This window comes from Bacteroidales bacterium (assembly GCA_023229505.1).
GTDB lineage: Bacteria > Bacteroidota > Bacteroidia > Bacteroidales > JAGOPY01 > JAGOPY01.
Genome location: JALNZD010000016.1, coordinates 1 through 57671, shown reverse-complemented (window position 1 = coordinate 57671; position 57671 = coordinate 1). Strand labels below are relative to the sequence as shown.

Below are 57671 nucleotides of genomic sequence, written 5' to 3'. Positions count from 1 at the left end.
GGCGTTTGGCATGTTGTGGCGTCAGGATCACCCTGGATTTAACTTTGGCTTTGGGCATTCCAGGCATCATCTTTATAAAATCAATGATGAACTCAGAATGAGAATGCGAGATCATGGCGAGATTCGCGTAAGTACCCTCGGCCTGATCTTCTCCCAGCTCAATATTGATCTGGTTCTTCGGTTTGTTATCTGACATGGTCATTTGCTTTTAAAATTAAATCTACAATTCATCCTCCGGTTCATCATCGAAATCCTCTTTGCTCGCCATGATTTCTTCATATTCTTCGCGTGAACCGACAATGATATCTTCATATTTCCGTAATCCTGTCCCGGCGGGGATTTTATGGCCAACGATGACATTTTCTTTCAAGCCTTTTAGCTCGTCGGTCTTGGCCTGGATGGCTGCCTGGGTCAGCACTTTTGTGGTTTCCTGGAATGAAGCGGCAGAAATCCAGCTATTGGTTTGCAATGATGCCCGCGTAATACCCTGGATAACCTGCAGGCCGGTTGCCGGACTTGCATCCCTGGCAACAATCAGGCGCTTGTCTTTACGTTTCAGCATTGAATTCTCATCGCGCAGTTTCCTCGCACTTACGATCTGACCGGCCCGGTATGTAAGCGAATCACCCGGATCGATGACTACTTTCTTTCCGAAGACGTCATCATTTTCATCCTGGAAATCGGTTTTGTTGACCAGTTCGCCTTCAAGGAATCTCGTATCGCCGGGATCTTCTACTTCAACTTTTCTCATCATCTGCCTGACAATCACTTCAAAATGCTTGTCGTTGATCTTCACACCCTGCAAACGGTAAACTTCCTGCACTTCATTGACGATATATTCCTGAACCTTCATCGGACCTTTGATAGCCAATATATCTGAAGGTGAAATCTCACCTTCGGAAAGGGATGTTCCAGCACGGATATAGTCATTTTCCTGGGCAAGGACCTGTTTCGTCGTTGGGACGAGATAATGTTTCTCTTCTCCGGTTTTCGAAGTAATGACCACCTCACGGTTGCCTCTTTTCAGCTTTTTGCTGATCGTAACCACACCGTCGATTTCAGCCACAACAGCCGGCTCGGATGGGTTCCTGGCCTCAAAGAGTTCGGTAACTCTGGGCAAACCACCAGTAATATCACCGGTTTTCCCGATTGCCCTGGGGATTTTTACCAGCGGCTCACCCGCTTTGATGTCCTGTCCGTCTTCAACCACGATACGTGCTCCAACTGGGATGTCATAAGATTTAACGACTTCACCATCGCCGGAGACAATATTGATCGTCGGATTCTTGAGTTTCTGACGAGGTTCTATTACAACCTTATCTACATAACCGGTCTGCTCATCAGATTCAATACGGTAAGTTTTCCCTTCAACGATATTTTCATATTGGATAGTGCCTTTAACTTCGGCAAGGATCACAGCATTGAAAGGATCCCAGTCGCTGATCAGGCTGCCTTTTTTAACTTCCGTGTTTTCCTTAAAATAAAGGTTAGCTCCATAGGGAATATGACCAGAAGCAAGGACAATCTTGGTGTGTTTATCAATGATCCTCATTTCAGCAGAACGGCCAATCACCACATCATAGCTTTTGCCTTCCTTGTTGGTATAGGTTACAAACCTGAGTTCGTCAATTTCGAGGAAACCATCGTATTTAGCTTCAATTTTCGAAATAATCGCAACGTTAGAAGCAGTACCCCCAACGTGGAAAGTACGCAGGGTCAGCTGTGTTCCAGGCTCACCGATTGACTGGGCAGCGATAACACCAACTGCCTCGCCCTCCTGGATCATTCTTCCCGTAGCGAGGTTCCTTCCATAACATCTTGCGCAAACACCCTGCTTGGATTCACAGGTAAGCACGGAACGAATCTCGACCGATTCTATCGGGGATTCTTCGATGATTTTACATTTGTCTTCAGTGAGCTGGTGGCCTGCCCTTGCAATCAGTTCGCCGGTATTAGGATGGAAGATATCATGCAGGGTAACCCGGCCAAGGATCCGGTCGTAAAGGGATTCTACGGTCTCCTCATTCTTTTTTAGGGCAGAGATTGTGATTCCCCTGAGGGTGCCGCAGTCATCTTCCGAAATAATGACATCCTGCGAAACATCGACCAGGCGTCGGGTCAGGTAACCGGCATCTGCTGTTTTAAGAGCTGTATCGGCAAGACCTTTACGGGCGCCGTGGGTGGAAATGAAGTATTCAAGAACTGATAATCCTTCTTTGAAGTTGGATAAGATCGGGTTTTCGATAATTTCACCTCCTGTTGCCCCGGATTTCTGTGGTTTGGCCATCAGACCCCTCATGCCTGACAACTGGCGGATCTGTTCTTTAGAACCTCTCGCACCTGAGTCGAGCATCATAAAGATCGGGTTAAAACCTCCCTTATCCAGGGAAATTTCTTTCATCACCTGCTGGGTTAGTCTGGAGTTTGTATGGGTCCAGATATCGATGATCTGGTTATAACGTTCATTATTGGTGATGAAACCCATGTTGTAGTTGCTGAGAACCTCATCAACTTCCTGGTTGGCTTCTTCAATGAAAGATTCTTTGACCTCCGGGATGATCACATCTCCAAGGTTAAAAGACAGACCTCCTTTGAAAGCCATAATGAATCCAAGGTTTTTGATATTATCCAGGAAATCGGAAGTTTTCTTCGTACCTGTTGATTTCAGGATATCCCCGATAATATCACGCAAAGCCTTTTTAGTCAGCAATTGGTTGATGTATCCCATTTCCCCGGGAACGACCTGGTTAAAGAGGACCCTTCCTGTAGTTGTTTCAACGATCTGGTTAACGGGCTGGCCATCAACCAGGTCTTCGACTTTCACAAATATATTGGCATGAAGATCAAGTTTGTTCTCATTGAACGCGATGATTACTTCTTCAGGCGAATAGAAGCGTTTCCCTTCGCCCTTGACTGGATATTCCGGGGTAGATTTTCTGCCTTTGGTCATATAATAAAGACCCAATACCATGTCCTGTGAAGGAACAGTGATTGGAGCGCCATTGGCTGGGTTCAGAATGTTATGTGAAGCAAGCATGAGGATCTGGGCTTCCAAAATGGCTGCATTGCCCAATGGTACGTGGACAGCCATCTGGTCACCGTCGAAGTCAGCGTTAAACGCGGTACATACCAATGGGTGCAACTGGATGGCTTTACCCTCAATAAGTTTAGGCTGGAAGGCCTGGATACCGAGCCTGTGAAGGGTAGGGGCACGGTTCAGGAGAACCGGGTGGCCTTTCAGAATGTTTTCGAGGATATCCCAGACAACGGCATCTTTCCGGTCGACGATCTTCTTCGCTGATTTGACCGTCTTCACTATGCCTCTTTCGAGGAGTTTCCTGATGATAAAGGGTTTGAATAACTCAGCCGCCATGTCTTTCGGAAGACCGCACTCATTAAGTTTTAGCTCCGGGCCAACCACGATAACTGAACGGCCGGAATAATCGACACGTTTACCGAGTAAATTCTGACGAAAACGGCCTTGCTTACCTTTCAGGCTATCGCTGAGTGATTTCAACGGCCTGTTTGATTCTGTCTTGACGGCACTGACCTTTCTGGAGTTGTCCAGCAGGGAGTCGACAGCTTCCTGGAGCATACGTTTCTCATTACGCATGATGACATCTGGCGCTTTGATCTCGATCAGTCGCTTGAGGCGGTTATTCCTGATGATCACCCTGCGATAGAGGTCATTGAGGTCGGATGTTGCAAATCTGCCACCATCAAGGGGCACCAGCGGGCGGAGCTCAGGGGGTATCACCGGTACGATTTTCATGATCATCCAACCCGGGCGGTTTTCAGAACGGGTACGGGCATCGCGGAATGCTTCATAAACCTGGAGCCGTTTCAGAGCTTCCTGTTTACGCTGCTGAGAGGTTTCAGTATTGGCTTTATGGCGCAGGTCATAAGAAACTTTGTCAAGGTCCAGCCTCTCCAAAAGATCAAAAAGCGCTTCAGCACCCATTTTTGCAATGAATTTATTTGGATCAGAATCGTCAAGATGCGCGTTATCTGCCGGCAGGTTATCAACAATATCAAAATACTCTTCTTCTGAAAGGAAATCCAACTCCTTCAACCCGTCTTTTTCTTTTATCCCCGGTTTGATGACGACATATTTCTCATAATAGATGATCGAATCCATTTTTTTGGAAGGAAGTCCCAGAAGGGCGCCGATTTTATTAGGTAGCGAACGAAAAAACCAGATGTGTGCGACAGGAACAACGAGCTGGATGTGACCAGTCCTTTCCCTCCTGACTTTTTTCTCCGTAACTTCCACCCCGCAACGATCGCAAATGATGCCTTTGTAACGAATGCGTTTATATTTCCCGCAATGGCATTCATAGTCCTTAACCGGTCCGAAGATCCTTTCACAAAAAAGTCCGTCACGTTCAGGTTTGTAAGTCCGGTAATTGATGGTTTCGGGTTTCAGCACTTCTCCGTAAGAGCGCTCAAGGATGGATTCAGGAGAAGCTAAGCTGATAGTTATGCTGTTAAAATCAATTGTAGTATTGGATTCTCTTCTGAAGGCCATGTATAAGTGATTTAATTGTTACTTGAAATTATTCGAATCTCACTTCGAGGCCAAGACCTCTGAGTTCGTGTACCAAAACGTTGAAGGATTCAGGGATGCTCGCTTTAGGCATATTTTCGCCCTTAACAATCGTTTCATAAGCTTTTGCCCTTCCCTGTACATCGTCCGATTTGACGGTAAGTATTTCCTGAAGGATGTTGGAAGCACCAAATGCTTCAAGTGCCCAGACTTCCATTTCACCGAAACGCTGTCCCCCAAACTGTGCTTTACCACCAAGCGGTTGCTGCGTAATCAGGGAGTAAGGTCCGATGGAACGGGCGTGGATTTTATCTTCCACCATGTGGTGCAGTTTCAGCATATAGATAAACCCGACAGTAGTTGGCTGATGGAACCTTTCGCCTGTTTCGCCGTCATATAGAAATACTTTTCCATCTTTAGGCAAACCTGCTTTCTCCATCAAATCATTGATCTGCGTATAGCTTGCACCATCAAAAATCGGGGTGCTATAGGTCATACCAAGCTTGTGACCGGCCCAGCCGAGAACGGTTTCATAGATTTGTCCCAGGTTCATACGGCTGGGAACACCGAGTGGGTTAAGGACGATATCGACCGGTGTGCCATCTTCAAGGAACGGCATGTCTTCCTGCCGGACAATCTTTGCTACAATACCCTTGTTTCCGTGCCGACCCGACATCTTGTCGCCAACCTGCAGTTTCCGCTTGCGGGCAACGTAAACTTTAGCCATTTGCACAATCCCGTTAGGAAGGTCATCGCCGACAGTCGACTGGAATTTCATCCTGTTAAACCTGCCTTGCAATTCTTTATGCTTAATATTGTAGTTGTTGATCAAAACCTTGATCAGATCATTCTTTTCTTTATCTGAGGTCCAGCGATTCGGGTTGATGCTGCCATAATCCAGCACCATCAGCATTTTTTGGGTAAATTTGGCCTTTTTGGGGACCACTTCTTCCTTGAAGTTGTTATAAACACCCTGGGAAGTTTTACCACTGACCAGGATCATCAGCTTATCAACAAGCTTTGATTTCAAGTCGTTGGTTTCTTTGTGCATCTGGTCATCAAGTTCTTTCAGGACATCTTTTTCCTTGGCCCTTGACTTGCGGTCTTTAATTACCCTTGAAAACAATTTATTTTCGATGACCACGCCTTTCATTGCCGGAGGCGCTTTCAAAGAGGCATTTTTTACATCGCCGGCTTTATCACCGAAGATGGCACGTAGCAACTTCTCTTCAGGGGTCGGGTCACTTTCTCCTTTTGGAGTGATCTTCCCGATCAGGATATCACCTTCCTTAACTTCAGCACCGATGCGGATAAGGCCATTTTCATCGAGATCCTTAGTGGCTTCAGCACTTACGTTGGGAATATCGTTGGTAAGCTCTTCTATACCTCTTTTAGTATCACGGACTTCAAGTGTGAATTCCTCGATATGGATCGAAGTAAAGATATCTTCCTTGACTACCTTCTCGTTTATAACAACGGCATCTTCAAAGTTATAGCCTTTCCAGGGCATGAATGCCACCATCAGGTTCCGGCCGAGAGCCAGTTCGCCATTCTTGGTAGCATAACCTTCACAAAGCACTTGTCCTTTTAATACCTTATCGCCTTTGCGGACGATCGGCCGCAGGTTAACGCAGGTATTCTGATTGGTACGCAGGAACTTTATCAGCTCATAACGTTTGATATCGTCTTCAAAACTAACGAGCTTTTCCATTTCATCGCGGGTATACCGGATAACAATTTCCTTGGCATCGACATATTCTACATAACCATCGCCTTCAGCGTTGATCAGAACGCGGGAATCGCGGACCACATCGGCTTCAATGCCCGTGCCGACCAGCGGTACTTCAGGTTCCAGCAACGGGACGGCCTGGCGCATCATGTTTGATCCCATCAATGCCCTGTTGGCATCGTCATGTTCGAGGAAGGGAATGAGTGATGCAGCGATCGAAGCGATTTGGTTTGGGGCGGTATCCATAAGGTCGACCTCATGCCGTGCAATGATCGGGTAATCGGCCTGATAACGGACTTTGACCTTTTCCTTCAGGAATGTGCCATCATCTTGCAATGGTGCACTGGCCTGTGCGATGATCTTCTTTTCTTCTTCTTCAGCGCTCAGGAAGATCGGAGGCTCATTCAGCATAACCTGGCCATTTTCAACCCTTTTATAGGGGGTTTCGATAAATCCCAGGTTGTTGACTTTAGCAAAAACGCAGAGCGATGAGATAAGCCCGATATTCGGCCCTTCCGGGGTTTCGATCGTGCAAAGACGGCCGTAATGTGTATAATGAACGTCCCTGACCTCGAAACCGGCTCTTTCTCTTGAAAGACCACCCGGGCCAAGGGCAGATATCCTGCGTTTGTGGGTCAGCTCAGATAATGGATTTGTCTGATCCATGAACTGCGACAGCTGGTTAGTTCCGAAGAATGAGTTAATGACTGATGATAAAGTCTTGGCATTGATGAGGTCCATGGGAGTGAACACTTCATTATCCCTGACGTTCATCCTTTCCCGGATAGTTCTGGCCATACGGGCAAGGCCCACACCAAACTGGGCTGAAAGCTGCTCGCCAACGGTCCTCACCCTACGGTTGCTAAGGTGGTCGATATCATCAACCTCAGTTTTGGAATTGGAAAGTTCGACCAGGTACTTAATGATCGAAATAATATCTTCTTTTGTAAGGACTTTGATAGCATGATCAACATCAAGTCCAAGCTTAGTGTTGATCCTGTAACGTCCGACATCACCCAGGTCATATCTTTTTTCGGAGAAAAACAATTTATCTATGATACCCCTTGCCGTTTCTTCATCAGGCGGTTCAGCATTTCTAAGCTGGCGGTAAATATACTCCACAGCTTCTTTTTCCGAATTAGCGGTATCTTTCTGGAGTGTGTTGAAGATGATCGCGTATTCCAGCGTATTCACATCTTCCTTGTGAAGAAGGAAAGTATCAACACCTGATTCGAGGATCAATTCGGCATGCTCTTTCTCAATCACGATTTCCCGTTCTATCAACACTTCCGTACGTTCGATGGAAACGACTTCACCGGTATCCTCATCCACAAAATCTTCAACCCATGCCCTGACAACGCGGGCAGCCAGTTTCCGGCCGATGACCTTCTTTACGTTAGTCTTGTTCACTTTCACCTCTTCGGCCAGGTGGAAAATTTCCAGGATATCCTTATCGGTCTCATAACCGATAGCCCGAAGTAATGTCGTGACAGGTAATTTTTTCTTCCTGTCGATGTAAGCGTACATGACATTATTGATATCGGTCGTGAACTCGATCCATGATCCTTTAAAAGGAATGATCCTGGCTGAGAAGAGTTGGGTTCCATTGGCATGAGTGCTGGTGCCGAAGAAAACTCCCGGCGACCGGTGCAATTGGGAAACCACTACACGTTCGGCCCCGTTTATGACAAAAGTGCCTTTGGGAGTCATGTAGGGGATCATGCCAAGGTAAACATCCTGGATAATCGTCTCAAAATCTTCATGTTCAGGATCCGTACAATATAGTTTAAGTTTGGCTTTCAGCGGCACGGAATAGGTAAGCCCGCGTTCCATGCATTCCTCAATAGTATAACGTGGCGGGTCCACAAAATAATCGAGGAATTCAAGGACGAAATTATTCCTGGCGTCCGTAATCGGGAAATTTTCGCTGAAAACCTTGTAGAGTCCTTCATTTACACGGTCTTCCGGATTCGTTTCGAGCTGGATGAAATCCTTGAAGGATTGAAGCTGGATTTCGAGAAAATCAGGGTAATTAGCTTTGACTTTTGAAGATCCGAAATTGAATCTTACAGCTTTTTTCGATGCCAAGGTTTTATGTTTTATGCCCAGTTGGGGCGGTTTAGCACATTAAGAATTGATAGATGATGTTAAAGGGGACGAGCCTGATCCGCCAAAAGCGGAACCAGGCCCGATAATAGAACGGCTAAATATTTTTAGCCTGTTCATCAGATCTACTTAACTTCAACTTCTGCGCCAGCTTCTTCAAGCTGTTTCTTCAGTGCTTCAGCCTCATCCCTGGAGACTCCTTCTTTGATGGCCTTGGGAGCTGCATCAACAAGTTCTTTGGATTCCTTGAGACCAAGGCTGGTCAATTCCTTCACGAGTTTAACAACGCCAAGCTTGGCTTGTCCTGCATGTTTCAGGATCACATCGAAGGTGGTCTTTTCTTCAGCGACAACGGCTTCGCCGCCCGTTGCTGCTCCCGGTGCTGCAATCACTGCGGCTGCTGCGGCCGGTTCAATTCCATATTCTTCTTTGAGGATCTGTGCTAAATCGTTGACTTCTTTTACGGTTAAGTTTACCAACTTTTCTGCGAAAGCTTTTAAATCTGCCATTTTTTATTATTTTTTAAACGTTTACAATTTTAATTTTAAATAATTCTGTTTTGTTATGCTTCCTTTTCCGATAAAGTTTTCAGGATACCTGAAAGCTTATGGCCGCCTGATTGCAGGCCGGAAATAACATTTTTAACGGGTGACTGAAGTAATGCCAAGACATCGGCGATCAGTTCATTTTTCGATTTGAGCGCCATCAATAAATCCAGCTGATCATCACCAACAAACACCATCTCTTGCACATAAGCACCTTTCAGAATGGGTTTGTCAGAGGTCTTTCTGAACTCTTTGATTAGTTTTGCCGGGACATTGCCCGAATCAGATATCATCAAGGATGTAGGACCATGTAAAATTCCGAAAAGACCTTCAAAGTTTTTTTCAGACTTTTCCATAGCTTTCTTAAGCAAAGTATTCTTCACCACCTGTAGCGTCACATTTCTTTTAAAGCAAAGCGAGCGCAACCTGGTGGAGTTGCTTGAATTCAGTTTTGAAATATCTGTGAGATAGACTGTATTACTACTCTTCAGTGTTTCCGCCAATGAGTCGATCATTTGATCTTTTTCTTCTCTTGTCATGACTCTGTCTTGCTTAATTTTGGTTATTACACTGTTGTTAAGGATTTGGGCTCGATTTGAATTCCCGGGCTCATCGTACTTGACATATACACGCTCTTCATATAGGTTCCTTTGGCTGCAGTCGGTTTCAGTTTAAGAATCGTCTGCAGTAATTCTCTCGCGTTATCCACGAGTTGTTCATTTTCGAAGGACACTTTTCCGATAGAGGCATGGATGATGCCATATTTATCGACTTTAAAGTCGATTTTACCTGCTTTCACTTCCTTGATTGCCTTGGCCACGTCGATTGTTACCGTACCTGTTTTAGGATTAGGCATGAGACCGCGGGGGCCGAGGATCTTTCCAAGGGGGCCTATTTTAGGCATTACCTGAGGCATTGTTATCACGACATCAATGTCGGTCCAACCTTGCTTGATTTTATCAATGTAATCCTCAAGTCCGACAAAATCAGCACCAGCTGCTATGGCTTCCTCTTCCTTGTCGGGCGTAACGAGAGCCAGAACGCGAACCGTTTTACCGGTGCCATGGGGCAGGGTAACGATACCGCGAACCATCTGGTTAGCCTTTCGAGGATCAACGCCCAACCGGACATCGAGGTCAACGGAAGCATCAAAGCTTGTATAAGTAATCCCTTTCACAACCTCTACTGCTTCATTTAGCCCGTAGGATTTCGCCTTATCAAACTTCGTCAGGGATTCCTTTTGTTTTTTGGTTAGTTTAGCCATTGTTTTACTTCGTTAATGTTAAATTCACGAATAATGATATACCCGTTTATTGCTCAGAGACCGGTGAATCGCCTTTAATGGTGAGGCCCATGCTTCTGGCAGTGCCAGCAACCATCGTCATAGCTGATTCGATCGTAAAACAATTCAAGTCCACCATTTTATCTTCGGCAATTATCTTGACCTGGTCCCAGGTTACCGATCCAATCTTTGTGCGGTTTGATTCGGCTGATCCTTTGGTGACTTTGGCCATTTCCATCAACTGCACTGCAACAGGGGGGTGTTTGATCACGAAATCAAAGCTCTTATCCCTGTACACCGTGATAATCACCGGGAGTAATTTCCCGGGCTGATCCTGGGTACGGGCGTTGAACTGTTTACAAAACTCCATGATGTTCACGCCTTTTGAACCAAGTGCAGGACCAACCGGGGGAGAAGGGTTAGCAGCTGCCCCTTTGATTTGCAGTTTGATCATTCCAGCAACTTCTTTTGCCATGCTATTAAAAGATTGAAATGTTAATTAATTAAAGGATAACCTGTGTCATTCTTTTTCCACCTGCATGAAAGTCAGTTCCAGCGGGGTTTTCCGTCCGAAGATCTTGACCATTACCTTCAGTTTCTTTTTTTCCTCGTTGATCTCTTCGATCACACCGGAAAAACTGTTGAAAGGGCCATCGACCACCTTAACGGTTTCACCCACGATGAAAGGAACATTGATGCCTTCGCTCTGCTCGGCCAACTCATCCACTTTTCCGAGGATACGTTTGACTTCGCTGGCGCGCATTGGGCTCGGCTCATTGCCTGTCCCCAGAAATCCCAGAACATTAGGGATATTCCGGATGATGTGCGTTAATTCGCCCACCAGGGCAGCTTCGATCAGCACATATCCGGGAAAATAATTCCTTTCTTTGCTGATTTTCTTTCCTTTCCTTACCTGGTAAACTTTTTCAGTAGGGATGAGCACCTGCGAAAGGAAATCCTGTAATCCAAGGCGGTTGATCTCGCTCTCGATATACTCTTTCACCTTTTTTTCCTTACCGCTTACTGCCCGTACTACATACCACTTTTTGACCTGTTCGCCCATACTTATCCCTTAGGATGAAAAAATTAAATTATTCAGGTTAAATTAAAATTCAGTAGTACTATCATTATTAAAACAGTTTATAAAACTGGGTCAATAATGTTCTCAATGAGATATCCATCAAATAAACGACTAAAGCGATTATCAGGGAAGCAACAGATACCACAATAGCACTACTTTGCAGCTCACTCCATGTAGGCCAGGAGGTTTTGTGTTTAAGTTCGTCGTAACTTTCTTTAAGGTACGCCTGGATTTTATTTGCCATTTAACTTATGCGTTTTGCACGGGTGGTAGGACTCGAACCTACAACCAATGGTTTTGGAGACCACTACTCTGCCAATTGAGCTACACCCGTAAGCTCAAAGCAGGTTCGATCCCGGTCAAATATTCGCATGGCCGGGAAATTAACCTACCAATTATGCAATTATTTCAATTACCTGTCCTGCGCCAACTGTCCTTCCACCTTCACGGATGGCAAAGCGTAAACCTTTATCCATAGCCACTTCGTGAATCAGTTTCACGGTGATGGCAAGGTTATCGCCTGGCATGATCATTTCAACACCCTCCGGCAGTTGGATCTCACCTGTAACGTCTGTAGTCCTGAAGTAGAACTGAGGACGATATTTATCGTGGAACGGCGTATGACGTCCACCTTCTTCTTTTTTCAGGATATACACCTGAGCTTTAAAGTGGGTATGAGGAGTAATGGAACCCGGGGCAGCAATAACCTGGCCACGACGAACTGAATCCTTGTCAATACCTCTGAGCAGCAGACCGGCATTGTCACCGGCTTCACCGCGGTCAAGGATTTTGCGGAACATTTCGACACCGGTAACGACTGATTTTAGTTTTTCAGCGCCGAGACCGATAATTTCTACTGCTTCACCGACTTTAATAACACCTTGTTCAATCCTTCCGGTAGCGACGGTGCCGCGGCCCGTGATGGAGAACACGTCTTCAACAGGCATCAGGAAAGGCTTGTCAATATCACGCTTTGGCAGCGGGATCCATGTGTCACATGCTTCCATCAGTTCCCAGATCTTTTCAATCCATTTAGGCTCTTTATTCAAAGCACCCAGGGCTGATCCGCGGATCACAGGCGTATTATCGCCATCAAACCCGTAGAAGGTGAGAAGTTCACGGATTTCCATATCTACCAGGTCGATAAGTTCTTCGTCATCAACCATATCCACCTTGCTCATGAATACAACGATCTTGGGAACACCTACCTGGCGTGCGAGAAGAATATGCTCACGCGTCTGGGGCATTGGACCATCAGTAGCAGCCACCACAAGGATAGCGCCATCCATCTGGGCAGCACCGGTAACCATGTTCTTAACATAGTCGGCGTGGCCCGGACAGTCAACGTGAGCGTAATGACGGTTAACAGTTTCGTATTCTATGTGAGCCGTGTTGATCGTTATACCTCTGGCTTTTTCTTCAGGGGCATTATCAATTTCATCGAACGATTTAAAAGTGGCAAGACCTTTATCCTGCAAGTTCAGGGTGATGGCTGCAGTAAGGGTGGTCTTTCCATGGTCAACGTGACCAATCGTGCCGATATTCACGTGCGGTTTAGTACGTTGAAAGGTTTCTTTAGCCATATCGAATAATATTTAAAAATTAAAAAGTTATTTATTTACTATAAATTATTTAAGAGCCTTTGATGAGAATTGAACTCATGACCCCTTCCTTACCAAGGAAGTGCTCTACCCCTGAGCTACAAAGGCCTGGGAGCGGAAGACGGGTCTCGAACCCGCTACCTACAGCTTGGAAGGCTGTCGCTCTACCAAATGAGCTACTTCCGCGAGGTGGTGGGGAGAGGAGGATTCGAACCTCCGAAGGCGTAGCCAACAGATTTACAGTCTGCCCCATTTGACCGCTCTGGAATCTCCCCATTAAAGTGCTCTGATTTGTTCTCAATTTGAGCCGATGGACGGATTCGAACCGCCGACCGGCTGATTACAAATCAGCTGCTCTGGCCAGCTGAGCTACATCGGCATTATGCAAAGAACATAAAAAAGCAGACCTTTCGAAAAAGGTCTGCAAAAATAGACATTATTGTTGAATTAACAAAAGAAAGTTTCTAAATCATGATAAATATATTTAGTGATTACCCCTTACCTTTTCCTTATATTTCTTTAACTGCCGTCTCAGCGCTTCAACAGCTTCATCTGCAGACTCTTCGAATGTTGCACTTTGTTTTTTAACATAGAAATTATTCCCTGGTATAGTTACCAGGATCTCCGTAATCTTATTCTCCCGCATATCCGAATTTTCGACTTTAAGCGATACCTCTGTGTCGATTACCCCTTCGAATACCTGGGTGATCTTTTCCATCTTCTCCTTGATAAAGGCGATAAGTTTCTTGTCAGCCTTGAAATGAACAGCATTGATGTTTAATCTCATAAGTAAATCCTCCATATTTAGGTTAAGCCCTGGGATGGGCCTGTTTATATATTGATTTAAGCTTTTCAATCGTATTATGGGTATAGACCTGGGTTGCCGCAAGGTTGGCATGACCCAGGATTTCTTTGATGGCATTGAGGTCGGCACCGTTATTCAGCATGTGCGTGGCAAAAGTATGACGGATCACATGCGGACTGCGCTTGCTGATTGTGGTAACCAGGTTGAGGTAATGGTGCACCATGCGATAAACCATTTTGGGGTAGAGCTTTTCACCTTTATTTGTCAGGAAAAGGTGAGTGTCCTGCTCGTTCACCGGGAATGTCTTTCTCTTCATTTCAAGGTATTCACGGAGCATATTGACCAGATTAGCAGAGAACGGGATTATCCGCTGTTTATTGCGCTTGCCCGTAACTTTAAGTACATTTTTATACAGGTCAATGTCTGCATCTTTCAGGTTGATCAGTTCAGATAACCGCATCCCGGTTGCGTAAAACAGTTCCATGATCAACCGGTCACGGATGGCTGGGTAACCTTCGCCAAAATCAACTTCTTCAAAAAGTATGTTCATGCTTTCCTGCTCCACGAAAACCGGCAGCCTTTGGGAAGTCTTCGGAGCAACCACCCGGTTCATGGGGTTTTCCTGTATTGATTCTTCTTTGACAAGAAATTTGAAGTAAGATTTTAAGGTGGTTATTTTCCGGTTGACGGTTCTGGCTGTATTGCCACTTTCCATCAGGCTGACGACCCACGACCGGATGATCTGGTGGTTTACATTATTAATGTCAGAAATATTATACTGGTTGGTCAGAAAAGTGAAAAACTGCTCCAGGTCAGTCTGGTAAGCAACAATAGTGTGTTGAGAATAGCGCTTTTCGTAAGTTATATAGTCAAGAAACCGATCCTTCGTCATCCACCAAAAAAATAAGAAGAAACTTTAATCCAAATATAATAATAAAATATCTGAAATAAAATTTCTTCTTAAGAAAAATATCAAAAAAAATGAAAATTATTGATCCAGTGCTTCTCTTAATTGTTGGATGTAAATAGCTTTCAACCGTTGTTTGCGCTTAATAATGGAGGGTTTGGTGAATTGTTGGCGATCGCGTAATTCTTTTATAACGCCAGTTTTCTCAAATTTTCTCTTGTATTTTTTCAAGGCCCTGTCAATGCTTTCGCCTTCTTTTACCGGAACGATAATCATACGATTTTCCCGCTTTCTTTAAAAGGTTATTACTAATAAAATTTAGGAGTGCAAAATTAGCAATAATTTTTAATTTTTAATTTTTAATTTTTAATTATTTTCAGTTTACAGGTTTTCCAGGATAAAATTTGTCATTAAAGTATAAAGATGCATCCTTGTATTTCCTCCATAAATCCCATGATTCTTATTCGGATACAGGAACATGCTGTATTGCTTGTTGGCTTTGTTCAGGGCAGAGATAAGGTCCATTGTGTTCTGGACATGCACGTTATCATCGCCTGTTCCATGGATCACGAGGTACTTGCCTTTGAGTTTATCGACGTGGTTGATAGGGGAGTTGTCATCGTATCCGCTGGCATTATCCTGCGGTTTACGCATGAAGCGCTCGGTATAGATATTATCATAATAGCGCCAGTTAGTAACGGGTGCCACCGCCATAGCCATGCTGAAAACATCTGCCCCTTTTGTGATGCAGAGTGTCGACAAAAAACCGCCGTAGCTCCAGCCCCAGATGCCGATCCTGGCGGTGTCAACATAAGATTGTGAGGCGAAATACCTGGCTGCTTCGATCTGGTCGATAGTCTCGTATTTGCCCAGTTGCAGGTAGGTCATCTTTTTGAATTCCTGGCCGCGAGCTCCCGTTCCCCTGTTATCCACTGAAGCGATGATGTATCCTTTCTGTGCCAGCATCTGATACCAGGTGAAATCGCCGGGACTGTAAAAATTAGTGACGGTCTGATAGCCTGGTCCGCCATATACGTCCATTAATACAGGGTATTTTTTATCCGGATCGAAGTCGGGAGGAAGAATTTTCCATCCATGCAACTCAACACCTTCAGTAGTAGTGAAGGTAAAGAACTCCTTTTTGCTGAAGTTGTAATCCTCTATGGTTTTCCGGAGAGCCTGGTTATCTTCGATGGTGCGTATCACTTTTCCGTTGGGTTTATTGACAGTGTAAACCGCGGGCGTATTGGCATCGGAGAAATTATCGACATAATATTTAAAATTGCTGCTGAATTGTGGCCGATGGGTACCTTCCTCTTTTGACACTTGTTTCATGTTCCCTTTCAGGTCGACAGTCCATAACTCGCGGTTGATAGGGGAAGAAGAGGCTGCATCAAACCAGACCAGCCCGTTTGCTTCATCATAACCAAATATGTCCGTCACATCCCAGTTCCCTGAAGTAAGCTGAAAAAATCTAGTTGACCGGTCGAGGGTATTCAGATAGATGTGATAATAGCCTGACCGCTCGCTGGTCATGAGGTACCGGTTGTTATCAATAAAGATAAAATGATCGTAATTACTTTCCTCGATATAGTATTGGTTTTCTTCGCGGTAGACGAGCTCGGATTTGCCGGTGGAGGCATCTGCAAGCAGGATGTCGAGCTGGTTTTGCAGGCGGTTGAGCCTAAGGACGATCAGTTTGCCGGGATCTTTTGTCCAGATGATACGTGGGATGTACTGGTCGGTTTCCGGGCCCAGGTCAACCTGGATAATCTGCTGCGTTGCCACATCATATACCTGGACTATTACCAGGGAGTTAACCTCTCCTGCTTTAGGATATTTGAATTTTGTCTGTGTTGGGTATAACTCACCCCATTCGGTCATGGAAAACTCCGGGACCTTGCTTTCATCGAAGCGGTAGAAGGCAATTTTTTTTCCATCCGGTGACCATTCGAAGCCTTTGGTGATGTTGAATTCCTCTTCATACACCCAGTCGGTCGTACCATTTATGATCTCGTTTTGCTTTCCATCGTGGGTCACCTGCATTTCAATATTATTAACCAGGTCGCTGACAATAAGGTTATTATCACGAACAAACGCAATTTTGGAGGCCTCCGGTGAGAATTCAGCCAGGCGCTGTTTTCCACCATGAGAAAGGCGGTTGAGTTTCTTTTGGATAATATCCCAGATATAAAATTCAGAAGAAGAAGAGTAACGGTAAATATAATCCGTAACGGTTGCTATGAGCAATTTTTTCTCATCCTGGCTGAAAGTGTAATCAGAAAGCTTGAGGGGAGTGGTATCGCCTTCGGGGATCATCTCTTTGCCAATAGCAAGTGTATTCACGTAATCTCCTTTTTCATAACTATAGACTTTTATGGAGTCACTTTTCTGAAGGCTGTAAGTATTGCCGTCTTTCATCGGGTGAAGCCCATAAACACCTTTGGGATAGAATTGCCGGCTGCCGAAGATATCTTTCAGGGTTATCTCTTTACTCTGTGAGAAGATAAATCCTGGGGTTAGCAGGAATGATGTGATCAGAAGTAAGAATAATTTTTTCATAAGTTGATGTTTATACACTCATCCCCCGGCAGGATTGACTAAAAAGTTATAAAATAAATTTTTCTCGCAGATTTGCGCAGATTTATCCACAAATCGCGCAGATATTATTAACACAAATCCAATTATCTGCGTTAATCTGCGTTTTTTTTCAGCGTAAATCTGCGAGAAACAAAAAGAACTTTAAAGTGATTCCCGAGTAGGGAGGAGTTAAATTTTGCGGCAAAGATATAGAAATCGGAATAAAATAATATTAATTTTGCAAACCCAAAATGGCCGTTTGTCGACCAGGACTGATTAAATCGTCCATCGTCCGTGTAAAATCGTCCATGATTGCAGGGTTGTTAGCTCAGTTGGTTTAGAGCACATGCTTGACAGGCATGGGGTCACTGGTTCGAATCCAGTACAACCCACGAAGAGAGTGTGGGTTTGGGTGTGCAGGTGAAGTGTGGGTGTATGAGGCACCGGGTTGAATTATTTGAAAATCACATGTCCCATACCATCGTAATGAACTATTTCATTATGAAGGCGGATCTTGGCATTAGGGCAGTCAACCCTGTTGCAGATTAATACGCTGTTAGTGAAATCAGGCTTTTCGTCCAGGAATAGTGTAACGAGATCCCCACCGCACGAACAAGCTGTATAGACAGGTAAAGCAACGCCGCAATGGGGACAAAGTACTTCCAGCAAATCATCTTTGACAAGCTTGATATTGAACGAAACACGGTGCTTCAGGCCGTAAACCGGATTCAGGGCAACATGACCCTCCTGGCCGGCTTTTCTTACCTTCATAACGATCCCGTTAAAGCCATCGAACACAGCCTGGTCACTCACGAGATTATGGCCGTTCGGACAATAACACTGTCTTATGACAAGGAGGTCTTCGAGTTTTCCAACCTTTTTGATCCTTTCAGGACTTGGGAAAATCATCATTCCATTCTGGTCAAATCTTTGCATGGCTCTTTTATTTAATACCTCATGAAGTTACGACTTTTTTATGCTTTTGTCCAGAAAAAAATTAACCTTCCCTCTTGTATTGTATGAACAGATGATGATAAAGTGGAGTTATTAAATCTGATTTTGCGCCTATTACTGGAAATTTTTATCAGCCCCCTGGATTTTCTGCTTCAGCGCCAAAAAGCCTGCTCAGGCAGGTATCGATCCATACCTCGTGCTTATCGACCGGGAAAAGGATGATAATGTTTGTGAAGTGAAAGAAACTAAAGATGATCTGCTTATTTCATTTTTGTTAAATGGGCCGGTTAAATCAGCAGTTGAGAAAGCTTATAGGTTTTAAACGCTGACGGGACCGCCTGCGGCGGACACCGTCAGGTTTGATGGATAGGTAACCTGTCAGCGTGCGACTTTGGGAGAACCTGACAGGTTAATCTACCAAGCGCTTTAATATCACTAATTCGTTTTAATGTCACTTTATTGTTCGTAATTTTGTAGCTCTTGTTTTTAAACGAAGTAAGGATCACTAAAAAGAAAAGATTTATGGAATATTATTTTAGTAAAATTCTAAATGCCTCATTTGATGAGGCTGTTCAACGCACAACCGATTCCTTGAAAAAGGAAGGATTTGGAATAATTTCGGAGATCAACATTCATGAGAAACTTAATGAAAAGCTGGGTGTCAGTTTTAAAAAATACAGGATACTTGGAGCCTGTAATCCAGGCTATGCTTACAAAGCATTGATGCTGGAAGAAAAGATCGGAACAATGCTTCCCTGCAACGTCATAGTTATTGACCAGGGAAACGAAAAGACAGAAGTTTCAGCTGTAAACCCTGGTGCTTCGATGATGGCAATTCAGAATATTGGTCTTGAACCAATAGCTTTAGAGATTACAGAAAAGTTAAAACGTGTCATTGAGTCTTTATAAAACGGAGAAGAAAATGAATCTGACAACGATAATGATGCTGCTTATCCAAAGTGAACGCACCAGGTTAAACTGCATGCCCTGGATCTTTCAATTCACAGCCCCTTATTTTCTCCAAAATCCCGAATTTAAACCTCAAACCTGAATTTTCCCCGCTTTCCTGCCCCCCTATGCCAGCTTACTGGAGTAAGGAAATATAAACAGCCAGCCCGAATCCCACCACTGTGACAAGACCGGCCAGTTTGCCTCCGTGTTCAAACGCTTCGGGCATCATCGTGTCGGCCAGCATGACCAGGATCGCCCCGCAGGCGAATGACAGGATGAATGCAATCGAGGAGGACGCGGCATTTTCAAATAGCACATAGCCGGCCAATGCAGCCAATCCGCATATAAGTGCTACCAATATCCACAGACCTGTCACACGCAACCGGCTCCAACCACCTGACGTCAGGCCTGAAGTAGCAGCGATCGCTTCAGGAAGGTTTGACAGGAAAACGGCCACGAGTAGCGATAGTCCCACACCTTTACCATTTAACAAACTGATGCCGATGACGATCGACTCGGGAATTCCATCGAGTACGATACCCAACACGATCGGGAGTCCTAATTCACTGCTGTGCGTAGCACCGATCTTCTTTCGGTCATGCCCACCCATCTTGTCTATGAGTGAATTACCACCGAAAAAAGCAAGTGCACCAGCCAGCAAGCCAAAAGCAACATGTCCGCTCCCTTCGGAGAGCTCCACAGCATTATGGGCAAGTTCATAAGCCACAGCCGAAATCAATACACCGGCACCAAAGGCCATGATCAGCCCAAGCAAGCGCGATCCGATACGTAACCAAAATGTTATAAGCCCGCCGATTATGAGAGAGGATGCGGCAATAAAACCCCACATTAATGAAATAGTCATAAGTCGATGATGTTTGATAATTAATTGTTTCGGAAAACGAGTTACGAGTTACGTGTAACGTGTTAGGTATCCCAAATTTCAAGTTTCAAGTTTCAAAAACTCTGTCACTAAATTAAATACTTTTTCTGCTGTAAACCCAAATTTTTCATGCAAGACCTAAAATAAACGGGAAATCTGCCTTGACCAATGTTAAGAAATTGACTTTATATGATAATTATATATATTTGTTAAATATAAAAGCCGGATTTAAGATGTATGTTGAGCGTGATTGTTCAGTTTGTCTTGCAAAAAGTCTCAATTGTTTTGCAAAATTACCTCCTGAGGATAAGGCATCTATCAGTTCGTTCAAAAGCAGCACGATTATTAAACGCGGACAGATCATTTTTCATGAAGGAAGAACCCCGCAAGGTGTTTATTGCCTGAATGATGGTAAGGTTAAAATATATCGACTTGGATGTGACGGTAAAGAGCAGGTTGTGAGGATTGTCACCCCATCAAGCTTTTTCGGATTGCGGGCACTGATTAGCGGTTGGAATTATTCAACAGCTGCTGTCACGCTTGAAGATTCTGTAGTTTGTTTTATTCCTAAAAGGCCATTTCTTAAAGTTACGCTCAAATATCCCGATGTCTCTCATTGCCTGATGGTGGCGCTTAGTTCGCTGCTTGAAGACGCCGAGAGCAAGCTATTATCCCTTGCACAAAAGCCGGTCAGGGAGCGTCTTGCAGAGACATTACTGGCCCTGCATGAAGTTTTTAATAAAAATGGAGGAAATAACCACATTAATTTATCCAGGACAGACCTGGCTAATATTATAGGAACAGCTACTGAATGCGTAATCCGGTTGTTATCCGAATTCAAAGATGAACATCTGATCGATATCAATGGGCGAAAAATTTCCATCCGGAATTTTGAAGAGCTGAAAAAGATAGGGAAAATTAACTAATCCTGCATTTCATTCAATTATCTAGCTTCTTGTATTAATGATAAAAATCATATTCCAACATGATTATTATCATTTGTTATTCTATTAACAGAGCCTAACTTGCTCGCTTTTAATCTCGTGTAAATTCACTATTAAAATTTCAGCATAATGATAAATCCAAGGTCATCAGCCATATTTTTCGGAAGCATGTTCAATGGAAGCGCTGACAGCTTGAGACAGGAAGATGTTGTTGTGGAACTTCATAAGGTAATAGAAACCGGACCGGTGTGGAACGAAAAAACAGTGCCTGTCTACGATCCTGCAGCGATGGCAAAACAGATCAGAAATCTTCAGGTGAAACGGATTTTAGTTGCGGGCCACAATGTCGGCTTTTACAAAACATTTCTTACAAAATCTATGTTGATGGCAGGTCTTGACATCCAGGACGTTGTTCTGCTTAATTTCCGGGAATATGGCATATTCAAAAAAAGCAGCGCACCTTTTGCAGCCTCAGTCATAATATGCGGGCTTTTTGGTGTGGATTTATCATCGGTTTATCCGCCTGAAGAAGCTCCGGTCCATGCTGCTACACTAGTGATTGGCGGTGGTATTGCCGGTATCCAGGCTGCGCTGGAAATCGGGAATAGTAAAAACAAGGTTTATCTTGTCGAAAAATCGGGAACCATCGGCGGACATATGGCAATGTTTGACAAAACCTTCCCAACGTTGGATTGTGCCGCTTGCATTTTGACTCCTAAGATGGTTGAAGTGGGTCAACATGCTAATATTGAGATTCTTACTAATTCAATGATTTCTTTTATCAGTGGAAAAGCGGGGAATTTTACTGTAAGAGTTTTAAAGAAAGCCCGGCGTGTTAGCCTGTCGGCCTGCATCGGATGTGGCACCTGCGCGGAAAAATGTCCGAGAACTGCTCCCAGTGAGTTTGATGCTGCAACGACTTTGAGGAAAGCCATTTATATACCATTTCCTCAGGCAGTTCCAAATAAATACCTGATTGATCCGGAGCATTGTACTTATGTTGAAAACGGTAAATGTGGTGTTTGTGTCAAGGTATGCCCAGTTCCGGGTTGTATCAACCTTGATGAAGAAGATCATGAGGTTGAATTTGCAGTAGGAAACATCATCATTGCAACCGGATTCAAGACTTTTGATGCACGCAGAATTGAAAATTATGGCTATGGTAAATTTCCAAATGTATTGACATCTCTGGAGTTTGAGCGATTACTCAATGCTTCCGGCCCTACTGGTGGAATGATCAAATTCAGATCGAAAGATAAAAAAGGCAATTGGGTGTTTTCCCCGGAAAATGAAGAGCCAAAAAGCATTGCCTTTATACATTGTATTGGCAGCCGTGACGAGCATTATAACAAATATTGCTCAAGGGTTTGTTGCATGTACTCACTTAAAATGGCCCATCTTGCCAGGGAAAAATTACCTGAAGCTTCTATTTATGAGTACTTCATTGATATGAGGGCTTACGGGAAGGGGTATGAAGAATTTTACGAACGGGTGAAAAAGGAAGGCATCCACATTCAACGCGGAAAAGCTGCCAGGGTTCTTCCTTCCGGTGACAAACTGTTCATCAGGACAGAAGATATTGAAGGTCAAAAGATTGTCTGGCAGGAGGTCGACATGGTTATCCTTTCAGTTGGCCTGGAACCGAGTGAAGGATATGAATGGTTGAGTGAAATGCTGGGTATTCCGGTGGATGAATACGGATGGTATGTGGAGAGTAATTATTTGAATAATCCTGTTGATACCCATGTTTCAGGTATTCATATCGCCGGAACCTGCCAGGGGCCTAAAGATATTCCCGATACCGTCGCCCAGGCTTCCGCTGCAGCTTCACGGGTGCTTCAAAGTATTATTAAAGGAAAGATCAACAGACCTATTAAGGATGTTTATCCTGAAGAAATAATACCCAGGTTAAAAAGGATGATTGAAAAAAAGGAGGAAGTATTATGAGCCAATTAGTTAACGACCAGGTTAAGCTTGATCTGCTGAAGTTTGGCGTAAGAGATTGGAATGATTGCTTTAACTGTGGCAATTGCAGTGCGATTTGCAAGCTGACCGAAGAAGGCTTTCTTTTTCCAAGGAAGGTCATCAAGCAGGCACAACTTGGGTTAAAAGACAGTATGGTGGCAAATCTTGACCCCTGGCTGTGCTATTATTGCGGGGAATGTTCCGAATCCTGCCCGCGGGATGCCAACCCGGCAGAGATCATGATGTCAATGCGGCGTTACCTGACTTCACTTTATGACTGGACGGGATTGTCGCGTAAATTTTACACCTCGAAGTTCTGGGAAGTTGGTGTGGTATTAACCTTTTTTATGCTGGTTCTAGCGGCATTTGCCATTTTTCTGCCACCTAACCGTGATATGTTCTCAAATCCTGCGAATTTTATTAATTCACAAGGCGGTGTAATGATCAATAGCCTGGTAGCAGGCATATCCGCGGATCAATTTGTTAAAATCATTGAGTGGTCTGATTGGATCATGGCCATTATCATTGGAGGCATCCTGATTTCCAATATTATCAGGATGTTTATCCTGTCAATACTCAGGGATAAAAAGTACAAGGTTCCATTTTATGCCTATTTTACAGAAGCCTGGTCACTTATTTACCATTTTGTAACACAAAACAAGTTTTATCATTGCGATCGCCGGAAATACTGGTTTGGCCATTTCCTTCTTATGTCCGGTTATACTATGATGTTCATTTTTATTGTAGCCATGTTAAAACGATTTCAGACAGAAGAGGTTTATGCATGGTATCATTGGCAGCGCCTTCTCGGATATTATGCCACTTTTGGAATTCTTTTCTTTCTGGGGATCGCCACTTACCAGCGTATTATTAAAAAGGACTATAAATTCAAATATTCTCATGCTTCTGACTGGTTATTCATTGTCATGCTAGGCCTGACTACTATTTCAGGGATAGTACTTCATTTTTTCAGGCTAAGCGGGATACCTGTGACCACTTACTTTACCTATGTCATACATATGGCGATTCTCGTTCCCATGATCGTAATCGAGGTTCCTTTCTCGAAATGGTCGCATCTTGCCTACCGGCCTTTTGCTATTTATTTGTATCGTTTGAAAAAGAAAGCGAGGACAGAAATGGTTATTCAGAATTCACTTGCAACTGTATAAATTGAATCAATATGGCTGAAAAGCGAATAGGGGTGTATGTATGCTGGTGCGGGTCCAACATCGCCAGGATGGTTGATGTTGAAGAGGTGTCATCTCACATTTCTAAGATCCAAGATGTCACCGTAGCGCGTAATTATCAATACATGTGTTCTGACCCGGGACAAGATCAGATAGTCAATGATATCAAGGAGTTCAAGCTGAATAGGATAGTGGTTGCTGCTTGTTCGCCCCGCATCCATGAGTTTACTTTCCGAAAAGCCCTTGAACATGCCGGTTTGAATCCCTATTTATTGGAGATGGCCAATATAAGGGAACAGGTTTCATGGGTTCATAATGACAGAAGTGAAGCGACACAGAAAGCCATAGCCCTTGTAGCAGCGGCAGTGCACCGGGTCAGGTGGCATGAGGCGCTTGACAAACGATTGGTTGATATTAAGCCTTCAACCCTCATCGTTGGCGGAGGAATTGCCGGTATGACCGCGGCTCTTGAAATCGCAGATGCGGGGAAGCAGGCTTTTCTAATCGAAAAGTCAGAACATCTTGGAGGTATCGTAGCAGAAGTCGACCTGACGTTTCCATATTTCGACAGCACCCAGCAGGTCATTCGCTCGGTCATCGACAGGGTACTCAACCTTCCTAACATCCGGGTATTTCTGAATACCAATCTTGAAGAGGTTTACGGATATATCGGAAATTTTGAAACCAGCTTTAATTATCAGGAGGAGGAAGTTAAGCTGGAGTTTGGTCATATTGTTATAGCAACAGGGTTAAAGCCATTTGATCCGTCAATCATTCCCCAATATGGGTATACTAAGTATCCCAATGTCATTACATCTTTTCAATTTGAAAACATGCTCAAGAGAGGCAGGATTGTCACCAGCAGGGGAGATGAACCGAAAAATGTTGTGATCATCCATTGTGTCGGAAGCCGTAATTCGCATTACCATGAATACTGTTCAAGAACCTGTTGCTCCACGGCGTTGAAATACTCCAACCAGATCAGATCAGCCTTGCCACATGCTTCTATTTACCAGCTATATGCTGACATGAGGTCATATGGCAAAGGTTGCGAGGAATTATACCGGGATACTTCAAGAAAAAACGTGCTTTTTTTAATGTTTAATCAAAATGATGGCCTTCCCTTGATCCGCAAAGGAGCCAGGAATGAATATCCCAACCTTGTTGTTGAGGTTGACGAGAAATTAACCGGCGAGCAGGTCCTGGTACCGGCCGATTTGATCATCCTGATGGTGGCTATGGAGGCTCATGATACGGCGAAAAGCGTTGCACACATGACCGGAATAGCCATGTGCAGTAATGAATTTTACATCGAAAAGCACCCTAAACTTGATCCGGTAGCCACAACCACAGATGGTGTATTCATTGTGGGAAGCTGCCAGGCGCCGAAGGATATCCCAAATACAGTAGCGCAGGCGAGAGCAGCCACTGCCAGGATTCTTGCCAACATCAGCCTTGGAAAGATGAATGTCGAGGTCACAACTGCATCAGTTAACGAAGAAATTTGTTGCGGATGTCAGACTTGTATCAGCTTATGTCCCTATACTGCGATAAGTTATGATATGGATAAAAAGGTCTCAAGGGTTAATGAAATCCTTTGCAAGGGTTGCGGCACCTGTGGCTCCTCATGTCCGACAGGGGCGATAAGGAGCAGGCACTTTACCGATCAGCAGATACTCTCGGAAATCAGGGAACTGATTGTAAAATCAAAAGAACTTATGGAGGTATAAATTTATGAGTTATCAACCGACCATTCTGGCATTTCTATGTAATTGGTGTGCCTATACAGGTGCAGATCTTGCCGGTACATCCCGGATGAAATATGCAGCCAATGTCCGGATCATCCGGGTCATGTGTTCAGGGAGAATTGAACCCACCTTTGTTCTGGAGGCTTTCCGTGAAGGGGCCGACGGGGTTCTTATCTGTGGCTGTCATCCCGGTGATTGCCATTACCAGTCAGGTAATTACAAGTGCCTGAGAAGATATCATCTACTTAAAAAATATATCACCCAAATGGGTATCGAGGAGGAAAGGTTATCGCTGGAATGGATCAGTGCCAGCGAAGGCAGACAATTTGCCGCCCTTGTGGATAAATACACGGAATCCATCAGAGCGTTGGGTCCAAGTAAAGTTTGCGAAAACGCTAAAATAAAAGTTGCACATGAGTGATTCAAAAGAAAAAGCCAAATTGAAGCTGGCTGTTTACTGGGGAGCTGCTTGCGGTGGATGTTGCGTGTCAGTGCTGGATATTCATGAAAAGCTCTTCGCTGTAGTTGAAGCTGCTGACCTGGTTTTCTGGCCTATCGCCCTGGATGTCAAATACAAGGATGTCGAAGCCATGCCGGATAAGTTTATAGATATTACTTTGTTCAATGGAGCAATCAGGAATTCGGAGAACGAACATCTTGCTAAAGTACTTCGCCAGAAATCGAAAATTTTAATCGCTTATGGAACTTGTGCCCATTTGGGCGGGATTCCGGGACTGGCTAATTTCTTTAATAAGGATTTAATATTTGAAAGGTTATATGATGAATGTGAATCAACGGTAAATCCGGACAAGGTCAGACCTTTGACTGAGCAACACATTGCAGGTTTGCATTTACGTCTTCCGGAGTTCTATAAGGATGTTTACACGCTAAATGATGTTGTTCCGGTTGATTATTTCATGCCCGGGTGTCCGCCTCAAAGCGAACGTCTGGTGGAGGTACTTGAAGCGGTTTTTTCTGGTGCGGAATTGCCGCCAATAGGCAGTGTAATCGGGGCAAATGAAAAATCACAATGTGAAGAATGTGAACGGAAAAAATCCGATAATAAAAAGATCAGGCAGATTTTCAGGAGTTACGAAATTGAAGATGATCATGAAACCTGTTTCCTGGAACAGGGTGTTATCTGTCTGGGACCAGCTACCCGCAGCGGATGTGGCACGCGTTGCATCAAAGGGAATGCACCCTGCCGGGGCTGTTACGGGCCTCCGGCTGATGTTATTGATCCGGGAGCGAAGATGATGTCAGCTATTGCCACGATGATTGATTCGGATGACCCGGATGAAATTGCCCGGATTATACAAGGATTTCCTGATCCGGCCGGAACTTTTTACAGATTTTCATTACCTGCGTCAATATTACGGAGGAAGGTTATATGAAACAGATCACAATTGACCCGATCACCCGATTGGAAGGTCACGGTAAAATAGAAATTTTACTGGATGATAATGGTAATGTCGAAAACGCTTTTTTCCAGGTGCCGGAATTGAGAGGATTTGAAAAGTTCTGTGAAGGACGCCCAGTTGAAGAATTGCCTCAAATTGTTACAAAAATCTGCGGCGTTTGTCCCGGTTGCCATCACATGGCCTCAGGAAAGGCCTTGGATGCTGTATACGGCCTGGTTCCTCCACCTACGGCTAAAAAGTTACGTGAGTTATTTTATATGGCCCACTTTGTACACAGCCATATTGCTCACTTTTACGCTCTGGCTGCGCCTGATTTTATTGTTGGCCCGACGGCTCCTCCAATGGAGCGGAATCTTCTTGGTGTCATAGGAAAAGTTGGAAAGGAAATCGTGGCTGAGGTGATCAAACAAAGAAGATTTGCCCAGGAGATACAGGCTTTACTTGGAGGGCATCAGACTCATGTGGTTATGAATATTCCGGGTGGGGTCAGAAAAGGATTAACAGAACAAGAGAGGGATGATGTGGAGAAAAAAGCCAGAGGATTTGTCGATTTTGCCAAATTTAGTCTTCAACTGTTTGAGAATGTTGTGCTGGGCAATCCCGATTATCTTGACCTTATTACGAATGGCCCCTACCGGTTGACATTGCATTCCATGGGCCTGGTTGATGAGCATAATTATGTTAATTTTTATGATGGCAAGGTGAGAGTAGTTGATACTGTTGGAAACGAAATATGCAAATATGAACCGAAGGATTACCTGGATTTCATCGAAGAGCACGTGGAATCCTGGAGTTATTTAAAATTTCCGTATTTGAAACAAATCGGATGGAAAGGTTTAATTGAAGGTCAGCAATCAGGCCTATACATGGCAACACCTTTATCGCGGTTGAATGTGGCTGATGGTATGGCCACACCTCTCGCAAACGTGGAATATGCTAAAATGTTTGATACTTTCGGGACCAAACCTGTCCATTTTACTATGGCCATGCATTGGGCCAGGCTGATCGAGCTACTCTATGCCGCCGAGCACTGCCTGGAACTTACACATGATCCGGATATTACCGGCACTGACCTCAGAGCTCCTTTGGGGAAAATCGTCGGTGAAGGGGTTGGTACAGTGGAAGCGCAACGAGGTACGCTCACGCATCATTATTTTACTGATGAAAAAGGTATAACTAAAAAGGTTAATCTTATTGTTGGTACCACGAACAACAACGGCGCAATCTGCCTTTCAATTAAAATGGCTGCAATGCAACTGATCCGGCCTGGAGAAGAGGTTGATGAAGGGAAACTTAATTTAATCGAAATGGCTTTCCGTGCATATGATCCTTGCTTTTCCTGCGCAACTCACCATTTGCCCGGAAAGATGCCAATGGAAGTAAAGGTCAGGGATGCAAATGGAAAAATAATTCAAACAATCATTAGGAAAGGGTCATGATATCATTAATCTATAAAATCCTGAAATATGACAAAGGTAATTGCATTATCAGTCAGGTGCCCTCATTGCGATGAATCGCTAATGGACGGGAATCATCTCATCAATAATAAACCAGGAATCAGACTACATATCGAAACTTCCAACAATCAAAAGGGAACGATGTGGTTGAGTTCGATTTACGGAGATTATAATTACAGTTCAGAATTTCATATACCTGACAATGAAATAGTTGTATTAACTTGCCCACATTGCAAAGAGAATCTCAAGAGAAAAAATGTTACCTGTGATATCTGCGATGCTCCTATGGTTTCTTTTAATGCAGATGTTGGTGGAAGAGTGAGTGTTTGTTCAAGAAACGGGTGCAAAAATCATTATGTGGTTTTTGATGACCTCGATTCTGTCATCCGGAAGTTCTATGAGGAATATGGTTATTCTTAAATCAGGAACGGACTCAATTTTCGATTAAAGAATTCCAAATATCAAGTTTCAAATTTCAAAAATTCTGTCACTTGATTCACCACGTTCTCCGGTGAAAATCCGAATTTTTCATCCAGGACCTGGTAAGGGGCGGAGAAGCCGAAGTGGTCAAGCCCGAAAACCTTCCCTTTGCATCCTGCAAGTCCCTGGAGGGTGACGGGAAGTCCTGCTGTAAGTCCAAATACAGGGACATCTTCCGGTATGACACTTATTTGATACGCTTTATCCTGGAGGCGGAACAAACCTTCCGAAGGGGCCGAAACAACCCTGGCATGAATGCCTTTCTCTATTTCAAGCAGATCAGCGCTTTCCACCAGCGTAGATACTTCCGATCCGTTGGCCAGCATGATGATATCGGGCTTTCCACTGGTGTCCCTGACAATATAGGCCCCTTTGCAGATCTGCCCGGCTTGTTCAAAGCGGGAACCACCGGGAAGGGCAGGGATATCTTTGATATTCTGGCGGGACAGTATCAGGGCAGTAGGGCTTTTAGTGTTTTCCACAGCCATCTTCCAGGCGGCAATAGTTTCGGCGCCGTCAGCGGGGCGAAGAACCAGCAGTCCGTTACCACCGTGGTGATTTTTAAGTTGTTCCAGCAACCGGAGCTGCATCTCTTGCTCCACCGGCTGGTGCGTCGGGCCATCTTCTCCGACACGGAAAGAGTCGTGGGTGAAAACGTATTTCACCGGTAAACGCATCAGGGCAGCCAGGCGTATGGCCGGTTTCATATAATCCGAGAAAACAAAGAAAGTGCCGCAAGCCACAAATATACCTCCATGCAAGGCGATGCCGTTTGCAATTGCGGCCATGGTCAGCTCGGAAACGCCTGCATTCAGGAACCCGCCGGTAAAGTCACCCGGTTTAAAAGGTTTGGATGATTTGAGAAATCCTTCTGTCTTGTCACTGTTCGAAAGGTCGGCTGACATTACGATCATATTACCTAAGTGAGCTGAATAGTAAGCAAGGACATCCCCTGATGTATTGCGGGTTGCCGCATCAGGTTTGAGGGGGATAGCTTTGTAATCAATGTAAGGCGGTTCATTGGCGATACACTTTTTCCATGTGGCAGTTAGTCCGGGATTAAGATCCTCCCATGTATGCTGTGTGGCTTTCCTGGAATCAGTCTGATCTCTTTTTTTGCTCAAAATCCGGGTGTAATATTCTTTGACATCAGGGAATACCTGGAAGGGTCTTGCCGGATCGCCGCCCAGGTTAAGGATAGTTTTCTCAATAGAAGCCCCTGCTTTGGAAAGTGGTTGTCCGTGAGTAGAACCGAGGCCTTCCATTTTTTTACCATCTTCCGAAAGGGTCCCAAAACCCATAATCGTTTTACCGATGATAAGACAAGGACGATGTTTCCCGGTCACAGCATTCTGCAAAGCCTGCCTGATTTCACCGGCATTGTTGCCGTTGATGGATTGCACATACCAGCCCCAGGCTTCGTATTTCGCGGCTGTATTTTCACAGGTAACTTCATTGACTTTTGTGGAGAGTTGGATACCGTTGGAATCGTAAAACATGATCAGGTTATTTAACCCCAGATACCCCGCGATGCGACCCGCTCCCTGGGAAATTTCTTCCTCTATGCTTCCGTCGGAAAGATAGGCAAAGGTTTTATGTGACATCCATTCCCCGAAGCGCGCAGCAAGGAAACGCTCTGCAATAGCGGCTCCCACTGCTATCACATGTCCCTGCCCCAGCGGCCCCGATGTGTTTTCAATCCCGCGGAGCAGGTCAAGCTCAGGGTGGCCTGGCGTTACGCTATTCCATTGCCGGAAATTTTGCAGGTCTTCTGTGGAGAAATATCCACACAGATGGAGGATGGAATAAAGCATGGGCGACATGTGGCCGGGATCGAGGAAAAATCGGTCGCGCAAGGGCCAGGTGGGATCATCCGGATCGAAATTCAGAAATTCAGTGAAAAGGATGTTGATGTAATCAGCACCTCCCATTGCTCCGCCAGGATGGCCGGAGTTGGATTTCTCCACCATGGCGGCGGATAAAATGCGGATATTGTCGGCAGCACGGTCAACAATCGGTTTGCTCATTTTCGGGCATAGTTACGTTGTGAAAAATAGTGAATTGAGATGACAACAGACAAAATTAAAAATTAAAATTAAAAAACCGTAAGACAGAAGACAGAAGACAAAAGACAGAAGATAAAACTCAGAACTCAGAACTCGAAGAAAATCCAATTTTATGCAGCATTGATAGAAGTTCTGTCCTTGAATTTGAAATATGTACCCGGTATGCGCCAAACTCGCGTCTGACCGGGTAATGATTCCGGAGGTTTTCGAATTGGGAAGGATCCTTCCGGAAGATGGCATCATCATGCCGAACATCATAGCTTGCAAGAATAGATTCGAATATTACCAGCTCATTTGTATTGCCCCGGGCATTTATTTCAATCAGCGGATTTTCAGGAAGTGGTAGGGGCGATGGATACCAATCATCAATTCCGAAGTTGAAGAAGCGGCTGGCGGCCTGCACGCAGGCAACTGTTCCGTTTGCTTTGCCTTCCACGGAATAACCTGCGATGTGGGGAGTGGCAATGCCGGCTATTTCCAGCAGTTCTCTGTCAGGATTTGGTTCATTTTCCCATACATCGGCAGCAAATCCGGAAATTTCACCTCTGCAGACGGTGTCTTTAACTAAATGAGTATCGATAACAGGGCCACGTGCGGTATTAATGAGCAATGGTTTTTTTCTGAGCTTTTTAAAAAACTCCTTATCCGCCATGTGATATGTTTTATCCGGACCTTCATGGGTGAGGGGCACATGGAAAGTAATGATATCAGCGGTTTCCTGTATTTCTTCAAGGGATACAAAACCACCTATATTTTCAGATCTTTCCCTGGGGGGGTCATTGAGCAGGGGAACCATGCCCAGTGCACTGGCAAGCTGGGCTATTTTGCTACCGACGTGCCCTACGCCAATAATACCGATCTTCTTGCCCTGCAGGCTGAATTTATGTCTTAATGCCAGATTGACCAGGGCGGATGCCAGATATTGCCTGACAGACGAAGCATTGCACCCGGGGGCATGATGCCAGCTGATCTCCTTTTTTGAACAATAATCCGTGTCGATATGATCAAAACCGATGGTAGCCGTGGCGATAAACCTCACCGGTGTTCCTTCCAGCAGGCTGGCATTACAAAATGTTCTTGTCCGGATAACCAACCCGTCAGCCTGCAGGGCGAGTTTGTGGTCAATCTGGCCGCCTTTCGTATAAATAATCTTTGCGAAAGGTTCGAGAACGCCTTTCAGGAAAGGGATGTGATCATCGGCAATAATGGTAATCATTAAAATTAGAAATTTGAAAATAGAAATTTGAAATTAGAAACCAAAGTTTTGGTTTTAGCTACTTTAGTGACAAAGATACATAGAATGGGTTTCAAACTTTATCTGAATGCATCCAGCTCTTCCCGTTCTTTGCCTTTCTGACTGTTGATAAAGGTTTCAATATCAGTAACCAGGGCATCGGTCTTAGTTTTATCTATATCCCCGCTGGGGAAGTCCCTGGCCGTTTTCAGGGTTTTGATATAATCCGATAAGAAATTAAAAAGGAGGGTGTTATATTCTTTTTTGAAAGAGCTGACAGCCTGCTGCAGGACCGGGTATTTTCTTGCAAGAAGCTGGCTCTTCTGAATTTTAGGGTCATGAATGATGCCGCTATAATTGATGCCATCTGCAGCAGGGTCCGGTAATAACTTTGCCAGTTGCATCAGCAGGTTGCTTTCTTTGAAATCAAGTTCAGTGTAGAGTTCCTTTTTGTAATCCGTTACCGACTGGATGAGATTAGCGAACTTTCTATTAAGTGCATCAAGACCTTCCAGGTAATCACAGGAAGCAATAATGAGCGCATCATAAAAGTCAATGTATTCCTTCAATTCATTTCGGAAGGCTGAAATTCCTCTATTCTCAAAAGCATCCTGCTGTTCAACAGTGACATCTTTGATCCGGCCACCTTCTTTTTCAACTTCAGTCCGTGAGGTTGTAAAACCGGCAACAATGTTGATGATGGCCGCCACAACAGAAGTGACCGGATTAGTATTAGCGAGTGAGGAAACAACCGGATTATCAATGATTTTACTGATGACCTGCGAAAATCTTTTTTTATCTCCTTCATCTTTCAATGCCTCTTTAAAATGCTTTTCCGAGGCAGAAAAAATTATTTCAGTGAACCGGAAACCGAGGATATCGCTGGTCGGGTTGTTTGCCTGCATTAACTTGGTAAACAAGCCGGTTACAGCAATTTTATCGGCTGTATTCTTAAAATCGAAATCAAGTTGTGAAACATTCGTGAAAGCTTCGAATATTTCGTAACGCAAGGTGCAATAAGCCACACTGTCGTTCGATCTGCTTTCCGACTTCAGTTTATCATTCTCTTTCTCCAGTATTTTGATCCTGGATCTTAATTCATCCAGTTGTTTTTGCAGGTCAGTTGCACCCGGCTGGCTTTGCGAATATGCCCATATCAGCAAAAACGAAATTGTTATTAAGATTGATTTCATCAAAAAGTGATATATATCCTGAAGGTCTGAACATAATTAAAGTATGGCCGGGTAATCATCAAAGGTTTTGGTCGATGGCATTTTTTATAAGTTCTTCAAGGTTTTCCGTATATCCTTCTAATTTCCATAATACTTTGCCGCTTTGGGCATCCATCAGGATAAATAGCGGATAACCACTTCTGCCATTGACCTTAACGGCAAGTTTTTCTTTGCCACCAAGCAGCACAGGAAATGAAATGTTTTTCATGTCCATAAACCGCTTAATCTTTTCCTTGTCGGAGTCGACTTCATTTACACTGTAAAAATGAATACTGTCTTTATATTCATTGAAGAGTTTTTCGATCACCGGTGCAGCTTTCATGCAGGGAAAACAACCTACGTACCATAGATCGAAAAAGATCAATCCTTCTTCCGGCAGTCTGAAAGGATTTTCTTCCAAATCATACAGTTCTATGGATTGTAAAAAAATATCCTGTTTCACGCTATCCGATTGTGATTTCTCAAGTCCATCTATAGCTATATAGTCTGGAATAATCTTCTTATAATCATTGAAACAGGCAGGCAATACGACTTGATCAGTCGTAGGGAAAGTATAATTCCGGAAGGTTTCCTCTTGAAAAAGACGGACAGTCATTCCCTTGAAACCAACATCTTGTATCATTGAATAAATCAGGCTGTCAGAATGCTTTATCAAGATTTCCACCCGAAGGTCAGAAACCTCCTCTGGTTTAGTCGCAATGTCAATTGAAACCAAATTATATAGTTCATTTTCTCTGATGATTCTCCAAAATGGGTTCACTTGATTAATTAGTGTATCTATAGTGTATAAACTAACAGGGAAATGTTCCAATAAATAATTTCTACCTGCACCATCGATTCCTTTTCCAATAAACCGCAATTCTTTTTCCTGATGACGAACGTACCATACGGAATCACTATAAAGCAGTAATTCATCCTGTTGGGTAGAGTTTATAATATGTAAAAAGATGATGGAGTCACCTTGCTTTTTGACTGTAACCTTTGCTTGAGAATATGCCGTATCCAAGTCAAATAATGCCTTTTTTTTGGAAGAGACTTCATAGGAAATATTTTCGAGGAAGAATATTTTTAAGACCGAATTTAGAAATGGATCTCCGGATTGTGACTTTTCACTGCTTACTTGGGAAAATAGCACATTGGCAGAGAGAAGAAAGATCAGGAGTAGCCGTGTTTTCATATTAATTAGCTTAAATTGGGTAAAGGAAAGTGTAAACTCCTTCAGAGAGGATTTTAATTAATTTATCTTATCCGATATTTCAATCTGAAAGAGTTTACACTGAGTAAATTATCATTTTAGAAACCAATATTAATATTGATTGAGAAGGAGATTGACATGTTACAATGGCCACCACCTTCACAATTACACATGATCAATGGAATCCAATTCCCTATCGGCCATGTAATATCAGGAGTGCATGATTCACATGGATTACCGGTGCATGTAAATGTGGCACTTCCACCACCCCCGGGTGCGTTTGGGATGGGATCAGGTGGATTTTCGACAATAAAAGCATCATTCTTAATTTTAACTAGCATCACACCTATATTTGTCACTTTATCCTTATTTCCGGATACAGGGTAATAAACAAAGAAGCGGTCGCCTTCCGGCGCTGTGCTGACCTGGAAATCTTTCCCCAAGGCTCCGCTATTTCCCAGGCTGTTCATAAAGAAAGCTTTCAAAGCATCCGGATTGGTGACCTGGAACTTACCGTTCTTTATTTCACCGATCTTCAGCTTTTCCTGCGCTTGTCCATTGGCTATTATAGCCAGAAGGATAACAAAAGTAAAAAGTATTTTTTTCATAATCCGTTGGTTTAATTTCAATTTCGCCTACTCTATCAGCCCTTTTCGGCAACCGGGCATATTTCCACTTTCGCAGTCCAACAATTCCACCCCAACATATTTCCGATAAGCTGTCCGAAAGGAAGAACCGGCGCCGCTGCTCCTGTTATCAAGAGTAATTCGATGATTATCAACCTGTATAATTAAACAGGAAGAGCAGTGTAGTAAATTAGATTGTAAGCCAGATTTTTTTTGAATCAATAACTAAATTCAAATTTGTCCGTTTACTCAATAGAATAAGAGGAATATCCGGGTGGCCAACCCACGATGATACCGGACAAACATGAATCCTTTTTCTTGTTTATCCGGAAAAATGAAAAATATACCCGGTCGGTTGGGAAATATTTTTTTAAGGTTGAAAAACCTTTCTGGAATAGGCTACTGCATAAGCAGCAAAAAAACCTACGGCGCCGTTACTGATATTGCTTTTGACATTTGCCGGCGGGCCGCTGAACAACGGATTCTGAAAACCGGTTTCAGATTGCAGAGTCTGGACGAAATTAAAATATTCTTCGGTAATGTTGCAACCCTGGAAAGTAATTGTGTCGCCAACCCTAAGCACTTCCCTTTCGTTTGCCTGATTGAGGAAACCTACGCCAATTCCATTGGTATAATTACCGTTGAAGAATCCATCATCGATGACAAACCGGTTTCTGATGGTATCGGTAAGCATTTCGCCGTTTTTAAAAATGTTAAACATATAGAAGTCCCTGGTGGGGGGATCCTGGTAGTAACAGGTGACTTCATAAAAACCTTTTTCTCCCCAGTCGGGCTGGTAAACTAATCCGATTGAATCAATCGGGTAAATGGGGTTAACAGATGAAGTTGCCAGATAAGTTTTGTGTCCGTTTAGCTCCCCTGCCAATTCAATTCTAAGGGTATATGTTCTTCCCGGTAAGGCGAAGAACAGGGGAGAAGTCGCGTATTTTCCGGGTTCCAATTCTGTAAGGCTTTCCGTATTACCCTGATCATCAGAGATTTCCAGGCTGGCACCTGTAACAGGCGGCGGAGCTTCATTGTAATAATAACTGGAAGTAGTGGATAATTCGATATAATGCCGCGTGGTATCAGTTGTTATGGCACCGTAAACAACCAGTCGTGTAAAGGAATCATCCAGTTTAATGTCAATGCGCTCGGTGCAAGACGTAAGAAATATAAAAATAGCTGGTATGATCAAAAATATCTTTCTCATGATTAAAATCTGAAGTTAAAAGTAACAGCCGGTATGACACCGAACAGGTAAGTCATTTCAGCGTAGGTTTTGTAAGGGTTTTGAACGTCCTGAACAAAGTTAATGGCCCAGGTATTATGGCGGTTATAAGCATTATAAACTGAAAAGATCAAATCCCATTTGAACCTGTGGTCGTTGGGTTTCTGGTGCAAGGTAACTGACAGGTCTAACCGGTGATAGTCTTTTATCCTGTAAGCATTCCGATCAGAATAGATGGGGACTATGGCTCCATCGATGACGGCTCTCCCGGTGGGGAATGTGACCGGCTTTCCGGTTGAATAAATCCAATTGGCTGAAAGACTGATGCGCTGGCTGGCTTCAAAATTCATGACTATAGATACATCATGCGGCGAGTCATAAGGCGCGGGATAAGTTTTCCCATCGTTGATGTCCTTGAATTTCCTCCAGGTCCGGGAGTAGGTATAACTGACCCATCCGTTCAATCGTCCTTCAGGAACTGCAATCATCAACTCAATGCCATAAGCCCATGCTTTACCAAAACGCAATTCGCCTTCCAGTTGTTTATTGAGCAATAACGTTGCATGATCCTTAAAATCAATGGCGTTACGCATGCTTTTATAGTAAACTTCCACCGAAGTTTCAATGGTATTCCGCCTTAGGTTCCTGAAATAACCGGCAGCAACCTGGTCGGAAACCTGAGGTTTAACGTTTGGGCTGGCGGCAAACCAGATGTCGAGCGGGGTTCCGGCCGTTGAATTCTGAGCGAGTTGCAAATATTGGTATGTGTGAGAATAGCTTGCTTTTACTGAAGAAACCTCATCCAAAACATAAGTCATCCCAAGTCTTGGCTCTAGACCCGAGTAAGTGTGATAAAAATCTCCCTGGCTGTATTTGGTGGAATCTGCCAGCTTGAAATATTGATCATACCCGTAAACTGTGGCTGGTCCGACATTTTGAAACAGGGAAAAACGGAGACCGTATTTCAGGGTCAGCCGGCTGCCTATATCCTGATCGTTGCTGATATAAACCCCGCTTTCCAATGCGTGGGTCCGGTCAAGTGCATATCCTGTAAACATGCTTTCATCACCGGTTCCTTTGGCTTTTCCAGGGTCAAAAATGTGCAGGATGCTGCTGAAACCAAATCTCAACGTATGATTTGTAGTTGGGTAGTAAGTGAAATCACCTTTAACCTGGTAATCCTGAAGTTTGGAAATCCATAGAAATGAATTGGGATCACTCTCATTGGCCGTTCCCAGGCCGTATTCATAGCGGGAATAAATCGTTGTGAAATTACTGAAAAGCCTTTGTGAGAACAAATGGTTCCATCTGGCTGTTGCCGTAGAATTTCCCAGCTTCATATTTGCAAAAGGATTTTTGAAAACATCCCTGCCGAAATACCCCGAAAGATAAATCCTGTTATTCTCATTAAAAGTATGATTGATCTTTGCGTTAAAATCGTAGAAATAAAGGCGGCTATCCTGAGCGCCTTCATTTTTGGAAAGTGGCAGGAAAAGGTCAGCGTAAGTCCTTCTTCCTGAGACAATAAACGAGGTCCTGTCTTTGATGATCGGCCCTTCAATGGTCAGCCTGCTGGATATCAGCCCAATACCGCCTGTTCCTGAAAACTTTTTCTGATTCCCGTCTTTCATCCTGACATCGAGCACCGATGCTAACCTTCCCCCATATTGTGCCGGCAAATCGCCTTTATATAATTTAACATCCTTAATGGCATTATTGTTAAAAACCGAAAAGAAACCGAGGAAATGTGAGGGGTTATAAACAGTCGCTTCATCCAGCAGGATGAGGTTCTGATCCGGGCTGCCACCCCTGACACTGAATCCTGATGATCCTTCGCTGACAGACTGGACCCCCGGTAAAAGCTGGATCGCTTTGATAATATCTACTTCACCCATCAGGGCGGGTATTTTGTTGATGGTCTTTACATCCATTTTTACGATGCTCATTTCCGGAGCTTTGACATTTGCATCGGTTCGCTCAGCTTTTATCTCAATTTCTTTTAAGGTTTGAGAAAGAGGATTTAACTGAATGTCCAGAACAATATCTTTTTCAACTGTGACATTATGAATCTGCGATTCATAACCCGTGTATGAGAAACTAAGGGAATATTGCCCTTTGGGAAGGCTTACGGAGTAAAAACCATATTCATTCGCGACAGAACCCGTGCCAATCTCAGCAACGAGAATGGACGCGCCAAAGAGGTCTTCTCCTGTTTCAGCATCTTTCACATGGCCACTTACCGTGTAACGTTTTACAGACGGGTCTGACTCTCCGTCGGCAAAAATGGTCATGATAGGAAACAGGATCAGGAGAATAATTAGTTTAAGCCTCATAGTTTGGTTTAATACGTGCATAAACGATCGAAAGGCGCATTTGTTATGCAGTTAATGATTGAATTCATCTTTTAGAATACATAATCTATGATTCATAAGACAAATGATACTGAAAAGAGTTGCACCCTTGAAAATATTTTATTCCAACCGGGTATATTTTGATAAAAACCGGATAAATATAAAGAGTAGAGTCTACTCTTACTGGCAGATAACTTTAAATGCCACAAAAACACCAAGACACCAAATTTCACAAAACAATGATTATTAAGTAAATAACCTTGGTGAATTTTTGTGTTTTAGTGCTTTGGTGGCAAAAAATGCTTATTCGGGATAGACTCAGCATTCAAATGATTTCAATGTTATGAAAAAAGTATTTTTTCTTATGACCGGATTGATTGGGTTGATCATTGCTGAAACGCAGGCTCAGCAGGCCCGAATTGTCTTTTACAATGTGGAGAACCTGTTTGATACCCGGAATGATTCCCTGACAAATGATGAGGAATTTTTACCGGAAGGTGACAAGAACTGGACGAATGAACGTTTTCGTCGTAAAATTGTCCGTATTTACCAGACTATTGTGGCCCTGGGTGAGGGAGAAATGCCGGCTGTTATCGGTCTAAGCGAAATCGAGAACCGGGACGTGCTGAACAGGTTGATCTATGATACGCCATTGAATAGGATAGGCTATCATATCATTCACCGGGAATCGCCCGATGCGAGAGGAATTGATGTGGCTATGCTTTACCGCCCGGACATTTTCGAGCCGGATTCATCTGCCTGGTTGAAAGTTCCTTTGCCCGGAGGTGAGGCTACACGGGAAATCCTGCTGGTGAAAGGCAGGATATGGAAAAATGACACTATTCATGTCTACGTTAATCACTGGCCTTCCCGTTACGGCGGTGCGGGCGGATCAAATGCAAAGCGACTGGCGGCAGCCAGTATGCTGGCGGTGTCTGTAAAGCAGTTTTTATCTTCAATCCCTTCTTCCAATATCATTATCATGGGCGATTTTAATGATGAACCCGGAGATGAAAGCCTTCAGGTCCTGAATAAAATATTGGTGAATGAAGGTGCGGACAGTCATTCGCTCCTTATCAATCTTTCGGTTAAAACTTCATTGACTGATATTGAAGGCACGATAAAACACCAGGGGAGCTGGAGCGTCTTTGACCAGATCCTCGTTTCACCTTCCTTGATAAGTGGAAATAATGGATTGAAACTGGTGAGCGAAAAAACTGAGATATTCAGGGCCGGCTTTCTTATGGAGCCAGATGAGACTTATACCGGTTATAAACCTTTTCGCACTTATTCAGGCCCTGGCTATAACAATGGGTTCAGCGACCATCTGCCGGTCAGTATTCTGATTGAAAAAACGGAATGACCTTGTTGCTTTTGTCAGATAATGACATTGGAGCCATTTTTGTAATGAATGTCCGGCAAAATGATATTTTTAATGCCGGTTTGATTAGCTTTACGCATCAATATCAAGGTTTCCCTTTCATAATGAGAGAAGACGAAAAAAGAATAATTCATAGCCTGGTTTTCCCATCCCTGTTAGTTTTGATCATGTGGGCCGTCAGGTTGATCCAGACAATCGGTGGGTACGATCTGTCCTTCCTCGGCATCTATCCGTTAAAATGGCAGGGCCTCGTTGGAATAATCACCACACCGTTTATTCACAGCGGTTTTTCTCATCTCATCGCTAATTCAGTTCCCATGATTATACTGGGTTCGGCGCTGTTTTATTTTTACCGGGAAATTGCATTTCGTATCCTGGTATTGATCTGGCTTTTTACAGGTTTCTGGGTTTGGATTGGCGGAAGAGAAGCCTGCCATATCGGTGCGAGCGGTATAGTTTATGGTCTCGCAGCCTTCATTCTTGTCAGCGGGATACTTCGTCGTCATGCGGGCCTGATGGCGATGGCGCTGATCGTGGTATTTCTATATGGCAGCCTGATCTGGGGCATTTTTCCTGAATTCTTCCCTGAAGAGAATATTTCGTGGGAATCGCATCTCTTTGGCCTCGTCGCAGGGATTTCAATGGCATTTTATTACCGGAAAGAAGGCCCGCAGCGCAAGGTTTATGACTGGGAACTTGAAGAAAAGCATGATGATGGGAATGAAGATGAAGATGAAAACGATGATGGCGCTTATTGGAAAACTACCCTTACCGATCAAGAAATACATGAAATCCGGCATATCTACAGAAAACGGGATCAATAAGCCTGTTTCCCTGGATTTCTTCCTAAAAACCAATTATAGACAAATAACGCCGCAACGGTCAGCAGGCCGATACCGGTGAAGATCATCCAGATTTTTGAAGGATGGTAAGTGTTCCAAAGAAAGAGTGTCAGTTCATGAGGTGTCATCCCCATCCGGGCTGCGGCTTGCGCAACGTACTCATTCTGGGAAAAAGAGGCCGAAATTTCGGGGATACTTAATCCCCTGGCGGCAACCTCACGCTGCAAAAGCGTGATCTTGTCTGCAACGGGACCGTAAACGTTTCCCGAGAGGATGCCGGCCAGGAAATTTCCTCCTGCCATCGGAATAAAATAACAGCCCATGTACAAAGCGACCTTGTCTTCCGGCGCAATCCGGCCAACGTATTCCAGGATCTTGGGAGAACTGGTCATTTCGCCAAAAGCAAAGATCAGAATAGACAGGAAAAGGAAGAAAGGGTTCAGCGTAACGAACCAGAGCCCGATACCGATGGCACAGATAAAAATGCCGGCCAGCATGGTTTTCAGCGGTTTGAAGCGCATCACCAGGCTGGAAACCAGTACCTGGAAAACTACGATGTAAAAAGCATCGATATTGGTAAGCATTTCCGGGGCGATCGTCCCTTTTTCAGTGCCGATAGCCCTGGCCAATGACGGTGAAACAGAATCCAATATATTGTAAATAGGGGAGGTGTCGAGCCACTGATCTATAAAAACCGGCAGGGTATAGAAAAGCTGGTTGTACATGGCCCAGAAACCAATGATGATGATGAGGAAAATGAGCAGCCTGAGATCACTGAGCGCGGAACCGATGTTACGGAAGATATTGACGATTGACTTCATCAGCGGTTCGCTTTTCCTTTCCAATGGCGGTTCCCGGAAAATGAAAAGTACCAGCAAAAGGTTGATGCCAATTACAGCTGCCGACATGATAAAAACCAGGTCCCAGCTCACTTCCCGCAATTTGGACGCGAAAATGGGGCCGACAAAAGCGCCGATATTGACAATCATGTAAAAGATGCCAAAGCCGATAGATGACGTTTTGTCGTTAGTGCTTTTACGAATGGTGGCAGAAATGACCGGCTTGAACAATCCAGCTCCGACACCCAGGTAAAGAAAAACAAACCAGAGTGCGGTGTAGCTTCTTACCACACCCATCATGTAATAACCGGTTATAAGAATGATATAAGCAAGGATAAGGATTTTCTTATAGCCGAATCTATCAGCAATAGCGCCTGTAAAGGTTGGAAGAAAGTAGAGGATCATGACGACGGTACCGGTGAGCAGGCCTTTCTGCGCCTGGGAAAAGCCCAGCGCTCCTGTGTCGGTTGAACCAGTCAGGTAGAGAGGGAGGACGAGGAACATCCCGTACCACGCCCATCGTTCAAAAAGCTCCATGGTGTTGGCAACCCAGAAGGCCCTTGGGAAATTGCTGAATATCCGGCCGATTTTTGTCATAGAATTTTACTAGGGATCAGGCAGCAATGATAAGAATTATTTTCCTGCAGACGGTTTGACATCCAGGTACGGTGCTATCTTTTCGTACAATTCCTCGTACATGACAGGTATTGTCCTAATCTGTCCGACAGAATCATAGGCTTTAATTTCATCTTTGAAATTGAAAACAGCCTTGACCAGGTAATATTCAAAGTATGGATGTCTTAACAATTCTTTAAAGGTTACACTATTCAGGTCGATCTTTCTAACCTGCTGCGGGTTAACGGTGATCTGCCCCCTGAACTGGTTGTAGCGAATGCTATCCATGCCTCTTATTTCCATGAGCTGCTCAACGCTGGTAAACCCGCCCAAAAGCTCACGGTACCTGATGATCCTGCCTGCATATGATGGCCCGATGCCATGGCAGGCGAGTAGTGATGCAGAATCAGTCGAATTCAGTTCGATGATAAGCGTATCCGGTTTATATTTTGTGAAGTTATTGCCTGGTTTTGTGTAGTTTTTATTATCATTATTATTAATATAAGATGATGACGGTGCTTTCTCCATTTCTTTAATCCGGACATATGGCTCAAGGATTGCAAAGACTGAATCATTCATACCATAGATCCTGCCAAGACCTTTTTTATCACGGAAAGTCCCTCCCTTTTCGCGATAACGAAGGATATTGCGGGCGATTTTGGCTCCTATGCCCATATTAACCCATTGTTGTTCGTTTAAATCATTCGGATCGAAATTAAAAGGAGATGCAATGAAGGAGCTAAGATCAGCGCCCTCATCTTTTGAATAATTATCAGAAAATTTTTGTGGTTTTATCTTTTCTGTTGAGTCAAGTTTATCAATGGATGCAATGAAAGTTGATACTGCAATTTGAAAAGGGGCAATGTCGTACTCCTTTTCCGGGACCAGTTGTGGAAGGAAAAGATTGATCAATACAGATAATAGCAACAGGCCCAGCAGGATGATCAAACCCCGCTGTTCTTTCCGGTTAAAGGCAAAATAATCTTTGATCCGGTCTTTCATTACCGATTGATCCGGAAAAATGAAAAATATACCCGGTCAAAAGGAGAAATTTTATAACCCCGGTTTATGGAATTTGCTATGGTTGACGCTGTAAGTAAAATAGATCAGAAACCCGATACCCATCCAGATCAGCAACCGGAGCCAGGTATCAAACGGAAGGGCGACCATTTGTGCCAGGCAGACAGCTGTACCAAGTATCGGGACCAGGGGTACCCATGGGGTTCGGATCGGATCCCTAATCATTATTTTAGTGGTGGTGAATGTTATATTTTTAAAATTTATATGTAGAACCTTCAGACCTTCGTGGACACTTTATAGTAAATTTAAATGTGTAAACAAGGAGGTTGAAAATGAATCCCCGGAAGTTCAAAAAGTAGTAGATGTTTTACAGGTAAGCGGATATTTCAAGAATAAACAAGATAAGTTTATTGTTGTAAAAATTCATCCGGGTCAAAAAGAATTAAGGTTAATTATATCACAAAGGGAAAAGTATGTTTTTAATTTAGATGCTAGAAAACTTATGTATGCTTTTGATTAGGTTGGTTTTAATAAAGTAGGTGTTATTTTTCCAAAAAGTCATTTTTAAAATTAGTGTGAAAAGGAATCATAAAATCATTATGGATTTTTTCATAATAGGGAATTTCTTTATGAAATAACAAATAGAATAATGTAAACACCATAATTGAAACGCCAAATAAGAAGAATGAAATAATTTCACTCTTTTTGCTTGTTTGTGTCCAAACATTTTATTTTTACCTTTAATTCCAATTTTAACACGCACCTTATGTTCAAAGATCTTTTCAGTATTAAACCAATAAACCAGATCCTAAAAGAGTCTGATCAAGTCGAACATGGCTTTAAGCGCGTATTAACTGCGACTAACCTGACTACTTTAGGCATTGGGGCCATCATCGGCGCAGGAATCTTCGTAATAACAGGACAGGCAGCTGCGATGTATGCCGGCCCTGCTATTGTGATCTCATTCCTTATTTCCGGAGTAGCTTGTGCCTTTGCAGGTTTATGTTATGCTGAATTTGCTTCGATGATCCCGGTTGCCGGAAGCGCTTATACTTATGCCTATGCAACACTGGGTGAGTTTATTGCCTGGATCATTGGCTGGGATCTAATCGTTGAATATCTTTTTGCATGCTCTGCTGTTTCGGTTGGATGGTCGGGTTACCTGGTGAGTTTCTTGGCTGATTTCAATGTTCATATACCTGCTTTTCTTTCAGCCCCTACCGGCACAACACTGATAAATGTTCCTGATTTAGGGTGGAAACCTGAAACCCCATCACTCCTGCAAGATCTGGTGAGCAAAGGGATAAACGCGGACTCACTTCAGCATGTCCAGGCTATCTGTAATCTGCCTGCCATGTTCATTATCGCCATTCTTACAATGGCACTGGTCCGTGGTATCAGGGAATCGGCAATATTAAATGATATCATGGTTATCGTCAAAGTGGGTGTGATCATTTTGTTTATCATTACAGGATTTTACTTTGTAAAAAATGTTAACTGGCATCCTTTCATACCGCCAAATACCGGGGGATTTGGAAATTTTGGCTGGTCGGGTATATTCCGTGCGGCCGGAGTGATATTTTTTGCCTATATTGGCTTCGATGCAGTTTCAACAGCTGCTCAGGAAGCTAAACATCCCCAGCGTGATATGCCTATTGGAATCATGGGATCGTTAGGTATTTCTACAGTCTTATATATCCTGGTAGCTATTGTTCTTACCGGGATTGTCAGCTACTCCCAATTGAATGTCGCTGATCCGATGGCTGTTGGTGTCAATGCCATGGGGCAGAAAATGTTTTGGTTTCGACCGATAATCAAGATTGCCGCTCTCGCAGGCTTGGGTTCTGTCATACTGGTTCACTTGCTGGGCCAGCCTAGGATATTTTTTTTCATGGCTAAAGATGGTCTGTTACCACCTGTCTTTTCAAAAGTGCATCCGCGTTTTAAAACTCCATTTGTCAGCACTTTACTCACAGGATTTGTGGCCATGATTATTGCCGGTATTTTACCTATGTCAATTTTAAGCGAACTGGTTTCTATAGGTACCTTATTTGCCTTCGCCATTGTTTGCATAAGTATCATCGTTCTCAGAAAAACCAGACCCGATATTCATCGTCCGTTTAAAACTCCCTGGGTTCCTGTTGTTCCGATACTAGGAGCAGGAGTGTGCTTAGTTCAGATGATAGCACTTCCAATGGCTACATGGTTTCGACTGATTATCTGGCTGATAATTGGAGTACTGATCTATTACTTCTATAGTTACAAGCATAGCAAGCTCAATATTGCACGGAAACAAGCAAAAGAGGGTTCCGATATTCATAAGCCAAGAAAATGAGTGAAGGCATGAAATTTCGAAAGTCCCTGAATCTCTTTGTTTCAGCCACAAGTGGACTAATTTGAGAGTAAATTTAAGGTGGGATATTGGGAAACCAAGTAATAAATCAACCCTAAAATCCCACAAAGATGGTAAGTAAGAAAAAACAGACTGAAGCGACAGTTATCAAAGACATTAAGCGGCAAACCCGTCGCATCTATTCCTCAGAAGAGAAAATCAAGATTGTTCTGGAAGGATTACGTGGAGAAGATAGCATCGCTGCAATATGCCGGCGATACAGCATAGCAGAGGCCGGCAAAAGCGCAGGCCACTCCTGATATAACAAAGGATATCAGGATAGCCGGCCCGGCGTACTGTGCTGCCGCCTGCCCGGTGATGACGAAAATCCCGGCCCCGATAATGGCTCCGATGCCGAGTGTTGTTAGGTTAGTGGCTGTGAGTGTCCTTTTAAGCCCTTCCTTTTTTTCCGATTCCTGTAAAATATCGTGGATGGGCTTGGTGGTGAAGAGTTTGTTTCGCATAAGGGTGAATTTTTAACCTTTATCTTGTCAAAAATATGAATTCAATTTGATTGTTGAATTAATTGAGGAAAATTAATTCTCCGAGCCTCCGCGTCTCTGCGGTTATAAAGACTTTATGAGGTATCTCCGAAAGGGAGGGGCTATACAATGTTACGTGTTACGTGTTACGTGTTTCAAGGTTTCACCATTCCACCGTTTCACCGTTTCACTGTTCCACCGTTTCACCGTTACAAATTTCAAGTTTTGTTCGAAAAAGTCATATCTTTGTGATATTCGAGTACCATTTCCTACCTTCATGATCAATACCAACTATTTTGACAAACCGGCTCTGATCACTAAAGATCAAACGGTTACATATCGCAGCCTCATCCGTCAAATAAACAGATTTGCAGGCTTGTTCTCAGGAAAAGGATATCAAAAGATAGCCTTGTTTTCGGAAAACCGCCCTGAATGGATATATACTTTTTATGCGGCCTGGCAGAATGATGCCATCGTGGTTCCGATTGATTTCCTCTCGTCGGCGGAAGATGCCGCCTATATCATCAATGATTGTCGCCCGGAATTGATCTTCGCCAGCCGGGGCATGAGCAAATCCTGGGAAAAAATGATTGGAAAGATGGACTATCTTCCTGAAATCATCTTCTTCGAAGATATTCCCGGTGACGAAACACTTTCGGATTTATCCTGGGAATTGCCTGCCCACGCCGAAAAGACTGCTGTGATCATATACACTTCCGGAACTACGGGAAGCCCAAAAGGCGTTATGTTGTCTTTCGCAAACCTGATTGCCAACTTAAAGGCGGTAACGGATGATGTTAAGATCTTTAATGCTGACCGCCAGGTGCTGATGCTGCTTCCATTGCATCATATTTTTCCCCTGATGGGATCGATGATGGCGCCATTGTCCGCCGGAGGCACTGTAGTTATGGCTCCTTCCATGCAGTCTTCAGACATCATCGAAACTTTGAAAAATAACCAGGTAAAGATCATGATAGGCGTTCCCAGGTTGTATGAACTGCTTTACCGGGGAATCAAAGCAAAGATCGATGCCAAAGCCATAGGAAGGATCTTTTACCGCTTGGTCAAACTATCCCATAGCAAGTGGCTGGCTATGAAGATCTTCAAAAGAGTGCACGAGGGACTCGGAGGACACCTCGAGATCATGGTTGCCGGCGGGGCTGCTTTGAATAAAGATGCAGGGCATTTCTTCCAGGTATTGGGTTTTGAAGTGCTTGAAGGTTATGGTATGACTGAAGCCGCACCGATGATTACCTTTCCGAGACCGGGCCATGCTATTATTGGTACAGCAGGACAAGCACTTCCGGGTTTGACAGTTGAAATCCGCGACGGAGAAATTGTGGCCAAAGGACCGAATATCATGCAGGGATATTACAACCGGCCGGAAGAAACGGCCGAAGTCCTCAGGGATGGCTGGCTTTATACCGGCGACCTCGGTGAGATCGATGAAAAAGGATATCTGCGTATCACCGGCAGGAAAAAAGAGATCATCGTGCTGCCTAATGGCAAGAATATTAATCCGGTAGAACTGGAATTTAAACTGGAGAAAAATGTAGCCTGTATAAAAGAAGCCGGGGTGTTTTTACATCATGATATCTTCTTTGCTGTCATCTATCCCGATTATAAAATTCTATCTGAAGAGGGGGTGGAAAATCCCGAAAACTACTTCCGGGAACAGATTTTGCCTGATTTTAACCGTGAACTTACTTCGTACAAAAGGATTATGCAGTTTTCACTGGTAAAGGAAGAATTGCCCAGGACACGCCTCGGAAAGATCCAGCGTTTCAAGCTGGAGAACTTGCTGGGAGAAAAGCAAAAAAGAGCGGGAAAATCCTATGAAGATGCGGGTTCTGAAGAATACCTTGCAGTAAAATCATTCATTGAGAGCCAGGTAGATATGGATATTTCCCCGGACGACCACCTGGAGTTCGACATTGCCCTTGACTCTCTTGGGAAGCTTAGCCTCATAGACTTTATCGAAAAAACTTTCGGGGTAAAAATCGAAGAAGAAAACCTGGCGAAGTTTGCTTCGGTCAAGTCACTCGTCGAACACATCAAAAATAATAAGCGCTGGCACCATGCTGATGTAACCAACTGGGCAGCTGCACTGAAAGAAAAAGTGCAGGTGAAACTGCCGAAGACATGGCCGACGTTAGCGGTTCTTAAAAGTTCAGCCCGGGGATTTTTCTCCATATATTCCCGTTTAAAAAGCGATGGCGCTCAGAATGTGCCTGAAGGGCCATGCATTATCACTCCCAATCACCAGAGTTTTTTCGACGGCTTGTATATTTTAGCGGCACTTAAGATGAAAACGCTGAAAAACAGCTATTTCTATGCGAAGAAGAAACATGTAAACAACAGTTTCCTTCAGTTTCTGGCGAACACGAATAATGTCATCGTCATGGATGTCAATAAGGATCTGAAAGAATCCATACAAAAGCTTGCAGAGGTATTGAAGAAGGGTAAAAATGTCATCATTTTCCCGGAAGGTACGCGGACGAAAACCGGCAGGTTGGGGGAATTCAAAAAGACTTTTGCCATTCTCAGCAAAGAGCTCAACATACCGGTTGTTCCCGTGGCCATTAACGGGGCTTATCGTGCCATGCCCGGCAGGGCCATCTTTCCCCGCCCATTCAGCCGGATCAGTGTAAGCTTTTCAAAGCCAATCTACCCTAAGGGTTTCAGCAGTGACGAGATAACCAGGGTGGTGCAGGAAAAGATACACAAAATGGTATCTGAATGATCATGAAGGGCTAAGTTGGTTTCCGCCTTTTCCACAAATAGTACACAGGCACACCTGAAAGAACTATGACTAATCCCGGCCAGGTGAATAAAGGCTTATAAACCAACAGTATAATAATGATCAGCAGGCAGGCGGCTATGTAAATAATAGGGAATACCGGGAAGCCGAATGCTTTATACGGCCGCTCCCATTCCGGATGTTTTTTTCTGAGAACAAATACAGAAAAGATGACCAGGACATAGAAGATCAGCGCGGCAAAGATCACATAATCGAGCAGTTGGCTGTAACTGCCTGTCAGACAAAGGATGGTTGCCCATCCGGCCTGTATCCACAAGGCAAACGCGGGGACGCCCTTACTGCTGAGTTCACCGGTTCTTTTGAAGAACAGCCGGTCTTTAGCCATGGCAAAAGTTACCCGTGCACCGGCAAGGATAATTCCGTTATTGCAGCCAAAGGTGGAAATAACCACTACTACAGCCATGAGCAGTTCGGTATTTTTTCCGAATATACCGTAGATAGCTGCTGTGGCAACCCTGTCTTCACTGGCAAACTGGATACCTCTTTCCAGTACTGTCGCTCCTTCGGGGATACCCCTGACTGGCAGTGCAATAATATAAACCACATTGACCAAAAAATAGATCAGGCAAACAGTCAGGGAGCCAATAAAGAGACTGCGGGCGATCGTCTTTTTGGGATTGATCACCTCATCTGAAGTATAGGTAATATTGTACCATGCATCAGCAGCAAAAAGTGAGCCCACCATGGCCATTCCTACGGCAATGAGCAAAGAAAAGCCTTTTACAGGGATCTGTACGCCATCCTCGACCCGTGCAGCATCCCAGAAATCAGGTGAATGGAAAATATTGAGCTGGGTGGCTTTGGCAACATAGATACCGATTACAATAAAAGCCAGCAGGATCAACACCTTGGAATAGGTAAAGATATTCTGAACGCGCTTGCCTTCCTTGATCCCCCTGGTATTGATCCAGGTAAGGACCAGGATCATAATAATAGCCAAAAGCTGGGTTGAGTTAAACTTAAAAAAACCTAAGTCCAGCACCGTATTATGTTCCGAGATTACCGGCAGAAGAACACCGGTAAACTTGGCAAAAGCCATTGCCACTGCAGCGATCGTTCCGCATTGAATGACCAGGAAAAACGTCCAGCCATACAGGAAACCGAACAGGGGGGAATAGGCCTCACGGAGGTAAACATAAATGCCGCCGGCATGGGGCAGCATGCTTGCCAGTTCTCCGTAACTTACGGCAGCCAGAACAGTCATGACCAACGTTATTGCCCATACGACCAGCAGCCAGCCCGGGGAGCCCACGTTCCTTGCGATATCGGCGCTTACAATGAAAATCCCGGATCCGATCATAGAGCCCATGGTGATGGCCGCTGAATCAAAGAGATTGAGTGATTTCTTAAACTGGCCTTCTGATGCCATTAGAATCCGGGATTAACTAAAAGATTGGCTAAAGTAAAAAAAATTCATTTCGCGTAATTCACCGCCCGGGTTTCCCGTATAACAGTAATTTTGATCTGCCCCGGATAAGTCATCTCATCCTGGATCTTCCTGGATAATTCGTAGGATATCTTACTGGCATCATTATCTGATATTTTATCGGCACCAACGATAACCCTCAGTTCACGACCTGCCTGGATGGCATAAGTTTTTACCACACCGGGATAGGAAAGGGCGAGGTTTTCGAGTTTATTGAGCCTTTGGATATAGGCTTCAGCCACTTCGCGCCGGGCTCCAGGCCTTGCGCCGGAAATGGCATCACAAACCTGAACGATTGGTGCGATCAGCGATTCCATCTCGATTTCATCATGATGTGCACCGATTGCATTGCAAATCTCGGGGTTCTCCTTGAATTTTTCAGCCAGCTTCATGCCAAGTATTGCATGCGGCAAATCCGGCTCATTGTCAGGCACTTTTCCTATATCGTGAAGTAATCCTGCCCTTTTAGCCATTTTGGGATTGAGCCCCAGCTCAGCCGCCATCGTCGCGCTAAGCTTTGCCACTTCGATAGAGTGGGCCAGGAGGTTTTGTCCGTATGAAGAGCGGTATTTCATTTTACCGATCATCCTGACCAGTTCATTATGCAGGTTGTGGATACCGAGATCGATACAGGTCCTTTTGCCGATTTCTATAACTTCCTGCTCGATCTGCTTTGTAGTTTTAGCAACTACTTCCTCAATCCTGGCCGGGTGAATACGACCGTCAGTAACAAGTTTATGCAGCGAGAGCCTGGCAATTTCCCTTCTGACAGGGTCAAAACCTGATAAAATAATGGCTTCCGGCGAATCATCGATGATGATCTCTACCCCGGTAAGCGCTTCCAATGCTCTGATGTTCCGGCCTTCCCGGCCGATAATACGTCCTTTGACATCGTCGTTTTCCAATGGAAAAACAGATACGGTATTTTCTATAGCATGTTCAGCCGCAGTCCGCTGTATAGTTTCAATCACGATCTTCTTTGCTTCCCGCTGGGCTGTGATCTTGGCTTCCTCGATAGTGTCCTTGATGTAGACCAGTGCTTCAGATTTAGCCTCTTCCCTCAGTGTTTCAATGATCTGTTCCTTAGCTTCCGCAGCAGAAAGTCCCGCAATGACCTCAAGTTTTTCGACCTGCTCCTTTACCGCACGGTCATATTCTGACTGCTTTTTTGTTATGATTTCTAATTGATTATTAAGGTTTTCCCTAATGGCGGTGATTTCATTTTGTTTTCGCTGGTTTTCCTCAAATTTTTGAGAGATAAGGGTTTCTTTCTGTTTTAGCCTGGTTTCGTTTATCTGGACGGCGTTGTTTCTTTCATTAACGGCTTTTTCGTGCTCTGTTTTTAATTCAAGAAACCTTTCCTTGGCTTGCAGGATCTTCTCTTTCTTTATTACTTCAGCTTTTTCTTCTGCCTCATGCATTATGGTTTCCAGTTTCCCGGCGTTAAGCTTTCGTAAGATAAAAGATCCGATCACCACTCCAAGTACCAGTCCTGCCAATCCATCTAGTAGGTAAATTAATATTTGGTTCATGGTTCAGTAATGATTAGAAGTATATGATTAAGTTGACTAATGTTCATAAAAATACCCGCTATTAATCCAGGGGTTTGGGATAAACCCAAATTATTATGGCTAGGGTCGCCCCGGATGTTCGAACGTCCACTGTCCACTAAAGTGAATCCAGCAATGAAGCTGGTTGAGGCCTGTCCTTGCGCCGGTAAGTCGTACCCTGATTTTGATCATGTTGATTTATCAAACCAGAATTGGATTAATGCGGGTAAATTTCTTTTCTGATATTTTCAAAGAACGCGTGGGATCGAACTGCTAATCCGGATGTGTCGTGATTAATTGCTCCATCTTCTGAAGCCGTGTTATAACCATATTTTCTCCGGATAAAAGGTCACTTTCAAGTTTCTGGACGGTTGACGCGTAATGCAACAATACCATCGCCATCAGGTCCTGCTTATCATTAAAGGCGAAGTGCTCCGAATATTCCCTGATCCTTTGCTCAATTTCCTTAACTGCTTTCCGGATGACTTCTTCTTCTTCCCTTTTGATTTTTAACCTGTAAGGCCTGTCGGCAATATTTACCGTGATGGTAAGCTCTTCCATGTCCCTTCCAATGCCCCAGTTTCATTATTTATTTAACAGTTCAATACACCGGTCAATTTCCCGCACCAGGTCCCGAATCTTGTCCTTTACCTTGCCCGTCTCCTGAGTTGATTCGACGGATTTGGCAATCTTCAACGCCTGGACCTGCTTTTTTAAATTTTCTTTCTCTTCTTTCTGCTCTTCAATTGTTTTAAGTTGAATGACCGATTGTTTGATCAATAGATCTTTCTCAGTTTTTATTTTTTGGTGATCCTCAGCAAGTTGCCTTATTTTCTCCTCAAGTTTCTGAAGATATCCTTCCACAAGATCCATAAGTCAATTTGCCGGGTTTAAGTTCATTTCTGACAAAATTATCAAAATTCCGTCTCAATCGCAAATATCATTGAAAATATATATTAATCCCCCGATCATACAAATTGAAAATTGAAATTTGAAATTCGGCAAATCGGTAAATCGACACTTTTTTTTATCAGGGCTTGTCTGTAAGGATTTCACCTTATCGAAAATAGATTATAAGGGACGTGTATAAATTTCAGCAACATTTTATGGTTATCTTTGTACAGCTACTTCGGTATTTTGAGTAAAAAAACAATATTTACGATGAGCAAGACTAAAAATAAAATCTTACACCTTCCGATACTTATTGAACAGGACGAAGATAATGTTTACATCGTTAGTTGCCCTGTTTTTAAGGGCTGTCATTCATTTGGCAAAACTATTGACGAAGCTTTGGCGAATATCAGGGAAGTTATTGACATGTGCCTGGAACCGGAGGAATTCCTTCAAATATACAACAACCGCTAAGACGGGGGAGGCGCTGAGAATTCTTAAAAAATTTGAGAAAAATAACTTTACTAAATCATCTTATGATGATAAATCACACTTTTAATAGTATTTTAAAAGCAAGGATTAAAGAAATTCATTGGTTTTGGCATCAGATAGGAAATACCAAATCTTATCTCTTTTAGTATTCATATTAAAATAAATTAGGCCTAATATGTTGCGGCTTGCGGTCAGTGGCGGATTGTCCACCTGCTACAAAGATAATTACTTGCACACACTTTCAATTTGCTCGTCAACCGCTATTGCCGCAAGCCGCTGTTATGGTCATGTGCGGCTGTCTGTCCGAAGCGATAATGTTTCAAGTTTGCTGTCATGTTTGTTAGAGGTCTAAATATTTTTAAGTAAATCGTTTCCATCAAGTCCGACAACCTTCAAACCTTCTCTTATTTTTTCTGCAAGAATGAATTTCAGTTTTCCGCTTCTGTCAAATTCTTCTGCCTCTGAAGAATTAAATGTGTAAATAACTCCGAATCCAGGGCAAATGTTTAATGTCTGCATTGCTGTGTCGTAAAACTTTTCATCTAATTTTTCTTCAACTTCTTTGTCATGTTGATTACCTTTTCATCCGCTAACCATTTTAAATATTTCGGCACATCGTCTCTTTTCTGCTGATAAATTTCTCCGACATTGTCTTTCCAGAATTGCAAATAATGTTCGCTGTCGTCTGAATGAAACCAAACCAAGTTTGAAGTCATGAATGAAACATGGAAGTTAGGATAAAAAGCCCAATCAGTGTCTTTGAGATGATTAATGTTTGGAATAGTAAAATGAAATTGCTTGTCTTTGTGAATCACCAAAGTATAAACTCAATTCAATCCACCATTCGTTTTCTTTTTGAGCAAGGATTAAACCGATTTCTTGAATTTGTTGGTAGGATGTATGAATGTAATAGCCCCAACCTCTATGATAATTTACCTTGCTTTCGTCCAGCGAAATTGATTTTAGCAGATTGTTAATTCTTCTGTTTAGCAGTTCTGTGTTTCCTTTACATTGATAGAAACTGTCATAAGGATTGAGGAAAGGAAAATTCTCGTCAATGAAAGAAAGGAAATCTTCAATCATTATTTTCTCGTAGCCCGAAATGGTCTGAACAGTTAGCAGAAGATTTAGTTGCTTGATAATTTCCTTCCATTCTAAAACGGTCGGATTAGAATAAACTATCGTGTCTTCCGCAAGATTTTGTCTTGAAGGATTTAACTGTCCGAACCAAACATTGCCTGAACGAGGTTTGTTTTCAATTACCATTGTCAAGTTGCTTCCGAAAGTAATTATGCCGTCATACCTTGCGTTTCTTTCACTTGACTGAATATTTGTATCATTTTCCGTAACCTGAGAGTCAGTGATGAGAATTGAAAGCAAATAATTTGTGTTGATGTCGGGATTACTTTTTTGAGTTTTAATTTCCCAACCCTGCTCTAAAAAATAAAGAATAGAAATTGGTTTTTCAGTTTTTGAAGTAATGTGTCTGCTCCGACAATATTCAATGAAAGTAAAAAATGCATGGCTTGAATGTTTAAGCAAAACAAGATATGCTCTAGTTAGCTGGTCTTCGTGATAGCCACCTTTTGATTTATATGGGTTGAAGTAATTTAATCTGTCCATGTTGTTAGTTGTCCGTATGTCCTAAAAGCGAAACTTTATGATTTAGCACTATTGGTCGGAGTTGCGATTAGTATTGCTCCTAACGCCTTGCTGGCAGCCGCAGTGCGGGCATTAGCAGATTTTATATTCGAGTTTCGTTTTCATGTCTATTAGCCACAACCAGTTTATTTAACCAGGATGCCCCGCATTGCTCGGCTGCCGGTTCGTTAGGTGAATTAGAATTATTTTGCTTCATCTATTTGACTTCGAGAGTTTAACTTAGCTTCTTTTACAAGTTTTTGATCAACCAATGATTCATGCACCTTTTTACCATGCTTTTTAGAAAGTTCATTTGCATTTCTTTGTATTAAATCATAAATATGCCGAGGATTTAAAGCACCACTCATTTCTACCTTTTTTTTCGCTATTTCATGAAAACATCTTTCAGATACCAGGTCGGCTATTAAAACCTGAGCGGGTAAGGATTTTCTATATTGGCAATTATTACCTACATAATGCAAAACTGAAGGAAAATTGACATAAATTATCACTTTACCTGTCTCTGGACTATAAGATGTTCGTTGAGGTGGTTCTGGTTCATCATTAAATTCAGGTTCATTAAACATACCTTTTCTATCTTTTTCATCTGGTAGTTCTTTGGATCTAATCCTTATCTCTAAAAGGGCTATGACATTTTGATATTCGGCAGTTATTATAGCATCTTGACCAGCTCCTTCACCCCAAATATCTAATTCATATTTTGCAATATGCCGTAATGCATCCGCTTCATTAACAATAATCTCATTTTTAGAAATATGTATAGAATCATTATCAGAAGAAATATTAATTACACTTCCTCCTTCAATTATCTTTATGTACACTAACAAATATATTCTACGAGGTTGATTTGGTCGTAATGTAATACTTTCTGGTTGGAATACCATTCCCTCGTCCAGTAATAATTCCTTTTCTGGTACAACAAACACTTTTGCCTCAGTTATATTATTACCAATTGAAGCGCGCAGAGTCCCATCAATATTAGGTTCAAGTCCTTCAATTGAAATATATTTGCGTAAAATACCAGAACGATCATCTTCCAATATTTTGATTTCTGATGTGAGTACAGTAATTCTTGAATTCGAACAAATAATATTAATGATTGAACCATGCGGGATTACTTTAGTATTCAAGTGTAATTGAAAAGAATAACGTTTACCAACTGTTATTTGGGCTGATGAAGGATAAATGCAGAAACCATTAGGTGGATCGGGAATTTCAGAGCCTATTTCTTGACCCAGTTTTATTCCTGACTCAACTTCATCTTCTGCTATCTTATTTAATATACCGAAAGCCTTTTTGTATCTAATCGCTTCATCTTTATCAACCTTGCTCTGTTCTTCTTTTTGTGTACGTAATTTTTCTTCTTTTACTTTTTGTTCAATACGCTTTTCAATTTCAGATATAAGCAATTTGCAAAATGGATGACGAGTAACAAGACCATCACGTTCTTCGCTAAGAACTGGTTCTTCATTATCAAGGAGTTCTCTAAATCTTTTTATAATTACTTCTCCAAATAAATGAGATGCAAGAGGTTCATTATCATATTTGAAGAGAGATATTCCTAACACAACATCTTGATCATCTAAAATAAGTAATCCACCATCTCTGTCGTCTCCTGCTTGTGTGAGTGCTTTCTCTGAACGGCTAATAGAAAGGTGGATGGGAAAATCACCATATGGATTAAAGGTAATTATAAAATCATCTAATAAAATTTCTTTTCCCTGTGGCATCCGATATCGAAGTGGTCGATCGTCTTTTGCATCCACGTTTATAAGTTTGACTTCTCTTTTCGAATTAGTCATAATCTTCCGAAGAAGATAATTATTTGCTAATTCCCGCTGGACAGTTTCGAATTGAGGAACTATACCACCAGTTTGAGGATTTACTTTGAAATATGCTATAGTGCCATTTACATTGATTCCATGAATACTTCTTAATTCAGATGTTGACGGAGCTGGACCACTTATTTCATACATAGGCTGCCCATTTTCAATAATAAGTTTACATTCCGTAAACTTATTATCTTTGTAACTAATCAGTTTTAAAAAATAATCGTTATTAACAGTTGTATTATTGAAATTAACAGGTTTTCTTTTAGTTCATATTATTAATTTTCATATTCGGCAGATACTAACAATAAAAGGTTGATAA

49 protein-coding genes, 6 tRNA genes and 2 pseudogenes (1 of these 57 running past the window's edge) are annotated in these 57671 nt (G+C 43.2%); 17 read left to right on the top strand and 40 right to left on the bottom strand.

The features are described from left to right. From M0Q51_07645 to M0Q51_07555, 19 genes are all read right to left on the bottom strand, one after another. Positions 1 to 196, bottom strand: partial view of a DUF3467 domain-containing protein gene (locus tag M0Q51_07645; GenBank protein ID MCK9399849.1) — the 5' portion only. 122 nt of this gene lie to the left of the window's left edge; only the first 196 of its 318 coding nucleotides appear in the window; it begins with the start codon at positions 194 to 196; its stop codon lies beyond the left edge, outside the window. A gap of 24 nt (positions 197 to 220) precedes the next feature. Next, entirely contained in the window at positions 221 to 4528 is a 4308-nt protein-coding gene (gene rpoC, locus M0Q51_07640) for a DNA-directed RNA polymerase subunit beta' (protein MCK9399848.1), read from the bottom strand. 28 nt (positions 4529 to 4556) lie between these two features. Continuing rightward, positions 4557 to 8363 carry a DNA-directed RNA polymerase subunit beta gene (rpoB, locus tag M0Q51_07635; protein ID MCK9399847.1) on the bottom strand — a complete coding sequence of 1269 codons (3807 nt, stop codon included), beginning with the start codon at positions 8361 to 8363 and terminating at the stop codon, positions 4557 to 4559. A gap of 143 nt (positions 8364 to 8506) precedes the next feature. Continuing rightward, on the bottom strand, positions 8507 to 8890 hold the full coding sequence (rplL, locus tag M0Q51_07630; GenBank protein MCK9399846.1) for a 50S ribosomal protein L7/L12: 384 nt from the start codon (positions 8888 to 8890) through the stop codon (positions 8507 to 8509). Between the two features lie 53 nt (positions 8891 to 8943). Next, entirely contained in the window at positions 8944 to 9465 is a 522-nt protein-coding gene (gene rplJ, locus M0Q51_07625) for a 50S ribosomal protein L10 (protein ID MCK9399845.1), read from the bottom strand. Between the two features lie 26 nt (positions 9466 to 9491). After that, positions 9492 to 10190: a 50S ribosomal protein L1 gene (gene rplA, locus M0Q51_07620; GenBank protein MCK9399844.1), complete on the bottom strand. Its 699-nt coding sequence runs from the start codon at positions 10188 to 10190 to the stop codon at positions 9492 to 9494. 46 nt (positions 10191 to 10236) lie between these two features. Beyond that, the gene (gene rplK, locus M0Q51_07615; GenBank protein MCK9399843.1) at positions 10237 to 10683 is read right to left on the bottom strand and encodes a 50S ribosomal protein L11; all 447 of its coding nucleotides are present in this window, start codon (positions 10681 to 10683) and stop codon (positions 10237 to 10239) included. Between the two features lie 45 nt (positions 10684 to 10728). Beyond that, the gene (nusG, locus tag M0Q51_07610; GenBank protein MCK9399842.1) at positions 10729 to 11271 is read right to left on the bottom strand and encodes a transcription termination/antitermination protein NusG; all 543 of its coding nucleotides are present in this window, start codon (positions 11269 to 11271) and stop codon (positions 10729 to 10731) included. 67 nt (positions 11272 to 11338) lie between these two features. Further along, the gene (secE, locus tag M0Q51_07605; GenBank protein ID MCK9399841.1) at positions 11339 to 11533 is read right to left on the bottom strand and encodes a preprotein translocase subunit SecE; all 195 of its coding nucleotides are present in this window, start codon (positions 11531 to 11533) and stop codon (positions 11339 to 11341) included. A 17-nt stretch (positions 11534 to 11550) separates the two neighbouring features. Further along, positions 11551 to 11623 (bottom strand) — tRNA-Trp (locus tag M0Q51_07600). A gap of 61 nt (positions 11624 to 11684) precedes the next feature. Beyond that, positions 11685 to 12872: an elongation factor Tu gene (gene tuf / locus M0Q51_07595; protein ID MCK9399840.1), complete on the bottom strand. Its 1188-nt coding sequence runs from the start codon at positions 12870 to 12872 to the stop codon at positions 11685 to 11687. A 54-nt stretch (positions 12873 to 12926) separates the two neighbouring features. Further along, positions 12927 to 12998 (bottom strand) — tRNA-Thr (locus M0Q51_07590). 5 nt (positions 12999 to 13003) lie between these two features. Next, positions 13004 to 13076, bottom strand: a tRNA-Gly gene (locus tag M0Q51_07585). Positions 13077 to 13080: 4 nt separating this feature from the next. After that, positions 13081 to 13165 (bottom strand) — tRNA-Tyr (locus M0Q51_07580). A gap of 30 nt (positions 13166 to 13195) precedes the next feature. Beyond that, positions 13196 to 13269: transfer RNA gene (locus tag M0Q51_07575), tRNA-Thr, on the bottom strand. A 105-nt stretch (positions 13270 to 13374) separates the two neighbouring features. Beyond that, positions 13375 to 13677 (bottom strand): HPF/RaiA family ribosome-associated protein, encoded by a 303-nt coding sequence (locus M0Q51_07570; protein MCK9399839.1) that lies wholly within the window; start codon positions 13675 to 13677, stop codon positions 13375 to 13377. Positions 13678 to 13699: 22 nt separating this feature from the next. Continuing rightward, entirely contained in the window at positions 13700 to 14587 is an 888-nt protein-coding gene (locus M0Q51_07565) for a tyrosine recombinase XerC (GenBank protein MCK9399838.1), read from the bottom strand. Between the two features lie 96 nt (positions 14588 to 14683). Beyond that, positions 14684 to 14878 carry a 30S ribosomal protein S21 gene (rpsU, locus tag M0Q51_07560; protein MCK9399837.1) on the bottom strand — a complete coding sequence of 65 codons (195 nt, stop codon included), beginning with the start codon at positions 14876 to 14878 and terminating at the stop codon, positions 14684 to 14686. A 105-nt stretch (positions 14879 to 14983) separates the two neighbouring features. After that, on the bottom strand, positions 14984 to 17164 hold the full coding sequence (locus M0Q51_07555; GenBank protein ID MCK9399836.1) for a S9 family peptidase: 2181 nt from the start codon (positions 17162 to 17164) through the stop codon (positions 14984 to 14986). 335 nt (positions 17165 to 17499) lie between these two features. Here M0Q51_07555 and M0Q51_07550 point away from each other — a divergent pair. Next, positions 17500 to 17574 (top strand) — tRNA-Val (locus M0Q51_07550). 61 nt (positions 17575 to 17635) lie between these two features. Here M0Q51_07550 and M0Q51_07545 read toward each other — a convergent pair. Beyond that, positions 17636 to 18118, bottom strand: a complete 483-nt coding sequence (locus tag M0Q51_07545) for a hypothetical protein (protein ID MCK9399835.1) — start codon at positions 18116 to 18118, stop codon at positions 17636 to 17638. A 540-nt stretch (positions 18119 to 18658) separates the two neighbouring features. Here M0Q51_07545 and M0Q51_07540 point away from each other — a divergent pair. Then, on the top strand, positions 18659 to 19045 hold the full coding sequence (locus tag M0Q51_07540; protein MCK9399834.1) for a DUF302 domain-containing protein: 387 nt from the start codon (positions 18659 to 18661) through the stop codon (positions 19043 to 19045). Between the two features lie 175 nt (positions 19046 to 19220). Here the strand turns inward: M0Q51_07540 and M0Q51_07535 are convergent, their stop codons facing one another. Continuing rightward, positions 19221 to 19787 (bottom strand): hypothetical protein, encoded by a 567-nt coding sequence (locus tag M0Q51_07535; protein ID MCK9399833.1) that lies wholly within the window; start codon positions 19785 to 19787, stop codon positions 19221 to 19223. A gap of 389 nt (positions 19788 to 20176) precedes the next feature. Between M0Q51_07535 and M0Q51_07530 the strand changes: the two genes are divergently transcribed. From M0Q51_07530 to M0Q51_07495, 8 genes are all read left to right on the top strand, one after another. Then, the gene (locus M0Q51_07530; GenBank protein ID MCK9399832.1) at positions 20177 to 20896 is read left to right on the top strand and encodes a Crp/Fnr family transcriptional regulator; all 720 of its coding nucleotides are present in this window, start codon (positions 20177 to 20179) and stop codon (positions 20894 to 20896) included. A 147-nt stretch (positions 20897 to 21043) separates the two neighbouring features. After that, a complete protein-coding gene (locus tag M0Q51_07525) occupies positions 21044 to 22861 on the top strand; it encodes a CoB--CoM heterodisulfide reductase iron-sulfur subunit A family protein (GenBank protein ID MCK9399831.1) in 1818 nt (605 codons plus the stop codon). Continuing rightward, a complete protein-coding gene (locus M0Q51_07520) occupies positions 22858 to 24048 on the top strand; it encodes a 4Fe-4S dicluster domain-containing protein (protein ID MCK9399830.1) in 1191 nt (396 codons plus the stop codon). Before M0Q51_07525 ends, M0Q51_07520 begins: the two co-directional genes overlap by 4 nt. Positions 24049 to 24059: 11 nt before the next feature. Then, positions 24060 to 25796, top strand: coding sequence for a CoB--CoM heterodisulfide reductase iron-sulfur subunit A family protein (locus tag M0Q51_07515; protein ID MCK9399829.1), 1737 nt, complete (start codon positions 24060 to 24062; stop codon positions 25794 to 25796). Between the two features lie 4 nt (positions 25797 to 25800). Further along, positions 25801 to 26235, top strand: a complete 435-nt coding sequence (locus M0Q51_07510; GenBank protein ID MCK9399828.1) for a hydrogenase iron-sulfur subunit — start codon at positions 25801 to 25803, stop codon at positions 26233 to 26235. Beyond that, on the top strand, positions 26228 to 27208 hold the full coding sequence (locus M0Q51_07505; protein MCK9399827.1) for a F420-nonreducing hydrogenase: 981 nt from the start codon (positions 26228 to 26230) through the stop codon (positions 27206 to 27208). The genes M0Q51_07510 and M0Q51_07505 overlap by 8 nt, the downstream gene beginning before the upstream one ends. After that, positions 27205 to 28674, top strand: a complete 1470-nt coding sequence (locus M0Q51_07500) for a Ni/Fe hydrogenase subunit alpha (protein MCK9399826.1) — start codon at positions 27205 to 27207, stop codon at positions 28672 to 28674. Before M0Q51_07505 ends, M0Q51_07500 begins: the two co-directional genes overlap by 4 nt. Positions 28675 to 28701: 27 nt before the next feature. After that, positions 28702 to 29112 (top strand): hypothetical protein, encoded by a 411-nt coding sequence (locus M0Q51_07495; GenBank protein MCK9399825.1) that lies wholly within the window; start codon positions 28702 to 28704, stop codon positions 29110 to 29112. A gap of 41 nt (positions 29113 to 29153) precedes the next feature. Here M0Q51_07495 and M0Q51_07490 read toward each other — a convergent pair whose 3' ends face one another. The 7 genes from M0Q51_07490 to M0Q51_07460 form a co-directional block, all read right to left on the bottom strand. Further along, positions 29154 to 31199 (bottom strand): transketolase, encoded by a 2046-nt coding sequence (locus M0Q51_07490; GenBank protein MCK9399824.1) that lies wholly within the window; start codon positions 31197 to 31199, stop codon positions 29154 to 29156. Between the two features lie 118 nt (positions 31200 to 31317). Then, positions 31318 to 32454 (bottom strand): 4-phosphoerythronate dehydrogenase, encoded by a 1137-nt coding sequence (locus tag M0Q51_07485; protein ID MCK9399823.1) that lies wholly within the window; start codon positions 32452 to 32454, stop codon positions 31318 to 31320. 98 nt (positions 32455 to 32552) lie between these two features. Continuing rightward, the gene (locus M0Q51_07480; protein ID MCK9399822.1) at positions 32553 to 33665 is read right to left on the bottom strand and encodes a hypothetical protein; all 1113 of its coding nucleotides are present in this window, start codon (positions 33663 to 33665) and stop codon (positions 32553 to 32555) included. 58 nt (positions 33666 to 33723) lie between these two features. After that, complete coding sequence (locus tag M0Q51_07475) at positions 33724 to 34881, bottom strand: TlpA family protein disulfide reductase (GenBank protein ID MCK9399821.1); 1158 nt, start codon at positions 34879 to 34881, stop codon at positions 33724 to 33726. Positions 34882 to 34997: 116 nt separating this feature from the next. After that, a complete protein-coding gene (locus M0Q51_07470) occupies positions 34998 to 35507 on the bottom strand; it encodes a hypothetical protein (GenBank protein MCK9399820.1) in 510 nt (169 codons plus the stop codon). A gap of 388 nt (positions 35508 to 35895) precedes the next feature. Beyond that, a complete protein-coding gene (locus tag M0Q51_07465) occupies positions 35896 to 36738 on the bottom strand; it encodes a DUF4249 domain-containing protein (protein MCK9399819.1) in 843 nt (280 codons plus the stop codon). A gap of 2 nt (positions 36739 to 36740) precedes the next feature. Continuing rightward, positions 36741 to 39089, bottom strand: coding sequence for a TonB-dependent receptor (locus M0Q51_07460; protein ID MCK9399818.1), 2349 nt, complete (start codon positions 39087 to 39089; stop codon positions 36741 to 36743). Positions 39090 to 39450: 361 nt separating this feature from the next. On the opposite strand from M0Q51_07460, the gene M0Q51_07455 reads away from it, so the two are divergent. After that, positions 39451 to 40470, top strand: coding sequence for an endonuclease (locus M0Q51_07455; protein ID MCK9399817.1), 1020 nt, complete (start codon positions 39451 to 39453; stop codon positions 40468 to 40470). A gap of 122 nt (positions 40471 to 40592) precedes the next feature. Next, on the top strand, positions 40593 to 41312 hold the full coding sequence (locus M0Q51_07450; GenBank protein MCK9399816.1) for a rhomboid family intramembrane serine protease: 720 nt from the start codon (positions 40593 to 40595) through the stop codon (positions 41310 to 41312). Here the strand turns inward: M0Q51_07450 and M0Q51_07445 are convergent. The 3 genes from M0Q51_07445 to M0Q51_07435 are packed head-to-tail and all read right to left on the bottom strand — an operon-like array spanning position 41306 to position 44029. After that, positions 41306 to 42766 carry an MFS transporter gene (locus tag M0Q51_07445; GenBank protein ID MCK9399815.1) on the bottom strand — a complete coding sequence of 487 codons (1461 nt, stop codon included), beginning with the start codon at positions 42764 to 42766 and terminating at the stop codon, positions 41306 to 41308. The genes M0Q51_07450 and M0Q51_07445 overlap by 7 nt on opposite strands. Before the next feature lie 36 nt (positions 42767 to 42802). Then, positions 42803 to 43786: a helix-hairpin-helix domain-containing protein gene (locus M0Q51_07440; protein ID MCK9399814.1), complete on the bottom strand. Its 984-nt coding sequence runs from the start codon at positions 43784 to 43786 to the stop codon at positions 42803 to 42805. 51 nt (positions 43787 to 43837) lie between these two features. Continuing rightward, on the bottom strand, positions 43838 to 44029 hold the full coding sequence (locus tag M0Q51_07435; protein ID MCK9399813.1) for a hypothetical protein: 192 nt from the start codon (positions 44027 to 44029) through the stop codon (positions 43838 to 43840). Between the two features lie 13 nt (positions 44030 to 44042). Here M0Q51_07435 and M0Q51_07430 point away from each other — a divergent pair, with 13 nt between their 5' ends. The 3 genes and pseudogenes from M0Q51_07430 (at position 44043) to M0Q51_07420 (ending at position 46429) form a co-directional block, all read left to right on the top strand. After that, the gene (locus tag M0Q51_07430) at positions 44043 to 44324 is read left to right on the top strand and encodes a hypothetical protein (protein MCK9399812.1); all 282 of its coding nucleotides are present in this window, start codon (positions 44043 to 44045) and stop codon (positions 44322 to 44324) included. A gap of 246 nt (positions 44325 to 44570) precedes the next feature. Further along, the gene (locus M0Q51_07425) at positions 44571 to 46139 is read left to right on the top strand and encodes an amino acid permease (GenBank protein ID MCK9399811.1); all 1569 of its coding nucleotides are present in this window, start codon (positions 44571 to 44573) and stop codon (positions 46137 to 46139) included. 128 nt (positions 46140 to 46267) lie between these two features. Beyond that, positions 46268 to 46429, top strand: a pseudogene (locus tag M0Q51_07420) (IS3 family transposase). On the opposite strand, the pseudogene M0Q51_07415 reads toward M0Q51_07420, so the two are convergent. Then, positions 46418 to 46660: pseudogene (locus M0Q51_07415) on the bottom strand (amino acid permease). The pseudogenes M0Q51_07420 and M0Q51_07415 overlap by 12 nt on opposite strands. Before the next feature lie 295 nt (positions 46661 to 46955). On the opposite strand from M0Q51_07415, the gene M0Q51_07410 reads away from it, so the two are divergent. After that, complete coding sequence (locus tag M0Q51_07410) at positions 46956 to 49421, top strand: AMP-binding protein (GenBank protein MCK9399810.1); 2466 nt, start codon at positions 46956 to 46958, stop codon at positions 49419 to 49421. A 10-nt stretch (positions 49422 to 49431) separates the two neighbouring features. Here the strand turns inward: M0Q51_07410 and M0Q51_07405 are convergent, their stop codons facing one another. The 4 genes from M0Q51_07405 to M0Q51_07390 all read right to left on the bottom strand — a co-directional run bounded on the left by M0Q51_07405 (position 49432) and on the right by M0Q51_07390 (position 53348). Next, positions 49432 to 50868: an amino acid permease gene (locus M0Q51_07405; protein ID MCK9399809.1), complete on the bottom strand. Its 1437-nt coding sequence runs from the start codon at positions 50866 to 50868 to the stop codon at positions 49432 to 49434. A 44-nt stretch (positions 50869 to 50912) separates the two neighbouring features. Continuing rightward, on the bottom strand, positions 50913 to 52448 hold the full coding sequence (rny, locus tag M0Q51_07400; protein ID MCK9399808.1) for a ribonuclease Y: 1536 nt from the start codon (positions 52446 to 52448) through the stop codon (positions 50913 to 50915). A gap of 300 nt (positions 52449 to 52748) precedes the next feature. Beyond that, entirely contained in the window at positions 52749 to 53036 is a 288-nt protein-coding gene (locus M0Q51_07395) for a cell division protein ZapA (GenBank protein ID MCK9399807.1), read from the bottom strand. A 24-nt stretch (positions 53037 to 53060) separates the two neighbouring features. After that, a complete protein-coding gene (locus M0Q51_07390; GenBank protein MCK9399806.1) occupies positions 53061 to 53348 on the bottom strand; it encodes a hypothetical protein in 288 nt (95 codons plus the stop codon). A 288-nt stretch (positions 53349 to 53636) separates the two neighbouring features. Between M0Q51_07390 and M0Q51_07385 the strand changes: the two genes are divergently transcribed. Continuing rightward, on the top strand, positions 53637 to 53840 hold the full coding sequence (locus tag M0Q51_07385) for a type II toxin-antitoxin system HicB family antitoxin (GenBank protein MCK9399805.1): 204 nt from the start codon (positions 53637 to 53639) through the stop codon (positions 53838 to 53840). Positions 53841 to 54206: 366 nt separating this feature from the next. On the opposite strand, the gene M0Q51_07380 is transcribed toward M0Q51_07385, so the two are convergent. From M0Q51_07380 to M0Q51_07365, 4 genes are all read right to left on the bottom strand, one after another. Next, the gene (locus M0Q51_07380; protein ID MCK9399804.1) at positions 54207 to 54377 is read right to left on the bottom strand and encodes a hypothetical protein; all 171 of its coding nucleotides are present in this window, start codon (positions 54375 to 54377) and stop codon (positions 54207 to 54209) included. A gap of 23 nt (positions 54378 to 54400) precedes the next feature. Next, entirely contained in the window at positions 54401 to 54574 is a 174-nt protein-coding gene (locus tag M0Q51_07375) for a hypothetical protein (protein MCK9399803.1), read from the bottom strand. Positions 54575 to 54626: 52 nt separating this feature from the next. Next, positions 54627 to 55481 (bottom strand): hypothetical protein, encoded by an 855-nt coding sequence (locus M0Q51_07370; GenBank protein MCK9399802.1) that lies wholly within the window; start codon positions 55479 to 55481, stop codon positions 54627 to 54629. Positions 55482 to 55702: 221 nt separating this feature from the next. Beyond that, the gene (locus tag M0Q51_07365; GenBank protein MCK9399801.1) at positions 55703 to 57496 is read right to left on the bottom strand and encodes a hypothetical protein; all 1794 of its coding nucleotides are present in this window, start codon (positions 57494 to 57496) and stop codon (positions 55703 to 55705) included. Between the last annotated feature and the right edge of the window lie 175 nt (positions 57497 to 57671).

What these genes read in the sequence shown, in the direction of transcription:
- rpoC (MCK9399848.1), bottom strand. Translation starts at nt 4,528, where the DNA reads ATGGCCTTCAGAAGAGAATCCAATACTACAATTGATTTTAACAGCATA.
- rplL (MCK9399846.1), bottom strand. Translation starts at nt 8,890, where the DNA reads ATGGCAGATTTAAAAGCTTTCGCAGAAAAGTTGGTAAACTTAACCGTA.
- rplJ (MCK9399845.1), bottom strand. Translation starts at nt 9,465, where the DNA reads ATGACAAGAGAAGAAAAAGATCAAATGATCGACTCATTGGCGGAAACA.
- rplA (MCK9399844.1), bottom strand. Translation starts at nt 10,190, where the DNA reads ATGGCTAAACTAACCAAAAAACAAAAGGAATCCCTGACGAAGTTTGAT.
- rplK (MCK9399843.1), bottom strand. Translation starts at nt 10,683, where the DNA reads ATGGCAAAAGAAGTTGCTGGAATGATCAAACTGCAAATCAAAGGGGCA.
- nusG (MCK9399842.1), bottom strand. Translation starts at nt 11,271, where the DNA reads ATGGGCGAACAGGTCAAAAAGTGGTATGTAGTACGGGCAGTAAGCGGT.
- secE (MCK9399841.1), bottom strand. Translation starts at nt 11,533, where the DNA reads ATGGCAAATAAAATCCAGGCGTACCTTAAAGAAAGTTACGACGAACTT.
- tuf (MCK9399840.1), bottom strand. Translation starts at nt 12,872, where the DNA reads ATGGCTAAAGAAACCTTTCAACGTACTAAACCGCACGTGAATATCGGC.
- M0Q51_07570 (MCK9399839.1), bottom strand. Translation starts at nt 13,677, where the DNA reads ATGAGATTAAACATCAATGCTGTTCATTTCAAGGCTGACAAGAAACTT.
- M0Q51_07565 (MCK9399838.1), bottom strand. Translation starts at nt 14,587, where the DNA reads ATGACGAAGGATCGGTTTCTTGACTATATAACTTACGAAAAGCGCTAT.
- rpsU (MCK9399837.1), bottom strand. Translation starts at nt 14,878, where the DNA reads ATGATTATCGTTCCGGTAAAAGAAGGCGAAAGCATTGACAGGGCCTTG.
- M0Q51_07555 (MCK9399836.1), bottom strand. Translation starts at nt 17,164, where the DNA reads ATGAAAAAATTATTCTTACTTCTGATCACATCATTCCTGCTAACCCCA.
- M0Q51_07545 (MCK9399835.1), bottom strand. Translation starts at nt 18,118, where the DNA reads ATGCAAAGATTTGACCAGAATGGAATGATGATTTTCCCAAGTCCTGAA.
- M0Q51_07540 (MCK9399834.1), top strand. Translation starts at nt 18,659, where the DNA reads ATGGAATATTATTTTAGTAAAATTCTAAATGCCTCATTTGATGAGGCT.
- M0Q51_07525 (MCK9399831.1), top strand. Translation starts at nt 21,044, where the DNA reads ATGATAAATCCAAGGTCATCAGCCATATTTTTCGGAAGCATGTTCAAT.
- M0Q51_07520 (MCK9399830.1), top strand. Translation starts at nt 22,858, where the DNA reads ATGAGCCAATTAGTTAACGACCAGGTTAAGCTTGATCTGCTGAAGTTT.
- M0Q51_07515 (MCK9399829.1), top strand. Translation starts at nt 24,060, where the DNA reads ATGGCTGAAAAGCGAATAGGGGTGTATGTATGCTGGTGCGGGTCCAAC.
- M0Q51_07510 (MCK9399828.1), top strand. Translation starts at nt 25,801, where the DNA reads ATGAGTTATCAACCGACCATTCTGGCATTTCTATGTAATTGGTGTGCC.
- M0Q51_07505 (MCK9399827.1), top strand. Translation starts at nt 26,228, where the DNA reads ATGAGTGATTCAAAAGAAAAAGCCAAATTGAAGCTGGCTGTTTACTGG.
- M0Q51_07500 (MCK9399826.1), top strand. Translation starts at nt 27,205, where the DNA reads ATGAAACAGATCACAATTGACCCGATCACCCGATTGGAAGGTCACGGT.
- M0Q51_07495 (MCK9399825.1), top strand. Translation starts at nt 28,702, where the DNA reads ATGACAAAGGTAATTGCATTATCAGTCAGGTGCCCTCATTGCGATGAA.
- M0Q51_07490 (MCK9399824.1), bottom strand. Translation starts at nt 31,199, where the DNA reads ATGAGCAAACCGATTGTTGACCGTGCTGCCGACAATATCCGCATTTTA.
- M0Q51_07485 (MCK9399823.1), bottom strand. Translation starts at nt 32,454, where the DNA reads ATGATTACCATTATTGCCGATGATCACATCCCTTTCCTGAAAGGCGTT.
- M0Q51_07480 (MCK9399822.1), bottom strand. Translation starts at nt 33,665, where the DNA reads ATGAAATCAATCTTAATAACAATTTCGTTTTTGCTGATATGGGCATAT.
- M0Q51_07475 (MCK9399821.1), bottom strand. Translation starts at nt 34,881, where the DNA reads ATGAAAACACGGCTACTCCTGATCTTTCTTCTCTCTGCCAATGTGCTA.
- M0Q51_07470 (MCK9399820.1), bottom strand. Translation starts at nt 35,507, where the DNA reads ATGAAAAAAATACTTTTTACTTTTGTTATCCTTCTGGCTATAATAGCC.
- M0Q51_07465 (MCK9399819.1), bottom strand. Translation starts at nt 36,738, where the DNA reads ATGAGAAAGATATTTTTGATCATACCAGCTATTTTTATATTTCTTACG.
- M0Q51_07460 (MCK9399818.1), bottom strand. Translation starts at nt 39,089, where the DNA reads ATGAGGCTTAAACTAATTATTCTCCTGATCCTGTTTCCTATCATGACC.
- M0Q51_07455 (MCK9399817.1), top strand. Translation starts at nt 39,451, where the DNA reads ATGAAAAAAGTATTTTTTCTTATGACCGGATTGATTGGGTTGATCATT.
- M0Q51_07450 (MCK9399816.1), top strand. Translation starts at nt 40,593, where the DNA reads ATGAGAGAAGACGAAAAAAGAATAATTCATAGCCTGGTTTTCCCATCC.
- M0Q51_07445 (MCK9399815.1), bottom strand. Translation starts at nt 42,766, where the DNA reads ATGACAAAAATCGGCCGGATATTCAGCAATTTCCCAAGGGCCTTCTGG.
- M0Q51_07440 (MCK9399814.1), bottom strand. Translation starts at nt 43,786, where the DNA reads ATGAAAGACCGGATCAAAGATTATTTTGCCTTTAACCGGAAAGAACAG.
- M0Q51_07435 (MCK9399813.1), bottom strand. Translation starts at nt 44,029, where the DNA reads ATGATTAGGGATCCGATCCGAACCCCATGGGTACCCCTGGTCCCGATA.
- M0Q51_07425 (MCK9399811.1), top strand. Translation starts at nt 44,571, where the DNA reads ATGTTCAAAGATCTTTTCAGTATTAAACCAATAAACCAGATCCTAAAA.
- M0Q51_07410 (MCK9399810.1), top strand. Translation starts at nt 46,956, where the DNA reads ATGATCAATACCAACTATTTTGACAAACCGGCTCTGATCACTAAAGAT.
- M0Q51_07405 (MCK9399809.1), bottom strand. Translation starts at nt 50,868, where the DNA reads ATGGCATCAGAAGGCCAGTTTAAGAAATCACTCAATCTCTTTGATTCA.
- M0Q51_07395 (MCK9399807.1), bottom strand. Translation starts at nt 53,036, where the DNA reads ATGGAAGAGCTTACCATCACGGTAAATATTGCCGACAGGCCTTACAGG.
- M0Q51_07390 (MCK9399806.1), bottom strand. Translation starts at nt 53,348, where the DNA reads ATGGATCTTGTGGAAGGATATCTTCAGAAACTTGAGGAGAAAATAAGG.
- M0Q51_07385 (MCK9399805.1), top strand. Translation starts at nt 53,637, where the DNA reads ATGAGCAAGACTAAAAATAAAATCTTACACCTTCCGATACTTATTGAA.
- M0Q51_07380 (MCK9399804.1), bottom strand. Translation starts at nt 54,377, where the DNA reads ATGCAGACATTAAACATTTGCCCTGGATTCGGAGTTATTTACACATTT.
- M0Q51_07375 (MCK9399803.1), bottom strand. Translation starts at nt 54,574, where the DNA reads ATGACTTCAAACTTGGTTTGGTTTCATTCAGACGACAGCGAACATTAT.
- M0Q51_07370 (MCK9399802.1), bottom strand. Translation starts at nt 55,481, where the DNA reads ATGGACAGATTAAATTACTTCAACCCATATAAATCAAAAGGTGGCTAT.
- M0Q51_07365 (MCK9399801.1), bottom strand. Translation starts at nt 57,496, where the DNA reads ATGTATGAAATAAGTGGTCCAGCTCCGTCAACATCTGAATTAAGAAGT.